37 protein-coding genes and 2 pseudogenes are annotated in these 55,324 nt (G+C 69.6%); 20 read left to right on the forward strand and 19 right to left on the reverse strand.

Annotated features, from left to right (window positions below):
- The 8 genes from Mth01_RS01725 to Mth01_RS01760 form a co-directional block, all read left to right on the forward strand.
- Window positions 1-786, forward strand: a 786-nt coding sequence (locus tag Mth01_RS01725) for a CoA transferase subunit A (RefSeq protein WP_204010151.1), incomplete at its 5' end; no start/stop codon positions are given.
- The gene (locus tag Mth01_RS01730; RefSeq protein ID WP_239089122.1) at window positions 783-1,583 is read left to right on the forward strand and encodes a CoA-transferase subunit beta; all 801 of its coding nucleotides are present in this window, start codon (window positions 783-785) and stop codon (window positions 1,581-1,583) included. The genes Mth01_RS01725 and Mth01_RS01730, both read left to right, overlap by 4 nt.
- On the forward strand, window positions 1,580-2,635 hold the full coding sequence (locus Mth01_RS01735; RefSeq protein WP_204010153.1) for an NAD(P)H-dependent flavin oxidoreductase: 1,056 nt from the start codon (window positions 1,580-1,582) through the stop codon (window positions 2,633-2,635). The genes Mth01_RS01730 and Mth01_RS01735 overlap by 4 nt, the downstream gene beginning before the upstream one ends.
- Before the next feature lie 89 nt (window positions 2,636-2,724).
- Window positions 2,725-3,600 (forward strand): SDR family NAD(P)-dependent oxidoreductase, encoded by an 876-nt coding sequence (locus Mth01_RS01740; protein WP_204010155.1) that lies wholly within the window; start codon window positions 2,725-2,727, stop codon window positions 3,598-3,600.
- A 56-nt stretch (window positions 3,601-3,656) separates the two neighbouring features.
- Window positions 3,657-4,106, forward strand: a complete 450-nt coding sequence (locus tag Mth01_RS01745) for an FAS1-like dehydratase domain-containing protein (RefSeq protein WP_204010157.1) — start codon at window positions 3,657-3,659, stop codon at window positions 4,104-4,106.
- Window positions 4,103-4,531, forward strand: a complete 429-nt coding sequence (locus tag Mth01_RS01750; RefSeq protein WP_204010160.1) for a MaoC/PaaZ C-terminal domain-containing protein — start codon at window positions 4,103-4,105, stop codon at window positions 4,529-4,531. The genes Mth01_RS01745 and Mth01_RS01750 overlap by 4 nt, the downstream gene beginning before the upstream one ends.
- 5 nt (window positions 4,532-4,536) lie before the next feature.
- Complete coding sequence (locus Mth01_RS01755; RefSeq protein WP_239089157.1) at window positions 4,537-5,514, forward strand: NADPH:quinone oxidoreductase family protein; 978 nt, start codon at window positions 4,537-4,539, stop codon at window positions 5,512-5,514.
- 71 nt (window positions 5,515-5,585) lie between these two features.
- Window positions 5,586-6,785, forward strand: a complete 1,200-nt coding sequence (locus Mth01_RS01760; protein ID WP_204010166.1) for an acyl-CoA dehydrogenase family protein — start codon at window positions 5,586-5,588, stop codon at window positions 6,783-6,785.
- A 179-nt stretch (window positions 6,786-6,964) separates the two neighbouring features.
- On the opposite strand, the gene Mth01_RS01765 is transcribed toward Mth01_RS01760, so the two are convergent.
- The 9 genes and pseudogenes from Mth01_RS01765 to Mth01_RS01805 form a co-directional block, all read right to left on the reverse strand.
- Complete coding sequence (locus Mth01_RS01765; RefSeq protein ID WP_204010170.1) at window positions 6,965-7,807, reverse strand: sugar phosphate isomerase/epimerase family protein; 843 nt, start codon at window positions 7,805-7,807, stop codon at window positions 6,965-6,967.
- The gene (locus tag Mth01_RS01770; RefSeq protein ID WP_204010173.1) at window positions 7,785-7,943 is read right to left on the reverse strand and encodes a hypothetical protein; all 159 of its coding nucleotides are present in this window, start codon (window positions 7,941-7,943) and stop codon (window positions 7,785-7,787) included. Before Mth01_RS01770 ends, Mth01_RS01765 begins: the two co-directional genes overlap by 23 nt.
- Before the next feature lie 62 nt (window positions 7,944-8,005).
- Window positions 8,006-8,788 (reverse strand): SDR family NAD(P)-dependent oxidoreductase, encoded by a 783-nt coding sequence (locus Mth01_RS01775; protein WP_204010176.1) that lies wholly within the window; start codon window positions 8,786-8,788, stop codon window positions 8,006-8,008.
- 16 nt (window positions 8,789-8,804) lie between these two features.
- Window positions 8,805-10,433, reverse strand: a complete 1,629-nt coding sequence (locus Mth01_RS01780) for a flavin-containing monooxygenase (RefSeq protein WP_204010179.1) — start codon at window positions 10,431-10,433, stop codon at window positions 8,805-8,807.
- Window positions 10,434-10,514: 81 nt separating this feature from the next.
- A complete protein-coding gene (locus Mth01_RS01785) occupies window positions 10,515-12,749 on the reverse strand; it encodes an arylsulfatase (protein ID WP_204010182.1) in 2,235 nt (744 codons plus the stop codon).
- Window positions 12,746-13,527, reverse strand: a pseudogene (locus Mth01_RS01790) (SDR family NAD(P)-dependent oxidoreductase). The gene Mth01_RS01785 and the pseudogene Mth01_RS01790 overlap by 4 nt, the downstream one beginning before the upstream one ends.
- Before the next feature lie 181 nt (window positions 13,528-13,708).
- The gene (locus Mth01_RS01795) at window positions 13,709-14,746 is read right to left on the reverse strand and encodes a phosphotransferase family protein (RefSeq protein WP_204010187.1); all 1,038 of its coding nucleotides are present in this window, start codon (window positions 14,744-14,746) and stop codon (window positions 13,709-13,711) included.
- 100 nt (window positions 14,747-14,846) lie between these two features.
- The gene (locus Mth01_RS01800; protein WP_204010189.1) at window positions 14,847-15,431 is read right to left on the reverse strand and encodes a TetR/AcrR family transcriptional regulator; all 585 of its coding nucleotides are present in this window, start codon (window positions 15,429-15,431) and stop codon (window positions 14,847-14,849) included.
- Window positions 15,432-15,578: 147 nt separating this feature from the next.
- Window positions 15,579-17,930: an SEC-C metal-binding domain-containing protein gene (locus tag Mth01_RS01805; RefSeq protein ID WP_204010192.1), complete on the reverse strand. Its 2,352-nt coding sequence runs from the start codon at window positions 17,928-17,930 to the stop codon at window positions 15,579-15,581.
- Between the two features lie 137 nt (window positions 17,931-18,067).
- On the opposite strand from Mth01_RS01805, the gene Mth01_RS01810 reads away from it, so the two are divergent.
- The 4 genes from Mth01_RS01810 (at window position 18,068) to Mth01_RS01825 (ending at window position 22,314) form a co-directional block, all read left to right on the forward strand.
- On the forward strand, window positions 18,068-19,675 hold the full coding sequence (locus Mth01_RS01810) for a DEAD/DEAH box helicase (RefSeq protein ID WP_204010194.1): 1,608 nt from the start codon (window positions 18,068-18,070) through the stop codon (window positions 19,673-19,675).
- The gene (locus Mth01_RS01815) at window positions 19,676-21,604 is read left to right on the forward strand and encodes a hypothetical protein (protein ID WP_204010196.1); all 1,929 of its coding nucleotides are present in this window, start codon (window positions 19,676-19,678) and stop codon (window positions 21,602-21,604) included.
- A 90-nt stretch (window positions 21,605-21,694) separates the two neighbouring features.
- Entirely contained in the window at window positions 21,695-21,931 is a 237-nt protein-coding gene (locus Mth01_RS01820) for a FitA-like ribbon-helix-helix domain-containing protein (protein WP_204010198.1), read from the forward strand.
- Window positions 21,928-22,314, forward strand: coding sequence for a type II toxin-antitoxin system VapC family toxin (locus tag Mth01_RS01825; protein WP_204010200.1), 387 nt, complete (start codon window positions 21,928-21,930; stop codon window positions 22,312-22,314). Before Mth01_RS01820 ends, Mth01_RS01825 begins: the two co-directional genes overlap by 4 nt.
- Window positions 22,315-22,413: 99 nt before the next feature.
- Here the strand turns inward: Mth01_RS01825 and Mth01_RS01830 are convergent, their stop codons facing one another.
- The 4 genes from Mth01_RS01830 to Mth01_RS01845 all read right to left on the reverse strand — a co-directional run bounded on the left by Mth01_RS01830 (window position 22,414) and on the right by Mth01_RS01845 (window position 29,814).
- On the reverse strand, window positions 22,414-26,118 hold the full coding sequence (locus Mth01_RS01830; RefSeq protein WP_204010203.1) for an FHA domain-containing protein: 3,705 nt from the start codon (window positions 26,116-26,118) through the stop codon (window positions 22,414-22,416).
- 49 nt (window positions 26,119-26,167) lie between these two features.
- Complete coding sequence (locus tag Mth01_RS01835) at window positions 26,168-26,611, reverse strand: CBS domain-containing protein (protein ID WP_204010206.1); 444 nt, start codon at window positions 26,609-26,611, stop codon at window positions 26,168-26,170.
- Window positions 26,612-26,855: 244 nt separating this feature from the next.
- Window positions 26,856-28,277, reverse strand: a complete 1,422-nt coding sequence (gene pntB, locus Mth01_RS01840; RefSeq protein ID WP_204010209.1) for a Re/Si-specific NAD(P)(+) transhydrogenase subunit beta — start codon at window positions 28,275-28,277, stop codon at window positions 26,856-26,858.
- Between the two features lie 4 nt (window positions 28,278-28,281).
- A complete protein-coding gene (locus Mth01_RS01845; RefSeq protein WP_204010211.1) occupies window positions 28,282-29,814 on the reverse strand; it encodes a Re/Si-specific NAD(P)(+) transhydrogenase subunit alpha in 1,533 nt (510 codons plus the stop codon).
- 530 nt (window positions 29,815-30,344) lie between these two features.
- Here Mth01_RS01845 and Mth01_RS01850 point away from each other — a divergent pair.
- Window positions 30,345-31,046, forward strand: coding sequence for a thermonuclease family protein (locus Mth01_RS01850; protein ID WP_204010214.1), 702 nt, complete (start codon window positions 30,345-30,347; stop codon window positions 31,044-31,046).
- Between the two features lie 30 nt (window positions 31,047-31,076).
- On the opposite strand, the gene Mth01_RS01855 is transcribed toward Mth01_RS01850, so the two are convergent.
- Window positions 31,077-31,874 carry an NAD-dependent epimerase/dehydratase family protein gene (locus tag Mth01_RS01855; protein WP_204010215.1) on the reverse strand — a complete coding sequence of 266 codons (798 nt, stop codon included), beginning with the start codon at window positions 31,872-31,874 and terminating at the stop codon, window positions 31,077-31,079.
- Between the two features lie 84 nt (window positions 31,875-31,958).
- Window positions 31,959-33,854 carry an N-6 DNA methylase gene (locus Mth01_RS01860; protein WP_204010217.1) on the reverse strand — a complete coding sequence of 632 codons (1,896 nt, stop codon included), beginning with the start codon at window positions 33,852-33,854 and terminating at the stop codon, window positions 31,959-31,961.
- Between the two features lie 139 nt (window positions 33,855-33,993).
- Between Mth01_RS01860 and Mth01_RS01865 the strand changes: the two genes are divergently transcribed.
- The 7 genes from Mth01_RS01865 (at window position 33,994) to Mth01_RS29500 (ending at window position 52,612) form a co-directional block, all read left to right on the forward strand.
- Complete coding sequence (locus Mth01_RS01865; protein WP_204010219.1) at window positions 33,994-35,742, forward strand: PD-(D/E)XK nuclease family protein; 1,749 nt, start codon at window positions 33,994-33,996, stop codon at window positions 35,740-35,742.
- A gap of 84 nt (window positions 35,743-35,826) precedes the next feature.
- Entirely contained in the window at window positions 35,827-36,015 is a 189-nt protein-coding gene (locus Mth01_RS01870) for a hypothetical protein (protein ID WP_204010222.1), read from the forward strand.
- Window positions 36,012-42,296 (forward strand): protein kinase domain-containing protein, encoded by a 6,285-nt coding sequence (locus Mth01_RS01875; RefSeq protein ID WP_239089124.1) that lies wholly within the window; start codon window positions 36,012-36,014, stop codon window positions 42,294-42,296. The genes Mth01_RS01870 and Mth01_RS01875 overlap by 4 nt, the downstream gene beginning before the upstream one ends.
- The gene (locus Mth01_RS30070; protein WP_204010224.1) at window positions 42,296-45,208 is read left to right on the forward strand and encodes a DEAD/DEAH box helicase; all 2,913 of its coding nucleotides are present in this window, start codon (window positions 42,296-42,298) and stop codon (window positions 45,206-45,208) included. The genes Mth01_RS01875 and Mth01_RS30070 overlap by 1 nt, the downstream gene beginning before the upstream one ends.
- Window positions 45,208-49,386 (forward strand): Eco57I restriction-modification methylase domain-containing protein, encoded by a 4,179-nt coding sequence (locus tag Mth01_RS01885; RefSeq protein ID WP_204010226.1) that lies wholly within the window; start codon window positions 45,208-45,210, stop codon window positions 49,384-49,386. The genes Mth01_RS30070 and Mth01_RS01885 overlap by 1 nt, the downstream gene beginning before the upstream one ends.
- Window positions 49,386-51,227, forward strand: coding sequence for a DUF4357 domain-containing protein (locus tag Mth01_RS01890; RefSeq protein ID WP_204010228.1), 1,842 nt, complete (start codon window positions 49,386-49,388; stop codon window positions 51,225-51,227). Before Mth01_RS01885 ends, Mth01_RS01890 begins: the two co-directional genes overlap by 1 nt.
- Before the next feature lie 161 nt (window positions 51,228-51,388).
- Entirely contained in the window at window positions 51,389-52,612 is a 1,224-nt protein-coding gene (locus Mth01_RS29500; protein ID WP_407695909.1) for an McrC family protein, read from the forward strand.
- Here Mth01_RS29500 and Mth01_RS30320 read toward each other — a convergent pair.
- From Mth01_RS30320 to Mth01_RS01910, 4 genes and pseudogenes are all read right to left on the reverse strand, one after another.
- Window positions 52,585-52,695 (reverse strand): annotated as a pseudogene (locus Mth01_RS30320) (hypothetical protein); the annotation flags it as partial. The gene Mth01_RS29500 and the pseudogene Mth01_RS30320 overlap by 28 nt on opposite strands.
- A gap of 218 nt (window positions 52,696-52,913) precedes the next feature.
- Entirely contained in the window at window positions 52,914-53,558 is a 645-nt protein-coding gene (locus Mth01_RS01900; RefSeq protein ID WP_204010232.1) for an RloB family protein, read from the reverse strand.
- Window positions 53,503-54,822: an AAA family ATPase gene (locus tag Mth01_RS01905; protein ID WP_239089147.1), complete on the reverse strand. Its 1,320-nt coding sequence runs from the start codon at window positions 54,820-54,822 to the stop codon at window positions 53,503-53,505. Before Mth01_RS01905 ends, Mth01_RS01900 begins: the two co-directional genes overlap by 56 nt.
- Window positions 54,823-54,926: 104 nt before the next feature.
- Window positions 54,927-55,064: a hypothetical protein gene (locus Mth01_RS01910; protein ID WP_204010234.1), complete on the reverse strand. Its 138-nt coding sequence runs from the start codon at window positions 55,062-55,064 to the stop codon at window positions 54,927-54,929.
- Between the last annotated feature and the right edge of the window lie 260 nt (window positions 55,065-55,324).

Below are 55,324 nucleotides of genomic sequence, written 5' to 3' on the forward strand. Positions count from 1 at the left end.
GGATCCCGCCGCAAGCCGATGGCGCTGGTCCGGGAGATTCTCCGTTCCGACCTGCGGGACCTGACCGTGGCCTCCTACGGCGGCCCCGACGTGGGGCTGCTCTGCGCGGCCGGCAAGGTACGCAAGGTCGTCTTCGGGTTCGTGTCCCTGGACTCCATCGCCCTGGACCCGCACTTCCGGGCCGCACGGCAGACGGGCGCGGTGGAGGTCGCCGAGTACGACGAGGGCATGCTGCAGTGGGGCCTGTACGCGGCGGGCCTGAAACTGCCGTTCCTGCCGACCCGCGCGGGGCTCGGCTCGGACGTCACGACCTACAACCCCGGTCTGCGTACGGTCGCCGACCCCTACGGCGGTGACGAGGTGCTGGCCATGCCGGCCCTCCACCTGGACGCCGCACTGATCCACATGAACCGGGCCGACATGCACGGAAACGGGCAGTTCCTCGGGCCCGACCCGTACTTCGACGACCTCTACTGCATGGCCGCGGAACAGGCGTTCATGTCCTGCGAGAAGATCGTGCCGACCGCGGAGCTGACCGGCGCGGCCCACCCGGCCACGTTGAAGATCAACCGGTTGCTGGTGACCGGGGTGGTCGAGGCGCCCAATGGCGCCCATTTCACCTCATGCGTGCCGGATTACGACCGGGACGAGGCCTTCCAGCGGGAGTACGCCACAGCGGCGGCAGACCCCGAGCGCTGGCGGGAATTCCAGGACCGCTACCTGAGCGGATCCGAATCGGACTACCAGGCGGCCGTGGCGGCCCGCCGTCAGGAGGTGTCGGCATGACCAGTGTGATGCCCTCGGGTGCCCCCGCGACCGCGGACGCCGCCGGAGTGAGCCGCGCCGAGGTGTGCGTCGTCGCGTGCGCCGACGCCTTCCGCGACAACGGCGAGATGATCGCCAGCGCGTTCGGCACCGTACCCGCCATCGCCGTCCGGCTGGCCCGGCACACCTTCTCCCCCGACCTGCTGATCTCCGACGGAGAAGCCCACATGCTGCGCGGCACCTGGCCGGTCGGCACCCCCGCCGAGGGCGAGATCGAGGCGTGGACTCCGTTCCGTACGATCTTCGATCTGGTCTGGTACGGCAAGCGGCACGTCATGATGATCCCCAGCCAGGTCGACCGATACGGCAGCACCAACATCTCGATGGTCGGCGACTACCACCGGCCCAAGGTGCAACTGCTCGGCGTGCGCGGCGCTCCCGGCAACAGCGTCTACCACCCGACCAGCTACTGGGTTCCCAAGCACAGCACCCGGGTGTTCGTGCCGAAGGTCGACATGGTCTGCGGGGTGGGCAACGACCGGGCGGCCGAGGCCGGCCCGGCCGCGAGCCGCTACCACGACCTGCGCCGGATCGTCACCAACCTGGCGGTCTTCGACTACCACCCCGACCATGGCCCGCTCCGCCTGGCCTCGGTGCATCCGGGAGTGACGGTGGAGCAGGTGCAGGAGGCCACCGGCTTCCCGCTGGACGTCGCGGGCGACGTACCGCAGACCCGGCTGCCCACCGAGGACGAGCTGCACCTGATCCGCGAGGTGCTGGACCCGCGCGGGCTGCGCGACCGGGAGGTGACCGGATGACCGCTGTTCTGCACACCAGGGCGTGCGAGCTGTTCGGGGTGAAATACCCGATCGTGCAGACCGGGATGGGTTATGTCTCAGACCCCGCCCTGACCGCGGCCACCGCCAACGCCGGCGGTCTGGGCATCCTGTCGGCCGGCCTGCTGTCGTACGAGGAACTCGTCACGGCCATCGAGACGATCCAGGCCAAGACCGACAATCCCTTCGGCGTCAACATCCGCGCCGACCAGCCGGACGTCGAACGCCGCATCGACCTGCTGATCTCGACCGGGGTGAAGGTCGCCTCGTTCGCGTTGGCGCCCCGGCAGGACCTGATCGCCAAGTGCAAGGACGCCGGCCTGGTCGTGGTGCCGTCGATCGGCGCCCGCCGCCACGCGGAGAAGGTCGCGGCCTGGGGGGTGGACGCCGTCATCGTTCAGGGTGGCGAAGGCGGCGGCCACACCGGCGGCGTCCCGACCAGCCTGCTGCTGCCGCAGGTCGTCGACGCCGTCGACATCCCGGTGATCGGGGCCGGCGGCTTCTTCGACGGCCGCGGCCTGGTCGCCGCCCTGTCCTACGGCGCGGCCGGCATCGCAATGGGCACCCGCTTCCTGCTGACCACCGACTCCCCGGTCGCGCAGGCGGTGAAGGAGGTCTACCTGTCCAAGACGGTGAACGACACCGTGCTGACCACCGAGGTGGACGGGGTGCCCCAGCGGGTGCTGCGGGCCGGCACCATCGACAGGCTGCTGCGGACCTCGGGGCCGGGACGGCTGCTGCGGGCCGCCCGGAACGGCGTCGCGTTCCAGAAGATCTCCGGCACCCGGTGGTCGGACATCATCCGGGAAGGCCTGGCGATGAAGAAGAGCCGCGATCTGACCTGGAGCCAGGTGGTGATGGCCGCCAACGCCCCCATGCTCTACCGGGCCGCGCTGCTGGAGGGCCGCCCCGACATCGGGGTGATGGCCACCGGACAGGTCGTCGGCCTGATCGACGACCTGCCGAGCTGCCGGGAGCTGATCGACAGGATCATGGCCGAGGCCGAGGACGTGCTGCGCCGGCTCGGCGCCTGACGTCCCGGCACCGGTGCCTCCCGCCCCAGCACCGTCACTTGAACAGCCGTCGCCTTGAACAACCGAACTCTTATCAGGAGGACTGCCACATGTCCGCATTGAACGACCGCGTCGTGGTGATCACTGGTGCCGGTCGCGGGATCGGCCGGGAGCACGCGCTGCTCGCGGCCGCCGAAGGCGCCAAGGTCGTCGTCAACGACAACGGCGCCGACGCCGACGGCCGCGGCGGTGACCCCGCCTTCGCTCAGGCCGTCGCCGAGGAGATCCGGGCCGCCGGCGGGCAGGCGGTGGCCAGCGCCGCCGACGCCGCCACCCTGGAGGGCGCCCGGGAGCTGCTGGAACTGGCCCGCGGCGAGTTCGGCGCCGTGCACGGCCTGGTCAACAACGCCGGCGTCCTGCGTGACCGGATGTTCGTCAACATGTCCGAAGAGGACTGGGACGCGGTGATCCGCGGCCAGCTGCGCGCCACGTTCGCGCCCGCCCGGGTCTTCGCCGAGCACTGGCGCAACGAGTCCAAGGCGGGTCGCCGGCCGACCGCCTCGGTGGTCAACGTGCCCTCCACCTCAGGCCTGATCGGCGCGGTCGGCCAGAGCAACTACGGCGCGGCCAAGGCGGGCATCGCCGCGCTGACGGTGATCCTGGCCCAGGAGCTGGGCCGGTACGGGGTCCGGGTCAACGCCGTCACCCCGGTCGCCCGCACCCGGATGACCGAGAACGTGCCCGGCATCGCGGAGATGGTGGCCGCGCCGGCCGATCCCGAGGCCTTCGACGTGTACCACCCCGGCAACGTCTCCCCCCTGGTGGCCTGGCTGCTCACCGAGGACTGCCCGGTCAACGGGCAGGTGTACTACGCCAAGGGCGGCGAGATCCGGCAGTTCGCCGGCTGGAGCTACGCCTGGACCGTCGACCGGGGCGCCCGCTGGACCGTCGCCGACATCGACAAGGAACTGCGCAGCCGTGGCTGACCCGACCCTCCTGCCCGAACCCGGCAATCGGCGCGTGTGACCCGAAGGAGCACCAGATGGCCAATCCCAATGCCGTCGGCACGCAGGGCGTCCCGTTCCGGATGGACGTGGAGCGCGGCAAGATCCGCGAGTTCGCCCGCGCCACCGGATCGACCGACCCGGCGTACCTGGACGCCGAGCGGCCCGTCGTCCCGCCGACGTTCCTGACCACGACGTTCTTCTGGCAGACGGGCGATGCCAACCCCTGGTCGGCCGTGGAGCTGGACCAGAAGCGCGGCCTGCACGCCGAGCAGGAGTACACGTTCTTCGGGCCGCCGCCGAGCGCCGGCACCCGCCTGACCTGTCAGTCGCACATCAGCGAGATCTACACCAAGCAGGGCCGCCGCGGCGGTGAGCTGACGTTCGCCGTGATGATCACGGAGTTCCGCGACGAGACCGGCCGCCTGGTCGCCCAGGCCAAGCTGACCGGCGTCGAGACCGCACGACCCCCGGCGGAGGAGTCATGACCGTTCCCGCAGCACCCGACCCGTGGGTGGTCGGCCCGGTGACCCGTACCGACTTCGTCCGCTACCAGGGCGCGTCGGGGGACATGAACCCGATCCATCACGACGAGGAGTTCGCCAGGGCCGCCGGCTTCCCGACCCCGTTTTCTGTGGGGATGTGGCAGGCGAGCCTGCTGGGCACCTACGCGACGAACTGGCTGGGCGCCGAGAACGTGCGCAACTTCCGGATCCGCTTCCTGGAGCAGGTCTGGCCCGGCGACGTGCTCACCTGCGGCGGCGAGGTGGTGCGCGAGTACGACCACGAGGGCGAACGGCGGGTGGACATCGAGCTGACCTGCCGCCGCCAGACCGGCGGCAAGGCCGTGACGGCCTGGTCGACGTTCGTGCTGCCCGGCGCACAGCCCGATGGGGAGGCGGACGGCGCGTGAAGGCGATGCTGTGCCGCGAGCTCGGCGGGCCGGAGAACCTGCTGGCGGCCGAGGTGCCCGACCTCGTCGCGGGGCCCGGCCAGGTCGTGGTGGACGTACGGTCCGCCGGGGTGAACTTCCCCGACGGGCTGATCGTCGCCGGCACCTACCAGACCAAGCCGCCGCTGCCGTTCAGCCCGGGCTCGGAGGTGGCCGGCGTCGTCCGCGCGGTCGGCGAGGGGGTGACCGGACCCGCCCCGGGCGATCGGGTCATGGCCTTCTGCGGCATCGGCGGGTACGCCGAACAGGTCGTCGTCACCGCCGAGCGGGTGCACCCGATCCCCGACGACATGGACCTGGACCACGCAGCGGCCTTCCCCGTGGTCTACGGCACCTCCTACCACGGGCTGGTCGACCGGGCACGGCTGCGGTCAGGCGAGACCCTGCTGGTGCTGGGCGCCTCCGGCGGGGTCGGGCTGACCGCCGTGCAGATCGGCAAGGTCCTCGGCGCCCGGGTGATCGCGGCCGCTTCCAGCGAGGAGAAGCTGAACCTGTGCGCCGAGCACGGGGCCGACGAGCTGATCGACTACCGGGAGACCGACCTGGCCTCGCGGCTGAAAGAGATCACCGGCGGCGCCGGGGTGGACGTGGTGTACGACCCGGTCGGCGGCACGGCGGCCGACACCGCGGTGCGGGCGCTGGCCTGGGGCGGCCGGTACCTGACCGTCGGCTACGCCTCCGGCGACATCCCCCGGGTGGGGATGAACCGGCTGCTGCTGAAGGAGGGCGAGCTGCTCGGCGTCCTGTGGGGCGCGTGGGCCGGCCGCAATCCCGGGGCCAACGCCGAGAACATGTCCCGGCTGCTGGAGTGGTATTCCGCGGGCCTGCTGCGTCCGCACATCGACCGCCGCTATCCGCTGGCCGAGGCGGCCGCCGCACTCGCCGTGGTGATGAACCGCGAGGCAAAAGGAAAGATCGTCCTTCGAACCGGAGAGATGCCATGACCACGACCGGGCCCGCGCACGCGGGAATGGAGCTGCGTCCAACGGATCTGCGTCCAACGGAGCTGGGCTCAATGGATCTGGGCCCGAGCGAGCGAGCCCGTGAACTGCTCGCCGCACTCGGCGATTTCATGACCGAGCGGGTCTATCCGGCCGAACCGGTTTATGCGGCGCAACTCGAGGAGGCGGGCCCACGCAGCCACGTGCTGCCGCCCATCGTCGAGGAGCTGAAGACCGAGGCGCGCCGGCTGGGCCTGTGGAACCTGTTCCTGCCGGATCTCTCCGGACTGTCCAACCTCGAGTACGCCTACCTGGCCGAGATGACCGGCCGGTCGCCGTACATCGCCCCGGAGGCGCTGAACTGCGCCGCCCCCGACACCGGCAACATGGAGCTGCTGCACCTGTTCGGCACGCCGGAGCAGCAGGCCCGCTGGCTGGAGCCGCTGCTGGACGGGCGGATCCGCTCGGGCTTCTCGATGACCGAACCCGGGGTGGCCTCCTCCGACGCCCGCAACATCAGCACGTCGATCGTCCGCGACGGCGACGAGTACGTGATCAACGGGCACAAGTGGTGGACCACCGGCGCGGCCGATCCGCGCTGTGAGCTGCTGGTCCTGATGGGCAAGACCGACCCGCAGGCGGCGCCGCACCGCCAGCAGTCGATGATCCTGGTCCCGGTCGCGACGCCGGGTGTCGAGATCATCCGGTCGCTGCCCATCTTCGGCTACCACGACCAGCACGGCCACTGCGAGATCCGCTTCACCGACGTACGGGTGCCCGCGACCAACCTGCTCGGTGGAGAGGGCGACGGCTTCGCCATCGCCCAGGCCCGGCTCGGCCCGGGCCGGATCCACCACGCCATGCGCACGCTCGGCATGGCCGAACGCGGACTGGAACTGATGGTGCGCCGCACCATGTCCCGAGACGCATTCGGCGGGCCGCTGTCGGATCAGGGTGTGGTGCGGACCTGGATCGCCGAGTCCCGCATGGAGATCGAGCAGGCCCGGCTGCTGGTGCTCAAGACCGCGTGGATGATCGACCGGGTGGGCGCCAAGGGAGCGGCCACCGAGATCGCCGCCATCAAGGTGGTGGCGCCCCGCGTGGCCCGCGCCGTACTGGACCGGGCCATCCAGGCCCACGGCGGGGGCGGGGTGACGGAGGACTTCCCGATCGCCCGCATGTGGGCCAGCGCCCGGATCCTCGGCATCGCCGACGGCCCCGACGAGGTGCACATCCGGACCGTCGCCCGCCAGGAACTGCGGCGATACCGCTGATTTCGGATCAATCCGTCTGGACGCCGGGGGGACGGGAGTCCCTCCGGCGCGGTGCGGGACCGCGAGGAGCCGACCACCGATGACGCATGCCTTGAATTCCGGCGAGAACCACCACCACGTGTCTCCTCCGCTCCCTTGATAACTGAAGCGAGCGGAGGAGTCACTTCGTTGGAGCAGCCTCAGCCCGTGCGTCCCAGGCGCGTCGCCGTCCAGGACACGCCGCGGGTCAGCGCGCTCTCGGCCCCTTCGGCGTCGATCGCCGGCCCGGCGAGCTCGACGTCCACGGTTCCCCGGTAGCCGTCCGCCAGCGTGTCGTCGAGCAGCCTGGCCATCGGCAGGTCCGCGTCGCCGGGAACCCAGCGGTTCGGAAAGCTCAACGTGCCGACCTTGAAGTCGCTCACCTGCAGCAGCCGGATCCGGTCGACCTCCGCGCGCAAGGTCGACCGCAGCCCGGCCTCCTGCCAGCAGCAGTACAGGTCGACGCACAGCCCCACATCGAGCCTGCGGGCCAGTTCGGCCGCGTCCCGGACGGTGTGGATGAAGCTCAGGTCGCACCGCACCGACATCGTGTTCTCCAGGGCCAGCGCGATCCCCGCCTCACCCGCGTGTTCGACCGCCGGCGCCATCCGGCGGGTGAACCGGGCCGCGGCCTCCTCCCAGGACAGATCTCCCGACGGTCCCACGGTCAGGTACACCGTACGGGCACCGATCCGTTCCGCCGCGTCCACCGCGGCCATCAGGCTGCGCACCTGCGCGGTCCAGCCGTCGCCGTCGTCGGGATCGGCGGTGAACGGGTGCACCAGGTATTCGACGTCCACGCCGCTGCGGCCGATCACGTCGTAGGCGGCCGGCCAACCGCAGGTGGCGAGCTTCGGCACGGTGAGGCCGACCAGGTCCGTACCGGTACGCCGGTACATCTCGAGCTCCTCCGGCAGCGGCCAGGAGACCGCCGCCATGCCGCTCACGCAGATCCGGTTGCCGTAGGTCATCCGGCACGGCTCACACGTCGCCGGATCCGCCACCCGTCGAGGGTACGGACGAACTCGTCGGGTAGACCGTGCGGTAATCGTCGGGGTCGCCCTCGTCGGAGAGTCGCGCGGCACGCCCGATGAGTCCCCTGATGAGCAGGTCGTCGTTGGTCTGGCCGACATCCGTCATTCCACCACCTCGTTATCCGAAATTCTGGTCGCGAGCATCTTCGTCTCCCCCGCACTGACGGGTCAGGCGGTGACGTGGGGGATGGCCAGCAGGCCGGTGGTCCCCCCGTCCACCGGAACGGTGATGCCGTTGACGTACGCTGCCGCGTCACCGGCCAGGAAGGCGGCCACATGGGCGATGTCCTGGTCGGTGCCGAGGCGGCCCGACGGGATCTGGCTGAAGTAGTCCTCGTCGGAGCCGGGCAACGCGTTCAGCCACTGCCGGAAGCCGTGGGTGTCCATGGATCCGGGCGAGATCGCGACGGCCCGGATGCCGTACCGGCCGTACTCCGCGGCGACGCTGCGGGTCAACGCGATGATCCCTGCCTTCGCGGCCCCGTAGATCCCCAGCCCCGGCACCGCCCCGATGCCGCCGCCCGACGTCGTGGAGAGGATGACCCCGGACCTCTGTTCCATCATCACCGGCAGGGCCGCCCGGACCCCGTAGAACATCGACCCGAGGTTCAGTTCGACGATGTGGTGGAACTGCTCCGAGGTCACCTCGTGGACCGGGGCGGGGGTGGTGCCGCCCGCGTGGTTGAACATGACGTCGAGGCGGCCGTACCGCTCGACGGCGACGTCGACCAGGTGGGCGACCTGCTCCTGTGCGGTCACGTCGGCGGGGACGGCCACCGCGGTCCCCCCGGAGCCGGTGATGGCGTCCGCGGTGTCTGCCGCGGTCGCCGGGTCGATGTCGCTGACCACGACGCTCGCGCCCTCCGCCGCGAACAGTACGGCGCTGGCCCGTCCGATGCCGCGGCCGGCTCCGGTGATGACGGCGACCTTGCCCCGCAACGACTCACGCATGTTCCGAACCTTTCGATCAGCGTGCCGGCGCGGGGCTGTGCGAGGTGAGCACGAACCCCTCGTAGCCGTCCTCGGCGACCTGGTCGCAGACGCCGGCGTAGGTTCCGAGGCCGCGGACGTAGAGCATGAACGTGCGCGGCTTGCCCTCGATGTTCGCGCCGACGTACCACGAGTTCGCGCGGGGGAAGAGGGTCTGGTCCGCCGCCTCCTGGACGTGGGCGGTCCACTTCGCGGCGGCGTCCGCGCGCGGCTCGATCCGGTTCGCGCCCATCTCGTCGGCGTGACGGATCAGCTTGAGCAGCCAGTCGATCTGCATCTCGGCGGCGAGCACCATGTTCGCCAGCACGGCGGGCGATCCGGGGCCGCTCACGATGAACAGGTTGGGGAAGTCCGGCACCTGGTAGCCCAGGTAGCTGACGGGTCCCTCGCGCCAGGCCTCGCGGAACGACGCCCCGCCGGTTCCCCGGATGTCGATGCGCTGCAGCGCCCCGGTCATCGCGTCGAAGCCGGTGGCGAAGATCAGGACATCGAGCTCGTGGGCGGCGCCCTCGGTCTTGATCCCCCACTCGGTGATCCGGACGATCGGGTCCTTGCGCAGGTTCACCAGGGCGACGTTGTCCCGGTTGAACGTCTCGAAGTACCCCGAGTCGGTGCAGATCCGCTTCGTGCCGATCGGGTGGTCGTCCGGGATGAGGTCATCGGCGGTCGCCGGGTCGTGCACGATCCGCCGGATCTTCGCTTCGAAGAAGTCCGCGGCGTAGCGGTTGGTCTCCTCGTTGACGTACTGGTCGGGGAACGTCTTGCCGAAGAGCACGCCGCCCGTCGTCCACCCCTTCTCCAGCGCCGCCAGGCGCTCCTCGGGCGTGCAGTCGACGCCGTTCTTGGGATAGGCGACGTACGGCGAGCCGCCGCCGCTGCGCCTGGACTTGCGGCGTCGCTCCGGATACTCCTCGCGGATCCTGACCTGGTCGGCCGGCGTGAAGTTCCGGTTCAGGGCCGGCACGCTGTAGTTCGGGGTCCGCTGGAAGACGGTGAGCTGCTTGGCCCGTGCCGCGAGCAGCGGGGTCGACTGGATCCCCGAGGAGCCGGTGCCGATCAGGCCGACCCGTTTGCCGGCCAGGTCCGGCTCGGTGTGCGGCCACTCGGCGGTGAAGAGGACCTCGCCGGCGAAGTCGTCGATGCCGGGAATGGCCGGCTTGTTCGGCGCGGACAGCGACCCGGTGGCGCAGAGCAGGTAGCGGGCCTCGAACTCTTCACCGCTTTCCGAGCGCACCCGCCAGGTCGAGGTCCGCTCGTCGAAATGCGCGCTGACGGCACGGGTCTCCAGCCGGACGCTGTCGAGCAGGTCGAAACGCTCGGCCACGTGCTCGATGTAGGCGAGGATCTCCGGCTGGGTGGCGTAGCGCTCGCTCCACTCCCATTCGTCCTGGAGCTCCTCGTCGAAGGAGTAGGAGTAGTCGATGCTCTCCACGTCGCAGCGCGCACCGGGGTAGCGGTTGTAGTACCAGGTGCCGCCGACGCCGGCGCCGGCTTCGAGACAGAGGACGTCCAGGCCGGCCCGGCGTGCCGCGTGGATCGCGTACAGCCCGGCGAACCCGGCTCCGATGACCAGAACGTCCAAGCGGGGACGCGAGTCCGTGCTCATGCTTCACCTTTCAGAAGTTGTCGTCACGGCCATCGGGCCGAATGCCGCGCTGAGGTCGTCAGGTGTCGTCACCTGGCGATCTCACTCGTGACGTAGCTCCACCGCCACCGGGACCGGCTGCTCCCCGGCGTCGTCCGAGACGACGCTCTCGACGACCACGCGATCGAGCACGCCCTGGAAGTCGAACGGCGGCCGGTAGTCGTCACTGACGGGAAAGCCGGTGTCGCATCCGACGAACAGGCCGGGGCCGCCGATCTGCCAGCGCGCCGGCAGCGGGCCGGGGACCGGGAGCTCGGCCACCGGCCGGCCGTTCTGGTGCAGGTGGAACCCGCCGCCCGCGGCCGTCTTCCGGTAGGACAGCGCCACCTCGTGCCGGCCGGTTCCCAGCCGTTGCGGCGCGGACAGCCGGTGCTCGACGCCGGCGAGGTTGCACACCGCCACCATGCGGCCGTCGAGCAGATACCACGCCAGCCCCTGCGTCCAGTCGCCGACAGCGACGATCATGCCGTCGGCGGACGCCGTGCCGAGCTCGAGATGCGCCGTCATCCGGAACCCCTCGGTGAGAACCGGATGCAGGAACTCCGACACCGGTCCCCTCCCCGGCCGGTAGACGGCCCGATGCGGTTGCCGGTGGGTGTCCGGGCGCGGCATCTGGGGTCTGAAGGAGTACCCGTCGTTGAGGGGCAGGACCTGGTTGCGGCCGGCCTCGGTCCACCACATCTCCACGAGCCGGTCGACGATCTCCGGGTGCTCGCCGGCCAGGTCGCGGGTCTCCGCGAAGTCGTCCTCCAGGTTGAACAGCGACCACCGGTCGGTGTCGAAGTGGTGGCTACCCGGGATCATCTCCCGTTCCAGGGCGGGCGTCGGCCCGACGTGGTCGGTCCGGATCTGCCAGCCCCGGTGATACATCGAGCGCGATCCCGAGCATTCGAAGTACTGGCTGTCGCGCGGGGCGGGCGCCTGCGGGTCGGCGAAGGTACGGCCGATGCTCGCGCCGTCGAAGGACATCTGTTCCACCCCGGCGAGCCGTTCTGGCGGCTCGATCCCGGCCGCCTCCAGCAGGGTGGGCATCAGGTCCACCGCGTGGCAGAACTGCCGGCGCACCTCGCCCCCGGAGGCGATCCCGGACGGCCAGTGGACCACCAGGGGCGTCCTGACCCCGCCCAGCGCGGTGAAGCGTTTCCAGAGCCAGAACGGGGTGTTGCCCGCCCACGCCCAGCCCCAGGAGTACTGCACGTACGATCTCGGGCCCGTCATCTCATCGAGCCGGCCCAGCGTCAGCTCCCGGTTGGCGTCGCGGTCGATCCGCAGGCCGTGGTAGTTGAGCGATCCGTCCGGCCCGCCCTCGGAGCTGGTTCCGTTGTCCGACACCAGCATGACGATGGTGTCGTCGAGCCGGCCGATCTCCCGCAGGTAGTCCAGCACCCGGCCGATCTGGGCGTCGGTGTGGCTCAGGTAGGCCGCGAAGATCTCCATCCCGCGTGCGCACACCCGGCGCTCTTGTTCGTCCATCTCCTCCCAGGGACGCACCCAGGGCGGCCTCGGCGTCGGCTCGGCGCCAGGAGGCAGGATGCCCAGCTCGCGCTGGCGCCGTACGACCGCTTCGCGCCAGACGTCCCAGCCCTGGTCGAAGCGTCCCCGGTAGTGCTCGACCCACTGCTCGGGGGCCTGCAGCGGGGCGTGCATCGCGCCGGTGGCCAGGTAGACGAAGAACGGCTTGGCCGGGCAGTTCTGCTGCTGGTCGCGGATGAAGGCGATGCTCTGGTCGGCGAGATCCTCGGTCAGGTGGTAGCCCTCCTCGGGACCACGGGGCGGGGCGACGTAGGAGTTGTCCCGCACCAGCGTGGGCGTCCGCTGGGACGTCTCGGCGCTGAGGAAGCCGTAGAAACGCTCGAAGCCGAGCCCCAGCGGCCACCGGTCGTACGGCCCTGCGGGGTTGACCTCCCACCGCGGGGCAAGATGCCACTTGCCGGCCGCGAACGTGCTGTATCCCGCTCCCTTGAGCACCGCCGGCAGCGTGCCCGCCGCCGGAGAGATCTTCGCACTGTAGCCGGGCTCCGGGCACGGGACGTCGGTCAGCCAGCCCATCCCCACCCGATGGTGGTTGCGCCCGGTCAGCAGGGAGGCCCGGGTGGGCGAGCACAGGGCGGTCACGTGGAAGTTGTTGTACCGAAGGCCCTCGTCGGCCAGCCGATCGATGTTCGGGGTCTCGATGTCCGACCCGTAGCACCCCAGCTGGGCGAACCCGGTGTCGTCAAGGACGATCATCACCACGTTCGGCCGGCGCCCGGCCTGACCGTTCTGCGCCCCGGTCATGCCAGCGCCGCCATCGCGTCGTTCGCCGTCACGCCGCCATCCACCATGATCGTGCTCCCGGTGACGAAGGAGGCCTCGCCGCTGAGAAGGAACCGGACGACGCTCGCGACCTCCTCGGGCGTCCCACCCGCTTGAGCATGGCGAGCCCGGCCATCCGCTCGGCCCGGCCCGTGTCCTCCAGGCTGCGGCTGAGCATGGGGGTGGCGATGTATCCGGGGCACACGGCGTTGACCCGGACCCCGCGGGGCCCCAGTTCGGCCGCCAGGGAACGGACCAGACCGAGCACGCCCGCCTTGGAGGCGCTGTAGGACGGGATCGCGCCCTGCCCGACCAGGGCGTTGACCGAGCCGATCCCGACGACGCTCGACCCGTCTTGCGAGGTCAGGTCGGGGATCAGGGCGGCGGTGAGGAAGCCGAACGCGGTGAGGTTGACCTCCAGCACCCGCCGCCACGCCTCGGCGCTCAGCCGGGACATCGGGGTGGAGTCGACCACCCCGGCGCAGTGGACGAAACCGCCGATCGGCCCGACCACGCTTCGGGCGGCGTCCAGCGCCCCGGCGTACAGCTCCGGCTTCGACACGTCCACCGCCGCCGCCAGAACCGGGACCGAGGCCACCGCCTCCAGTCGGGCGCCGGCCTCGGTCACCGCCGCGGGATCCAGGTCCCACAGGACCACCGGCCGGCCGGAAGCCGCGATCACGGCCGCACACGCCGCGCCGATGCCGGAGGCGGCGCCGGTCACGAGCACCGGCGAGTCGGGTGAGGGCTGCGGATTCATGGTTGTGCTCCCTCGGGTCCAGCGAGATGTGAAAGTAACCTAGCAAGCGCTTGGTGGGAGGTCAACGATCGGCCGGCTTCGTCCAGATCCCTTCGGTCGCTCGCCTGCGCGCCCACGGTAAGAGCAGACGACCCCGCCGTCCGGAGCATCCCGTTGAGCGAGATGCTCGCGGCGTTCGGCGTCAGCGCAGCCGGGAGGCGTACCGCCAGGCCTGGGCGGCCAGTCCGGCCGCCTGCTCGCCGAACGACTCCGGGCTCCGATCGGTGGCGCCCATCGCGCCGGAGAGCATGCGGGTGTAGACGTTCTCCACGATGCAGGCGGTTTTCCACCAGTTGAAGGCCAGGTAGTAGTCCACCGGGGCGGGGTCGACGCCGAGGCAGGCGAAGTACCGGGCGCACAGGTCGTCCCGGGAGGCGAATCCGGGCAGTCCGGTCGGCGGGGTGTGCAGCGCGGTGTGCGCGTCGCCGGGTTCGGCCCAGTAGACCAGGAACTGTCCGAGGTCGGCCAGCGGGTCGCCGATCGTGGTGAGCTCCCAGTCGAGGATGCCCAGCACCGTGCCTCCGGTGTCGAGCAGGCAGTTGTCCAGCCGGAAGTCGCCGTGCACGATCCCGGTCCGCCGCTGCTCTGGAATGTGCTCCACCAGCCGGGCGTGGGCCCGCTCGAGGTCCGGAAGCGGGCGGATGGTCGTCTTGCGCCAGTTGTCGTGCCAGCGGCGCAGCTGCCGGGCGAGATGGTCGCGCCGCTCGGCCAGGCCGCCCAGCCCGAGGCGGGCCGGGTCGACCGAATGCAGGGCGGCCATGGCGTCGATCAGCGCCGGACCGATCCGCCCGCGATCACCGACCGGGAAGGCCGCTTCAACGCCGGCCGGGTCGCGCAGCACCAGGCCGTCCAGGTGCTCCATCACGACGAACGGGGCCCCGGTGACGGCGGGGTCCTCGCACACCGCGAGGACGGCCGGCACCGGCACCTCGCCCGCCACCGCACGGAGTATGCGGGCCTCGCGCAGGACGTCGTGCGCGTTCGCCGGATGGTCCCCCAGCGGCGGCCGACGCAGCACGAACCGTACGCCCGCGGCATCGGTGACCAGGAACGTCAGGTTGGACCGGCCCCCGGCCAGCCTGGAGAACTCGACCGGCGCCCGGAGCCCCGGGACATGGGCGGCGAGCCAGCCTCCCACCGCGTCGGACAGTCCCAGGCCGGTCTGGACGACATGACTCATCGGCTGCTCCCGGAGACGAACGTCAAGGCATAAGCGCTGCGACTCAATGTAGCAAGCGCTTGGTTGAGTTGCCAGGGCAGCCGATGCACCACATCGGCTCTCAGCGCGGACTCAAACCGTGCAGGAAGAGGGAGACGATGTCGTCGGCGAACCGCTCCGGGGAGTACTGCTCCGTGGGCTTGAACCAGCGAACCGAGAGCCAGAGCGCGTCACGGATCAGCCGGTACATGACGCGTGGCGAAATGTCCGAACGGAAGTCCCCGGAGGCGACACCGGCCTCGAGAACACCGACCCAGGTCTCATGAATGACGCCGGCGGCGCGTTTGATCTGATCGAAGGACGGCAGCGAGGGCAGGTGATTGCCGCTGTTCTGATAGAGCTCGCTGGCGTGCGGGTGCGCCTCCATCACCGCCAGCGACCCGTGGATGAGTTCGGCCAACTGCGTGCGCGGGCCGGAGACCTCGACCATGATCTTCTCGTACCGGGACGTGAGGTCGTCCAGGTAGCTGGTCACGATCGCGTCCACCATCTCGTCCTTGGACTTGAAATGGTGGTAGAGGCTCCCGGAAAGCATGCCGACGGCGTCGGCGATCTCCCGCACGGTCGTCGACGCGATCCCTTTGCCGGCGAACATGGCGGCCGCCTGCTGGAGAATGGCGGTCCGGCGGTCCGGCGTCTCAGCCATCTCACTCCCTTCCGATCTGGAACGGCGGCCTCGGGAGTGCCTGGACGCGCCTGGACGTGCCCCCATGTCGCCAATCAAGCGCTTGTTATATCACACTCCGAGATCGAGGAGTAGGGATCGGCCACTACGGTCACTGGTCGCGCATTGTCATATGCCGAGCAGGCGGCGGATCCGGGCGGCGCTCATGGCCTGTGGTTGATCGGCGGACCATTCGAAGTCGTCAAGGAGGGCGTCGAGGTCGGCGCGGGCCGCCCCGCCACGTGCCACGGCTTCACGGGGGGTGAGCCCGCCCAGGGCCGGGATCGACTGGTCCACCCAGCTCCTCTCATAGTTCTGGATGAACTCTTCCATGATCTCCGCCGTCTGCTCGGGCGGGAGGCCGGGATCGGCTGACGCGGGGGCATCTCGCAGCGCGCGTTCGATCGGCACGCTGGACTCGTCGATCTGCCTGGCGTCGGGTGCGACGGAGCGGAGCAGTTCCTGCAGCTCGCGCAGACGCTCCACGGAGTTGGTCTCGATGGTCCAGCGCGGGCCGTCCCTCCGGATCGTGCCACGCACCACATCGTCGTCGCCCTTGGCGATGAGCTCGTCCGGCCCGCCCTGGCCGAGTCGCTCGGCCAGGGCCTGCCAGGAGGCAGCACCGACGTCGTAGCGGGCCGAGCAGATCACCAGGTCGTGGCCCTCGCGGTTGGTGATGTGCGGCATGGGCTGCGGACCGAAGAACCGCGCGATCTCGTAAGGGCCGGGGTCCTCGGCCAGCAGCGCCAGCAGGTGCGGACGGCGCATGCGGTCGATTCTGAACGGGCTTCCGAAGATCTTCGGTCCGGTTCCATCGTCGAGCAGGCGGGTCAGGGCGAGATCGAGTGGCCTGGCGTGCTGGGAGAACAGCCGGTCACGCAGCACCACCGGGTCTCCTCCCGGCAGCGGCCGGACCGTCGCCTCGCCGAGCCGTACCGACACGACCTCCCACAGCCGCAAGGGTGTGTCGCGCCATGTCTCCAGCAGGGCGCGCTCATCGCCGCGGAACCAGTCGCCGCGCTCTGCCAGGAAGGCGTCGAGGCACTCGATGGCCGCCAGGTCGGCGAACGCGGGCTCCAGCCCCGGGTTCTCGGTGATTTCGATCAGGTCGACGAGCAGATCGATCTGCGCCGGGCGCTGGGAGTAGAGGAGCAGGAGGTGATACAGCAGCACGGCGCGTGCGGGCAGGGGATGGTGCAGCTTGCCCAGGCAGCATTTCTTGTACTTCTGCCCGGAGCCGCAGGGACAGGGCTGGTTGCGACCCGTCGTGCCGGCCGGGGCCGCCAGCAACGGCCGCAGGGTGTGCCGCAGTCCCTGGCCGGGGGGCCCTCCCCATCGTCGCAGCAGGCTGTCGGCGCGGACGAGATCCCCCCGGCAGGCCGCGTACTCCGCCGCGTCGACCAGCGCGATCGGGTTGTCCGGATCGGCGGCGAGCACTTCATCGATCAGGCCCGCCGCCGTCCGCGGGTCGCCGCTCCCCTCCGCTGTGCGTGCCGCCAGCAGTAGCGCCACCGCCTTCTGGACGCCGGTCGATGCCGTACGGCGGAGCCCGGCGATGATCTCCTCGGGCAGGGGATCTTCCTCGGCCTCGTCGGCGGCCCGCTCCAGCAAGTCGCCGGAGTCGGCGAGAACGCCGACGACCAGGGACAGGTCATCCTCCGAGGAGTCGGGGGAACCGAGTATCCCGCGGATCATCGTGAGATGGACGATTTCTTCGTACGACAGGTTCTCCACATCGCCGGCTTCATCAGGGGCGCCCCTGAGGGACACGGCGCCATCGGCCACCTCCAGCTTCGCCAGCTGCAGCAGAGGACGCAACGGCGGCAGCGGCTCGGCGAACACGGCACGGTCCGCGGCGAGCAGGTCGGCCACGATTTCGTCGATGTCGACGAACGGCGAGAACTCCGTGGGCTCCTGCGCGAAGGCGGCGAGCCCGCTCATCGCGTGGGTCCGGAACGCTTCCACGACCTGCGGCAGCCGCTCGTACGGCCCGGCCGTACCCAGGTCGAACCTCTCCACCGTCAGACAGCCGTCACTGAGCCGCACCGAGATCAGGTCATCAGGGGAGAAGTCGTTCAGCCACCCGTCAGGGCCGGTCAGGACCGTCTCCGCCAGGTAGTCCGCGTCGATCCGGTCGTCGATGCCGACGGTCCCACCGGTGCTCAGCGGGAGCCCGTCCTCGGCCAGGCGGACCCACAGGGCAAGGTCGTCCTCACCCGTCAGGACGCCCTCCTCGAGCTCAACCGAGGTGAGAAAGTGGGTGAACACCGCACCTTCCGCCAGGGTGAGCAGGTCGACCCACCCCTCGTCGGCCTCATGCGCCCGGGCGGATGTCCGCAACGCGAGTTCGACCTCGTCCTCGCCGACTCCCACCGAGGCGGCCAGCTCGGCCGTGGTCACCGGGCCGGCGGCGGCGAGACGCGAGAGGACCTTCGGGAGCCAGGTGCGCGGATCTGACGATCTGAGCTGGCGTACGTTCATACCTCATTGTCGTCCATCATGCCGGGTGGCCGCTCGAGCTTCGCTAGGCTTACACCCTCCCCGATCTTCTCCCCGAACCATTCTCTCCGAGAGACTCACCTATGCCGCTCAGCCTCTACCGGTCTCTGCTTGATCAGTTGAATCGTCCTGTGAACCCGGATCGCGCTTCGCTCGTGCAGGATGCCGCCGATGTGTGGAACAGGCCGGGATTCGACACCCTTCTCTCGATCCCCAGGCTGGGCTTCGAGCCGTTCGACTACCAGGTCGCCGCCGCGAAAACGGTGCTGCGCCGCATGCGGGGACGGGCCATCCTGGCCGATGAGGTGGGCCTGGGCAAGACGATCGAGGCCGGGCTGGTCCTGGCGGAGCTGCGCGCCCGCGGCATGGCTGCCCGTTCACTCGTCGTCACCCCGGCAGGACTGGTCGGCCAGTGGGGCGAGGAGCTCGGACGCAAGTTCGGTCTTCCCACCACCGTGGCGACCGGCAAGGGCTGGGACGACGACGGATCCGTCGTGGTGGCTTCGCTCGCCACGGCCCGGCGCGATCCGCTGCGCTCCAGACTCACCGCCGAGCCGTGGGACATCGTGATCATAGACGAGGCGCACCGGGTACGCGGCGCACGCAGCGCCTCGGGCAAGCTGGCCAGGGAACTCCGCGGCCGCCACTATCTGCTGCTGACCGCCACCCCCGTGGAGAACAGGCTCCAGGACCTGTACGAGCTGATCAGCATCGTCTCACCAGGTCTGCTCGGCACAGCCGCCCAGTTCAAGGCCAGGCACGGCGGCGGGGACACGCCGCGCAATCCCAGCGAGTTGCGGGCCCGGACCCGTGAGGTGATGGTAAGGCACCGCCGCAGCGAGGTGGCGGTGCTGCTGCCGCAGCGGCTCGCCGAGACCGCGCTGATCACACCTGCCGATGAGGAGGCCGCGTTCTACTCCGCCCTGCTGCGGCGGATCCGCTCCGAAGCCCGGGGTGCGGCGCACAGCCACCGGTTCACGCTGCGCAGCCTGGCCAAGCTGGCCGGTTCCAGTCCTGCCGCGGTCGCGCCCACCCTGGCCAAGATCGGCTGGGATGAGCTCGCCTCGGCGGCGCAGGCCGTACAGCGGCATGAGAAGACCGCAGAGTTGCTGCGCCGCCTGAAGCCGTTCGTCGAGCGGGATGAGAAGGTCCTGGTCTTCACCGCCTACCGGCAGACGCTGGACGGCCTCGCTCAGGCGCTGGCGGGCGAGGGGATCCCCGCCGCCGTCTACCACGGCAGCCTCTCGCGGCACGACAAGGACAAGGCGGTCGCGTCGTTCCGCGACGAAGCGCCGGTGCTGCTGTCCACCGAGTCCGCGGGCGAAGGCCGGAACCTGCAGTTCTGCCACGTTATGATCAACATGGATCTGCCGTGGAACCCGATGCAGATCGAGCAGCGACTGGGCCGGCTGCACCGGGTCGGCCAGACCCACGACGTGCTCCTCACCAACCTCGTCGCCCGCGGCACGATCGAGCAGCGCATCCTGCATGTCCTCGAAAGGAAGATCAACCTGTTCGAACTGGTCGTCGGGGAGCTCGACATGATTCTCGGCCGGGTCGACGACGACTTCGACTTCGAGGCCTCGGTCTTCGACGCGCTCGTCGCGGCTGGAGACGATGACGACTTCGGAGCCCGGCTGGAGTCACTCGGCGATGATCTGGCGCGGGCCCGCGCCGATTACCTGGCGGGCCGGGGCTCGATCGACGCTCTCGTAGGCGAGGACTGAATGACAACCGATTCGGGGCTGCGTTTCTGGCTGCGCTATGTCGAGACGGAAGGCGGACTGGCCGAGCCGGTGATCGACGGCAACCTGGTGTTGCTGCCGCCGGCGCTCGCGGCGGAGTTCGACCTTCCTGGTGAGCTGACGGTCACCTCCGACCCTGACGCGGCCCGCGAGGACGGCCTGACCTTCCTGGCGACCGGGCATCCCGCGCCCACCCGGGCCGCGGACCTGGTGCTGGCTCAAGGAGACGCCGGGATCGTCGCGCTCACTCCGCCCGCCTCCGTACCACCCAACGCGGACGTGTTGCTGGCCGCGGCCCGCGACCAGTTCCCCGTCGACCATGGCCGGATCGACCCGGCCGGCTCCCCGGCCGCGACAGTACGCCCGATGCTGCGGGTCGGCGTGCTGATCAGTTACTCCCTCTCAGCTGAAGATCACTTCCAGGAGCGAGCGGAGTGCTGGCTGGACGTGCGATCCAGGCTGCCCCTTCCAGACGCCTGGGTGCCCAAGCTCGTACGGCTCCCGCCTGCCGAGAAACCGCGGATGGATCTGCCCGGCGGGCTGGAGGAGGCGCTCACCGAAGCGCACCAGATCATCGAGACCACGGCACGCGCCCGGCGCGGCACGCTCGCCGGGCAGTCCCAGACGGCCTTCAGGCAGGAACAGCAGCGAGCCCGCGACTACTACGACGACCAGATCGCCTCAGTCGAGAACCGGCTCCGCGGCGCCGACGAGGAGCGGGCCGCCATCCTGACCGCGCGGCTCACGGCCACGCGGGAGGAACGGGCCCGGCGGCTCACCGAGATCGCCGAGAAATACCAGGCCCACCATGAGATCCGGCCCTACCGGCTGCATGTCGTCCAGGTGCCGGCGATCCGGTTCCCCGTCGACGTGTTACGCGGCTCCCGGCGCTATCCGCTGGTGCTCGACTACCTGACCCCGCTCGGGGCGTTCGCCGCATTGCGCTGCCCAAGCTGCGACAAGCCCGAACCACTGGTGGCCTCGAAAACCAAGCTGGGCTGCGAGTCCTGTCTGGCCAAGCCGGCGGAACCCGTGACATCTCCCCCGCCAGTCGGCCGTGACAGAGCGAAACCAGCCGGAGCCGCCCCCTCGGCGCCGGCCAAGGCCACACCACCGGTCAAACCGGTCGCGAAACCGGCGAAGACCGCGCCTCCGGAGGAATCTGCGGCGGCGCGACCGAAGGTCCTGCCGCCCAAGGCGAAGGCGCAGGCCGTCCCGAAGGCGGGTGAGAAACTCGCCCGGGAATTCTGGACGGCGACCACCCGGAGCGGCCTCGCCCTCTACCCCCTGCTCATGCCGGACTCTCCGGCCGCCACCCTGTTCCGGCTGTACGGCACCGGCGGACCCGGCATGCTCCTCGGCACGAAGACAGCCATAACGCACTGGACGACGGCCGCCTGCTCCTCTCACCCCGGACAGCCGGAGGCGGTGAGCGGCCAGGCACAGGCGGGCGACTACCTGTACAAATATCAGATCACCTGGCGGTTCGACGGGGACGTCCCCCGGGTCGAGGAACTCCTGCCGAACATCAATGAGCCCGGACGCAGGTTCCACCCGCACTGGATGGTCATCAGGGGTCTGGGACGTGGCACCCGGGACCTCGCCGCCCCGCGCGGCCTCGACCCGGTGGAGCGGTTGATCTGGAAGCACTCGCTGCCCTACTGCGGGCTACCACTCGTGCTGCGGATGCTCACCGCCTGGAACCGCATCCCCGACCAGGCCGTCGTGTGCCGATCACACCCGTCGAAGGCGATCGCGGCCGCCATCGACCGGATGATCGGCTACCGGGCCGGAGATCGCGGCCACTACAGCGAGGTCGCCGACCTGTATCACATCGACGAGGACCTCATCCGGACCGCGGACAAGACCCTGGCGCGCCGCCTGAAGCTGTCCGCGACTCAGCCGTGGTAAGGGAGACGAGCGTGAGTGAGCGGGGCCGCATTCGGTCTGGTGCTAGCCGTATGCAGACCTCACATGCGCGAAAAGCATTATGCTTACATCATGGACGCCACCTTGCAGGTCAGAGGGCTGGGTACGGAAGTGGTCGCCGAACTGAAAGCGCGGGCCGCGCGTAAGCGCATGTCGCTGTCCGCGTATGTGGCCGACATCCTCACCGAAGTCGCCGCCACTCCCTCCCCCGACACGATCAGAGAACGACTGGAGGCGCTCCGATCGCTCGGCGGCGGGGCGAGTCGTGACGACGTCGTCACCGAGATACGGAAGATCCGCGAGACGTGATCGTCATCGACAGCTCGGCGCTCGTCGAGGCCTTGGCCGGAGACACCGCCGCAGACGAACTGCTCGCACGCGTCGCCGAGAACCGGCTCCACATCCCTTACCTGCTCGACTACGAGTTCCGTAACGCCATACGCGGCCTGCTTCTCGGCGGGAAGATCAGTGAGGCCCGCGCCGAGGGAGCCCGGATCGTCAAGGCGGGCCTGCCCTTCACCCGTCACGCCGACGACCTGACCGCCGATCGCGCCTGGGACCTGCGAGCCAACTTCAACGGTTACGACGCCACCTACGTCGCCCTGGCCGAAGCGCTGGACTGCGCCCTGGTCACCACAGACGAGAAGATCTACAAGGTGGCGAGCAAGTACATCGACGTCGATCTCTGCTGATCTCTGGTCGGTTGTGAGTCCGTGCAACGTGAATATCCGCGGGCTGCCCTTCGCCTGTGTGTCGGCCTCAGCCGCGCATGCCCTTGTCGCGATCGAGCGTCAATCGGGAAGTGGTAGCGGACCGCCGTGGCCGGGCATGCCCCGGTCGGCCGGGATCGGCTCCTCGACCCCACCGTCGGCCGTGATGCCCTGGCCGCGGGTCTGCTCGGCGAGGCGCCGGTAGTAGGCCGAGACCGCGGCGAGCGCCTCGCGTGCCGTGTTCAGCAGCGTGGCTCCCGCCTGCTCGACGACGTCGGCCTCGTGGATCTCGAACGCCCGGATCCCTTCCAGCACCGCGGTTTTCAGGTCGCGCAGCAGTTGGACGTCGGCGTGCGCGTAGCTGCGGCACAGCGCCGAGACCCGCCGGAAGTCGTCCCCGGCGAGCAGCGACTCCTTGACGGCGGATACGGAATGCCGGACCAGCCCGACGTCCGGCCGCGCGGACATGGCGGCGAGATCGGCGTCGAAGGACCGGAGGTCCAGGTGCGGATCGCAGAAGCCGGCGGTGAGTTGCCACAGGGCGCGCAGGTCCTCGTGCACCAGCCCGTCCAGATAACTGACCAGGAACCGCCGGTGCGCCTCGAGGACGTACTGCGCCTTGAAGGGTGTCAGCTCCCGGGGATCCTCACCCAGGGTGGTGACCAACGTGGTGAACTCGTAGTCGGAGGTCAACGCGTTTTCCATGCCGACCAGCAGGTACACGAACCGTGCCCAGGTCCGGAACAGTTCTTCCAGCGGCAGCGCGCGCAGACCGTCCTCGGTGAGCACCACGCCCCACCGGCCGCCGAACCGCAACCGGCGCAGGTGGCCGATCTGGTACATCGCGAGTTGGGAGTCGATCTCGGCGTGCGCGTGGTGCAGCACTTTCCGGTACGCCCCGGTCGCGTCGAGCCCGACGTGGTTGCGGACGATCTGCGGCCCGCCGATGTGCAGGTGCAGGAATTCGCCGACGTCGAACACCGCGCCGCCGATCGCCATCCAGTAGCCCGCCTCCGCGGTGTTGCGCCGCGCCAGATCCGACACCTCGAAGCGGGGCCCCTGCTGCGCGTGGCCCAGATAGGTGGTGAAGACGTCCTGGCCCAGACGTCCGTCGGCCACCAACCGGCGGAGGAACTCACGGCCGTCGCCGGGCACGATGTCGGTCAACGCCTGGAGCACGGCGGTGGCGAACGGTGCGCTGCCGCACACGTAGACGAATGCGCCGCGACCGCCGTCGTCGGTGGACCGCAGCAGCTCCCAGAGCGCGTCCGCCTCGGCGCGGACCAGGTCGTCCACCCGGCTCCGCCGTCCGGCCTGGACGACGTGGCGCCGGCCGTCGAATCCGACCGCGGCATCGGCACGGGAGAACGCGACGGAGAGTTTCAGCCGGCCCGCGGCCGCCGCCGTGTCCAGGTCCGCGTGCTCGACGAATTCCTCCGGCGTCCGGATCCCCAGATAGAGCCGGTTCTCCCCCGAACCGGTGCGGGCGGCGACGAACCCCAGGAACGGGGCGATCCCGGAACCGGCCGCGAACATGACGACGGGCCGGGCCGGATCGGCCGGCAGCCGGAACCGGGGCGTGGGGACGATCTGCAGCGACAGCCGGTGCCGGCCCTCGGCGCTCACCCGGCGCAGGAAATGCGATGCCGTGCCCTGCCGTTCCCTCGGGTACGACCACGGCGTCTGGGCGGAGGTGTAGCCGAGGCCGGCGACCACCAGCTTCAGTGTGGTGGCCGGCTCGCCGGGCGGCGGCGCCGAGGCGATCGAATACAGCCGGAACGGCTCGGGCGGAACCACCGCGCAGAACGCGTCGTCCTCGCGTGGGTCGGCCTTCCACAGCCGGGTGACGTCATATCCGCCCGCGTACAACAGGTTCAGGACGTCCCACAGCTCCCACTGGTCCTCCATGCGGGCGTCCACCACCCGCTGCCACGAGCCCACGGCCGTCAGCTTCACCAGCCGTTTGGCCACGTCCCGTCCGATCGGCCGGAGCCGGGCGAAGCGCAGCAGTGTCCGCAGCGGCAGCACGTCGACGTCGCCGTATCCTGCCCGGCAGGCCACCGCCGCTCGCCACCGCGGGGTGAGCCGCACCAGCTCGTCGCCGGTCGCCTGCAGGGCGGCGACGGTGCGGCGTACCAACTCGTCGTCGTTCTCGGCCAGCACGCCGACCCGGTCGCCGGGCAGGTGGTGCACGCCCTGCCCGGTGACGTCGATGTCCAGATAGCAGGTCCAGGCGCCGGACTCTGCGGTGACGACCCGGCCCCGGCGGGCGGTCCCGAACACCACCGGCGGACCCACCGGCGGGCGGCGCTCATCGCGGGCGATGGCCAGTTGGTCGTCCACCCTGTCCCAGGTCCGGTCCTTGAACAGTCCGGTGAACCGGGCGCCGGTCGTCACCTGGCGGCCGACCTTGAACGCCACCTCCAGGAAGCCGTACGTCTTGACGCGGTGCAGGCCCATCCAGCCGCGGTCGCCCAGATAGGCGTCGAGCACGGCGTTGTAGACGCCGCGCAGGGTGCTGTTGCGGGTGTCCTCGACGTACTGTCGCACCGACACCTCGCGTAACGCGGCGATCAGCTCCTGCCAGTGCCGGGGGAAGAATCCGGCGAGGTAGGTGCTCTGCCGCCCGACCACCGAGCCGTAGTCCCGGCGCTCGAGAAACGCGTCCAGCGCGTGGATCTGCGGTTGCGCGGTCCCGCTCGGGCTGGGTGCGCCGTCGAAGATCGGAACGCCCGCGGTGCCGACCGTCTTGGCCCACAACACCTGGTCGAGCGGGTGCCGGGCTCGGGGGTTGGGATCGAGCTGCGGATAAATGGTCTGGGTGACGTGCTGCAGCCGGTCGAGGATCACCAGGAGCGCGCGCTCCAAGGAGGCGGGATCGTCCGCGACGACGGCCTCCTGAGCCGCCAGCATGGCGCCCAGCACGGGCGTGAGCTCCATCGCGAATTCGGTGGTGACCAGGTAGAACACCTGCTCCGCCGGGTTGTTCCAGGCCGGCACGAGCAGGTCCATGTTGTCCAGCGCCCGCGGCCCGGCGGGATCGCGCAGCCGCCAGTTGTAGAAGAACAGATCGATGTAGGAGACGGCCGGGATCTCCTTGCCCAGCCGGCGCGAGACCGTGGTCCACGGCCGCAGCAGCGACTCGGGCAGAGCGGTCGGCGGATCGATCGCCATGTACTGATAGGCGTGGGCGAAAACGCCGAGCAGAGTCGAGGCGCGCAACAGGTATCGGTCGGGCAACGCCTCGGGCCGGGCGTCGAGCACCGGCATCGCGTCGAACGCCCGGCGCAGCGACAGCCGGCGGAACAGCTCGGGGAGCTGATCGGTCATCTCGTCCCAGGCGCGGTGCGACTCCGCGAATGCCTGCAGCGGCGGCTCGACCGGCAGAAATCCGTGCGCGAGCGACAGGAATCCGTCGAGTTCGTGCCCGGCCCGCCGGTTGTACGCCTCGGCGGCCTCCACCACGCGTCGTGCGGCGATGCGCGGCGGCCCGACCGGCCGCAGCACGGTCATCTGGCTCGGATCGATGAGCCCCGTCGCGTCCGAGTCGAAGAACGTCCAGGTCAGCTCATATCGGCCGATGCGCATCCGATCCCCGGGGACGAGCACCCGGCGCGTCACCCGCACGTCGTTCACGTAGGTTCCGTTGGAGCTGCCGAGATCGGTGAGCACCAACTGGTCGTCGACGGTCTCGAGCCGTGCGTGGCGCCGGGAGACGGTGTCGTCGTCCAGCACCACCGCCGCCGCGCCGCCGTCCCGGCCGAGAGTCGCCGGCAGCGTGCACACCCGCTCGATGGTCTCTCGGGTGTGCCGATCGGTGAGAACAAGCCGGAGCTCAGGAATGGTAGATCACCGCCCGGCACAGATCGGCCCGGGACAGCGTGCCCACGAGGGTCCCGTCGTCGACCACGGGAAGCCTTCGGATCCCGCGGTCGATCATCACGATCGCCGCGCGGGCGAGTTCGTCGGTCGATCGGACCGTCACCACGTCGCGCACGACGAGTGGGTCGATGACGCGGTCGGCGAGGGCGCGGCCCCGCTCCAGGAAGATCCGGAACGCGTCGGCGAGCGTGCCACCGGCGGCGGACACGTCGTCGAAGCCGGGCAGCATGGCCCGCACCAGGTCCTCCTCGGACAGCGACCCGACGAACCGGCCGTCGTGGTCCAGGACCACCAGTTGGCCGACCTCCGACACGCTGATCACCTCGGCCGCCCGCCGGATGGTCGCGCCGAGCCGTATGTAGGCCGGGAATGCCGTCATGACGTCACTGACCAGCACGCCACCTCCCAGGTCCGCCGTCCGCACAAATCGGCCACCGGCCATTCATTTGGAACGATTTTCCGGGAGTATAGATCCACCCGAATGAGGTGTACACCCACCTACAAGGACGCGGTCGGCACGTACGTCAGGCAGGCCGTCAACGGGAGCGCGGACGACGGCGACCTGAGCCGGGCCGTTTCACGTACGACGGGCCGCCTCCTGACCAGGAGACGGCCCGCACCCTGCGCTACAGGTCATCGCATCAGAGAACGCGGAGGATGTCCTCCACTCGTTCCTTCGCGTCGCCGAAGAGCATCGCGCTGTTCTCCCGGAAGAACAGGGGATTCTGCACTCCGGCGTAGCCGGAGGCCATCGAGCGCTTGAACACGATGACGTTGTCGGCCTCCCACACCCTGAGGACGGGCATTCCGGCGATGGGGCTGCTCGGGTCCTCGGTGGCCGCGGGGTTGACCGTGTCGTTGGCCCCGATGACCAGCACGACCGAGGTGCTCGCGAAATCGTCGTTGATCTCGTCCATCTCCAGGACGATGTCGTAGGGCACCTTGGCCTCGGCGAGCAGCACGTTCATGTGGCCGGGGAGGCGGCCTGCCACCGGGTGGATGCCGAAGCGGACGTCGACGCCCTTCTCACGCAGCTTGCGGGTGAGCTCGGCGACGCCGTGCTGCGCCTGGGCGACCGCCATGCCGTACCCGGGGGTGATGACGACGGAGTCGGCTGTGGTGAGCAGCTTCGCTACCTCCTCGGCCGTGACCTCCCGGTGCGTGCCGTAGTCGGCGTCGTCGGCGGCGGGCCCGGCCTCGATGCCGAAACCACCGGCGATCACGGAGATGAAGGACCGGTTCATCGCCTTGCACATGATGTAGGAGAGGTAGGCGCCCGAAGAGCCGACGAGTGCGCCGGTGACGATGAGCAGATCGTTCTCGAGCAGGAAACCCGAGGCGGCCGCGGCCCAGCCGGAGTAGCTGTTGAGCATCGACACGACCACCGGCATGTCGCCCCCACCGATGGAGGCGACCAGGTGCCAGCCCAGCAGCAGGGCGATCACGGTGACGGAGATCAGCAGCCACAGTTGCGGCTCGATCACGAACCATGCCGTGAGTACGCCGAACGCGGCGAGCGCACCGAGGTTGAGGAAGTTCTTGCCCGGCAGCATCAGCGGGTTGGACTTGATCTTGGCGGACAGCTTCAGGTAGGCCACGATCGAGCCGGTGAAGGTCACGGCGCCGATGAACACGCCGATGAAAACCTCGGCGCTGTGGATGCCGAGCATGTGCTGGGCGCGCAGCAGGCCGGCCTCGGCGTCGCCCAGGTCGGCCTCCACGTGGAGGTACCCGTTCCATCCGACGAGCACGGCGGCGAGACCCACGAAACTGTGCAGCAGCGCGATCAGCTCCGGCATGCCGGTCATCTCGACCCTGCTCGCCCGGTGCAGGCCGATCGCGGCGCCGATGAGGACCGCCACGATCAGCAGGGTCAGACCGAGGCCGCTGATGCCCTGATCGATCGCGAGTGCGATGGTCGCCGCCAGCGCCAGGGTCATGCCGGCGATGCCGAACGTGTTGCCCGCCTTGGCGGTCTCGTGCTTGGACAGACCGGCCAGCGCCAGGATGAAGAGCAGGGCGGCGACGATGTAGGCCGCCTGCGCTCCCGTTTCGATGGTCACTGGATCAGCTCCTGGAGAACATGGCGAGCATGCGGCGCGTCACCGCGAAGCCACCGAAGACGTTGATGCCGGCCATCAGGATCGCGACGAACGACAGCGCGGTCACGACGTTGTCGCCGTGCCCGAGTTGCAGCAGGGCGCCGACGACGATGATCCCCGAGATCGCGTTGGTCACCGACATCAGCGGTGTGTGCAGAGCGTGGTGCACGTGTCCGATCACGTAGTAGCCGATGACGATCGCCAGTGCGAAGACTGTGAGATGCCCCCGCAGGGCGGCCGGCGACAGTGCCGTGAGCAGGAACAGCGCGGCTGCGCCGACCCCGGCCAGCGCCAACCGCCGGCGCGCCGAGACCGGCCGCTTCTCCTGCGGCTCGGCCGGGGCGGTCGTCGAAGGAGCGGTGCTGGGCGCCGGCGCCGCGGACACCGACACCGGCGGGGGCGGCCAGGTGAGCTCGCCGTCGCGTACGACGGTCATCGAGCGTTGGACGACATCCTCGAAATCCAGAACGAGCCGTCCGTCCCGGTCCGGTGTCATCAGCTTCATCAGGTTCACCAGATTGGTGCCGTACAGCTGCGACGCCTGCGCGGGCAGCCGACCGGCCAGATCGGTGTAGCCGATGATCGTCACGCCGTTGTCGGTGACCACCGCCTCACCCGCGACGGCGCCCTCGACGTTTCCCCCGTTGGCCGCGGCCATGTCGACGATCACGCTGCCCGGCTTCATGCTCGCCACCATCTCGGCGGTGATCAGCCGCGGCGCCGGTTTGCCGGGAATGAGCGCCGTGGTGATGATGATGTCGACGTCCTTGGCCTGCTCAGCGTACAGCTGGGCGGCGCGCCGGCTGTAGTCGTCCGACATCTCCTTGGCGTAGCCGGTCGCGGACACCTCCACGTCCGCGGTCTCGATGGCCAGGTACTCGCCGCCCAGCGACCTGACCTGGTCGGCCACCTCCGGCCGCGGGTCCGTCGCCCGCACGATCGCGCCCAGGCTGCCGGCGGTGCCGATCGCCGCCAGGCCGGCGACGCCCGCGCCCGCGACGAGCACCTTGGCCGGCGGGACCTTGCCCGCCGCGGTCACCTGGCCGGTGAAGAACCGGCCGAACACGTGCGCCGCCTCCACAACCGCCCGGTAACCGGCGATGTTGGCCATCGACGACAACACGTCCAGCGACTGCGCCCGCGAGATCCGCGGTACGGCGTCCATCGACAGCGCCGTGATCGGTCGCCGGGAAAGGTCCTCGACCAGACTCGGGTTCAGCCGCGGGTTCAGCATGCTGATCAACGTGGCGCCCCCGGGCAGCCCGTCCAGTTGCTCGACCGGCGGGGCGTCGATCGCGAACACGATGTCGGCCGCCAGCGCGTCGCCGATCACCGCGCCGGCCTTCGCGTACGCGTCGTCAGAGAACGAGGCGGCCACACCGGCACCCGGCTCCACCACCACCTGGTAACCCAGCTTGACCAGCTCCACGACGGTGGCAGGGGTCGCCGCCACGCGTGCCTCGCCCGGGCGCGACTCCCTGAGCACGCCGATGATCACTACTAACCTCCGCTGTTCAGGACTGCAGACGATTCGAGATCGTTAATATAAGAAAGTGCACCTCTATCCGTAAGGATGCGACTGCTAGATCAAATCCGCCACAGAATCGGGTGCACCATGTCCCGGTGAATCGTAGCGATGGGGCCATCGGCTCTCTGTCGCCGGGGACCCCAAGGGACCCCTCGCCACCGATCGCAACATCAGCCTGCCCCAGCCAGTTGTTCACGCCACGGCCCGTCGACAGCGCAACCCATGACTTGGACCATCGCGGGACGGGCCCCGACAACCTCATCTGCCCGGTCGGGGTCGTCGTGTCGGTATTCGTGCTCGCCTTTGGCACTCTCGGCGGCAAGCCGGGCCTCGTGGGGCTCACGCCGGGGTCCCTGCTGCTCGACGCCGCGATGCAGCCCGGGATGATTGAGTCTCATAAAAGTTACGGAATCCACGCAATCACCTCATAGACACCTCACCTACCGCGTTTCGATCTACGCTCTCCCCTGTCCCCATTCCCTCCGTATCTGGAGTCACAGGTGCGACTCTCCTCCCGGGCACTCGCCGTTCTCGCGTCGTCCGCCGCGCTGGTCACCCCCCTCACGATCGCGACACCCGCCGATGCCGCCGCCCGACCCGCGAAAGTCCCCAAGGGCGCCATCTCGGTGAAGGTCAAGAAGATCGTCGACGGGGACACCATCGACGTCGTCAACAGCAGGGGCAAGACGATGCGGGTGCGCCTCCTGGAGATCGACACCCCCGAGCGGGGTCAGTGCTGGTTCGACGCGGCCACCGCCCGTACCGCGGCCCTGCTGCCGGTCGGGAAGATCGCCTACGTGCTGAAGGACAAGGACCCCAAGGACGGGTACGGGCGGCACCTGTTCTACGTGTGGAACTCCGGCGGCTCGTTCGTGAACCGCGCCCTGGTCCGGTACGGCTACGCCAAGGCCGTGCTGTACCAGCCGAACGACAAGTACATCAAGGTCATGCGTGCCGACGAAGCCAAGGCACGGTCCGCCAGGCTGCGCATCTGGTCCGGCAAATGCGACACCAGCACCGAAACCAACCCCCCGACGAATCGGCCGTCCCCGACCCAGCCCCCCTCCTCGGGAACCGACCCCAGGTTCTCGACCTGCGCCGAGGCCAACCGCAACGGATACGGGCCCTACTACCGAGGCAGAGACCCCGAGTACTCCTGGTACCGGGACCGGGACGGCGACGGCATCGTCTGTGAGCGCTGAGCCGCCTCGCCCGTACGGTCCCTGGGGTGACTACCGGCCGAAGGCGTGGCGCAGGGTGTACTCGACGGTGGCGAACTCGCCGCCCTGACGCTGGTCACCGGTGAAGTAGCTCGGCGCGCCAGGGATCCGGCCCGCGTATGCCTCGGCGTCGTCGAGCGGGTGGTAACCGAGGCGGCCGTCCAGTTCCCAGAACCGGCGGGTGTTGGCGGAGACCGCGTAGGCGGCGGTGAAGGTGATGCCTGGCCGGGTCAGCGCGGCCCAGACGAATCCGGCACAGTCACGCGGGCTCAGCCAGGTGGCCAGATGCCGCGGCTCGGTCGGCTCGGGTTCGAGGCTGCCGATGCGCAGGCACACCACCTGAAGTCCGAACTTGTCGGCGTAGAGGCGCCCCAGGGCCTCCACGGCGACCTTGCTGACGCCGTACAGCCCGTCGGGGCGGGGCGGCATCTCGGCCGAGACCGTCTGCGCGGCCGGGTAGCAGCCGCTCAGCCGATTGCTGCTCGCCAGCACCACACGCCTGGTCCCGCTGCGTCGCGCCGCCTCCAGCACGTGGTGGGTACCCAGCACGTTGCCGTCCAGCAGGTCGGCCAGCGGCGCCTCGTCCGGCACTCCGGCCAGGTGCACGACCGCGTCGGCGCCCTCGATGACGCTCACCACGTCCTCGACAGCGGTCAACCGGACATGGCGGACCTCCTCGTTCGCCCCGCCGGCGATCATCGGCACCTGATCGACCGAGATCAGCCGGCGCAGCCGACCCCGCAAAGCCTCCCTCAGCACCGATCCGACCCGCCCGGCGGCACCGGTGAGAACGACCGTCTCCACTGTCATGACCGAAGCTTCTCACCGGCCACCGACACTTGCGTGGAAAGCCTCTCGGCCGACCATCGCCGACGATCCGCAGCCGGCGGCATCTCACGCTCCTCCGCTCGAGGATGGCAGGTGCCCCGATGTGAGTGCGTCCACCACGGCTCTTACCAACTGTTCGCCCTTCTCGGCTGCGTGGAGGAGGTGAATCCTCAGCTCTTCCGCGCGCTGGAAAACCGCACCGTAGACCCGTTGCTCGGCAAGGGCCGGGAGTCTGGGAACCACCGCCCGCCGGATGTCCCTCCGCCCCTGAGACGTTGAACTGCCGCCCATGGCGTGGAGGTTATGGGCGCTGCGTAGAAAACCGGCGAGGAACTGAGCATCCACGAGATCTGGGTTCACGCGAACCAGTTGTTGCGGTGGTGACACAGTCGTCGGCTGAGCGACCACCTCTACGTGGAGCCGCTCTCCCCCGGGTATGACAACGACATCCCCCGGCGTGCTCGGCACTTCTTCCGACTTGCCGGGACGAATCACCGTCAGCACGCCGGCGGCTGCCAGATCCGCAAGGGTGGTGAGGGCGAACGTCGCCGACGGAGAATCGTCGAATCCCTTCGGAAGCAGCCGGCGAATCGTCGCCAACTGCTCCTCGATGTCCGCCGAGAGGGACGCCACGTCGTGGGACGTCACTCGCCCAAGGGCCAGATAACGCGATGGATTCAGATCAGTCTCATCGTCGAGCAGATCCAGCACAGAGACCGCCCGCACGGCGGGAGCTTCGGGAGCTTCACGATATGGCTCAGCCTGAAACCGCTCCCATACCGCGATGATCTCGTCAAGCCGGCCGGTGTCCGCTTCTGCCGGTACTGCAGCGAACAATACGGTCGATGGGATGCGATCACCGGGCAGCGGCCTTTTCAGCAGCCATAGATGGGCGGGAATTCCGGCGCTTGAGGCCAGGGCCGATGGCACCTCGATGACGGCGCGCAAGGCACCCCTGCGGATCAGTTCCGCTCGGATCCTGCGGCCCGACCTTCGGCCGGCTGCGGCTACCGGCATGAGCATCACAGCCAAGCCGCCCGGCTTGACGTGAGCGAGCGCGTGCTGGACCCAGGCCAACTCGGGCTCTGCGCCAGGAGGCAGGCCGTACTCCCAGCGCGGATCGGCGGCCAACTCATCACGTCCCCAGTCACGTTCGTTGAAGGGCGGATTGCAGATGACGCCGTCCACCTGCACGCCCGAGAAGGCATCGGCCCGCAGGGCGTCTCCGTTGCGAACGTCCGCCTCGTCACTCATCAGCGCCAGCCGTACGGCTGCCAGCCCGGCCAGGTCAGGGTCGATTTCCTGCCCCAGGAGGCGCCTCGCCGTCGAGTCGGCGGACACGAGCAGGGTTCCCGTACCGCAGGCCGGGTCCAGGATGGTGCGCGCATCCCGGCCCATCAGACGCACCATGAAAGCGGCGAGTGGCGGCAAAGTCGCGGCGAAGCTCCGCTGATGCGCCTCAAGGAATCGTGCGATGAAGAATTCGAACAGCGCCGTTTCCCCATGGGTCTTCGCCAGATCGGCGACAGCGCGGAAGAGCGGCGCCGTCCGCGGGGGAAGGGCGGCGGGAAACCCGCTGCTCCCCCCGGAAGAGCGCCTGATCTCCCGGGGAAGCTCCACTTCCAGGACTTCGTCAGTGGCGTCTGCCCAGCGGGACCATCCAGCGGAGCGGAGGTAATGCAGGAACCATCCTGTCGCGGTGAGCACCTCGGCCAGCCGTAGGTCACCTCCGACGGCCCTCAACTGCTGCCAGACCCGTCCCTCGGCCGAGAGCCGAACCTTGCGCCGGTGCGTGCGCAGCCACACCTCGACCTGCTCCAGTGAGAACAACGGACTGGCGGCGGTTCCGCCGACCGGCTGAGGAAAGTCGTCGTACCGGCGTCGCCAGTTGCTCACCGCGGCTCGATCAATTCCGGCCAATCGGGCTATTTCCGCACCCGTCAGCAAGACGTCGCCACCCATCACGACCTCCTGGTTCGTGTGATACCGGCACCCTACCCATTCTGACTAGTTCGCGTCGAGCACGTGAAACTTGCTTGTTTGCTACGCGAACAGATGCTGTACTTGTGCGCAGCGCTCACCTTCCCCTTCGGAGTGATACATGGACTGGAACACGCTCACCGGCAACCCGCAGATCATCCGGCTCTCGGCGAGCATGCTCGACCGACGTCAGAGCGACTGCCGTGACTTCGCCGCGATCAAGTCCCGCCCGCAAGTCCGGCCACGGACCTACGATCAGCGCCGCTACCCGCCATGGGTGGATTTTCCGCTCGGACTGGTCATGAGTGTGCTGGACGCCGTGGAGTTCGACGGCGACGAAATCGACCGGGCGCTCGACAAAGTGACCAAGGAGAGCCGGGACCGCCTGCATCCTGGCGTCGCCTCATGGATCAGGCATGCATGCCATACCTATCGCGACGTCGCGGACTCTCTGGCCGCTGAGCTCGCCGACGACGGAATCGACGTACGACCCGAACGCAGTCCCCGGATCTCTCAGTTCGGCTCGTCCTCGGCCGAAATGCGTTCACTGACCGCGTGGGGCCGCTGGTACGTCTCGGCGGACGGATCTTTGGTGGAGTTCCGGCGGCTGCGTATGCGACGTCCGTTCGGCGCCGCCGATGATGCGTCAACGCTCGCGATGGCCTATGTCGCCGGCACCGGGGATCCCGTTCAGGACCATCGGGAGCTCTACAACGCGATCCCGGTCCCGGTCCACAAGGGCGTTCCTCGGCCGCAGCGGGTTCGGGTGGTCGAGGTCGGCCTCACCGACGGCGCCGACAAGGCCCTGGTCGACGCGAGCCCGGAAGAGGTCCGGCAGTCCTACCAGGCAGCGGTACGGCCCACCGCCGCCGAACTGCTCACCGGCGGCGGAAGGACCCCCGGCCAGGACTGCGCCGTGTGCAAGATCCAGGTCTCCTGCGACTCCCTGCCCACAGCGCCCGGGCTGCTCGGCCTGGCCGATCGGGGGACCCATCGCCGCACCTGGTCGATCACCACCTCACGCCAGTACGAGGTCTGCCCCGCCCAGGCGCACCTGCGCGAGCTCAGGATCCCTGGAGAGTCGGAGACGAGCGTCGCGGTCCAGCGAGGCCGCGCCGTCCACCGCTGGCTGGAGGCGGCGCACACGCGCGGCAGAGCCTGCACCCTGGCGGATCTGCCGGACGTGGAGGCGGATGACTGCGGCATCGCGGACACCCTGATGGACCGTGCGGACTATCACCAGGCCAGGCCCTACCTCCTTCAGCACGTGGACATCTGTCCCCTACGCGGTCCTGGAGTGATCACCGAGATCCGGCCCGAGCCGAAGGTCGCGGCCTACGACCCGCTCGCCGACGTGGTGGTGCTCACCAGCCCCGACCTCCTGCGCCGAGTGGACGGTCGCTTGGTCTACCGGGAGCTCAAGACCTCGGCGGTGCCCCGTGGCATCACCGCGGAGAACGCGCTGACCATGGTGCCTCAGCTCGCCCTGGCGGTGTGCCTGATCGCGACCGGCGTGTTCGGAGACACGTCCGGGCTGGTCGAGCTGGAACAACTGCACGTGGACAGCGCTGAGCCCGTTCTGACGTTCGACGCGGCCGATCCGGAGGTCGTCGCGACCGCACGTGCCGTCATCCATGAGCGCGTCCGGCCCTGGCACGGCGACGTGGCGTTCCACGCGAACCCGGGCTGGTGGTGCCGTTCCTGCCCGGTGGCGCGATGGTGCCCCGAGGCGTCCGCCGCGGACGCGAGCACCTGTTTCGACCCCGCCACCGGGGAGGTCCTGCCGGCTCGCGGCGCCTTGGACCCCCGCGTCGAGGCGATCGCCGCCATGGTCGCCGAGCCCGAGATCGACGACGAGCCGCCCTTCTGACGGAAGCGGAGACGGCGAGCGGTGCGACGACAAGGAATCGTAACGATCCGACGCGAAGCCTCGGGCACTTCTATTGATCATGGAATGATCCGTTCTACCCCCCACGGCAAGCTTGTCGGCATTGCCATCAGGCGGAAAATGTTTGACCGTTCCATCGTCGACTACCCTGATCGAGAAATTCAGAACTCTCCTGTGTATTCGCTGCATGGGGACCTGTTGATCATCGCCTGGCCCGCTCCTGGCGATGCGGGTGAAATTAAGGAGTGTCCGTGAGCCTGGAGTGGGTGGCGAACCGCTTCCGCCTGCTGGGAGCCATCGGCAAGGGCAACATGGGAGAGGTTCACCGCGCCGAGGACGCGGAGGCGGCGGAAGCCTCCGCCGAGCGCATGGTCGCGGTGAAGCTGATCCTCCGCGGTCGCGCCGGGGCCGTGATCGACTCGTACGACGACGCCAAAACGGTCCAGCGGTTCGAGCGGGAAGTGCGCATCATGCGCAGACTCGACCACCCCAACCTCCCCCGCACGATCGCCGGCGGAGTGGACGTCTCCGGCCTGCCGTACCTGGCGATGGAGCTTTTCGACGGGTACACGCTCCGAGACCTCGTGGCCGAGCACCCGCAGCTGCCCGTCGCCTGGGTCGCCGCGCTGGGCGCGCAGATCGCGGCCGGCCTGTCCGCGGCGCACGCCGCCGACGTCGTCCATCGTGATCTCAAGCCTTCGAAAGTGATGCTGCTGCGCGGAGGTGTGGTCAAGGTCCTCGACTTCGGCATGGGGCGGATCGTCGGCGAGATCGAGAGCAGCAGGGTGACGAGCACGGGCGTCACGGTCGGCACCGCCCGTTATATGGCCCCCGAGCAGTTCCTCGCCGCCGCGGTGACCCAGGCCGCCGACCTGTACGCCCTCGGCTGCATACTGTTCGAACTCCTCACCGGTGTGCCGCCGTTCCACAGCGAGTCGGCACACGAGCTCGGACAGAAGCACCTCGACGAGCCACCGCCTTCCGTACGGCTGCTGCGCTCGGACGTCCCCCAGGATCTGGCGCGACTCATCGGGCGGTTGCTCGCCAAGGAAGCGGTGGACCGGCCCGCCGACGCCGTCGTCGTTCGTGAGGCTCTGCTTCCGCTCGCCGTGGGAGATGAGCACGTCCCCGGGTGGGACGGCTTCGACCCCGTCCGTCACCTCACGCCCGCCCAGGCGCGGAACCCTGATCCCGGCCCGGCCACCGGCCTCGCGAACGCCGCGGCGAGCAGCCCGACCACGTCCGCCGGCATGGACGTGTTCGAGGTGCACCGGCAGCTCATCAAGGACTACCGGGCGTTCACCGAGGGCGGCACGATCATCCGTGACGATCGGATCAAGGCCTTCGTCGAAGACGACCTGGACGCCAAGTCCCAGTGGCCCGACCCCTGGTTGTCGCTGAACCCCTTCTTCGCCTCGGCGGGCACGGTCCTGGAGCTGGCGAACGACGGCGTGTTACACGAGGAGTGCGCGCGCATCTTCCAGGCGGGCAAGACCAAGGACGGCACGGTGTGCGACGGCCGCCCGCTCACGCTCCACCAGCACCAGTTCGACGCGGTCAGGACCGCCCAGTCCGGCGAGTCCTACGTCCTCACCACCGGCACCGGATCGGGCAAGTCGCTGGCCTACATCGTGCCGATCGTCGACAAGGTTCTGAAGGACAGGGAACGAGAGGGCCCCAAAGCCCGCAAGCGGGTCCGCGCGATCATCGTCTACCCGATGAACGCCCTGGCCAACAGCCAGCGCGAGGAGCTCAAGAAGTACCTGACCCATGGGTACGGCGAAGGCCGCGAGCCGGTCACCTACGCCCGCTACACGGGTCAGGAGAACGAGGACGACCGCAAGGCGATCCGGGACAACCCACCGGACATCCTGCTCACCAACTACGTGATGCTGGAGCTGATGCTCACCCGTCCGGACGACCGGCGCTCCCTCATCAAGATGGCCGAGGGCCTGGAGTTCCTGGTCTTCGACGAGCTGCACACCTACCGGGGCCGTCAGGGCGCCGACGTGGCCCTGCTCATCCGCCGCGTCCGCGAGGCGTGCCGGGCGAAGAACCTGCAGTGTGTGGGCACCTCGGCCACCATGTCCAGCGAGGGCACCTTCGCCGAGCAGCGCGCGACCGTCGCCGGCGTCGCCTCCACACTCTTCGGCACGCAGGTGCGCCCGGACAACGTCATCGGCGAGACGCTGGTGCGCGCCACCGGTGAGCCGCCCGCGACGGTCCCGGCCGAGCGGCTCCGCCTTCCCGGTTCGCCGCGCGCCTACGCCGACCTGGCGGCGGACCCACTGGCCCGGTGGATCGAGGCGCGCTTCGGGTTGGCCGTGGACGAGACCGGGCGGCTCGTCCGGCAGAAACCCGCCAAGATCGAGGAGGCGGCACGCGAACTGGCAGCCGGCGTTAGCGAGAGGGGCACGAGCAGCGGGGTCGACGAGCAGCGCTGCGTCGAGGCCATCCGCCACACGCTGAAGGCAGGCTCGGAGGCCCGGCACCCGGTCACCGACCGGCCGCTGTTCGCCTTCCGGCTGCACCAGTTCCTGTCCAAGGGCGACACCGTCTACGTGACCCTGGAAAGCGAGCGGTCCCGCCATCTGACCCGCGACTACCAGCTCGTCCAGCCCGGTTCCGACGGGAAGCTGCTGCTGCCGCTGGCCTTCTGCCGCGAGTGCGGCCAGGAATACCTGACGGTGTGGCGCGAGGAGAAGAACGGCGTCACGACGTACGGCTCGCGCCCCGACACCGCCGCCACCGGCGGCCGGACCGGCGACGGTTACCTCTACGTCAGCACCGACCGCCCCTGGCCCGCCACGGCCGAGCGGGCCATCGCCGACCGGCGCCTGCCCGACTCCTGGCTGGAGATCGACGACCATGGCGCGGAGACCGTCCGCTCCACCTACCGGGCGCGTGTCCCCGTTCCGGTCCGGGTCGACCCGTACGGCGTGCAGGACCGCGGGGAACTGGAGGCCGCCTTCATCCCCTCCCCGTTCCTGTTCTGCCTGCACTGCGGGGTCAGCTACGAGCAGGTCAGGGGGAAGGACTTCGCCAAGCTGGCCCGGCTCGACCAGGAGGGCCGCTCCTCGGCGACCTCGCTCGTGTCGGCCTCGATCGTCCGTTCGCTGAAGGAGGCGCCGCCCGAGGCGCTCAAGCCGGAGGCCCGCAAGCTCCTCACCTTCGTCGACAATCGGCAGGACGCCTCGCTGCAGGCCGGGCACTTCAACGACTTCGTGCAGATCACCCAGTTGCGCAGCGCGCTCTACCAGGCCGTCGTGGACGCGGGCGCCGACGGCGTCACCCACGAGAACCTCGCCGCACGAGTCTCGGACGCGCTCAGGCTCACTCCGGCCGAGTACGCCGGGGGCGGCGCGGACCTGCCGCCGTCGATGGCCCGCAACGCCGCCAGGACCCTGCGGGACGTCATCGCCTTCCGGCTCTACATGGACCTGGAGCGCGGCTGGCGGGTCACCATGCCCAACCTGGAGCAGACCGGCCTACTGAAGATCGACTACGCGGATCTGGACTGGCTCTCCGGGCGGCAGGACCGCTGGTCCGACCCCGAGCTCAAGGTCCACGCGGAGCTGTGCGAGGCCGAGCCCGGCAGGCGCGCCGAGATCATGCGGGCGCTGCTGGACGAGATGCGCCGCGCCCTCGCCATCGACGTGCAATGCTTCCGCGACGACTTCGACACCCTGCAGCGCGCCAGCGAGGAGCGCCTCGTCGACCCGTGGGTGCTTTCAGCCGGTGACAGGCCTCGGGTGGGCACCGCCTACCCGCAGGCGTCGCGGCCCGGCATGGACCGCGCCGGCCTGTTCCTGTCCGGGCGGGGCAAGTTCGGCAAGTATCTCAAGCGCGTCCACTTCCCCGGCCTGTCCACCGACGATCTCCAGCTGATCATCACGAACCTGTTCCGGGTGCTCGCCAAGGCCGGGCTGCTCACCGAGGTGGCGGCCGCCCCACAGCGGGCCGGCCGGTTCCGCGGGCGGTCCGCCCCCGCCGCCACCGGCTACCGCATCTCGGCGGCCTGCCTGATCTGGCGGGCCGGGACCGGCGAGACCGGCGGCCACGATCCGCTGACCCGGACCTACGCCAGCGGCGACGGCCCCCGCGTCAACACGTTCTTCCGCGACCTCTACCGGGACACCGCCGGCGCCCTGGCCGGGCTGGCGGCCCGTGAGCACACCGCGCAGGTCGCCCCCGAGGAGCGGGAGCGGCGCGAGAAGGCCTTCGCCAAGGCCGACCTGAAGCTGCTGTACTGCTCACCGACGATGGAGCTGGGCGTCGACATCGCCGAGCTCAACGCCGTGATGATGCGCAACGTGCCGCCCACCCCGGCCAACTACGCGCAGCGCAGCGGCCGGGCCGGCCGATCCGGGCAGCCCGCGCTGGTCACCACCTACTGCGCCACCGGCAACAGCCACGACCAGTACTATTTCCGCCGCTCGGAGCGGATGGTCGCGGGCGCGGTCGCCCCGCCCCGCCTCGACCTGGCCAACGAGGACCTGGTCCGCTCGCACGTGCAGGCCATCTGGCTGGCCGAATCCGGGCTGAAGCTGGGCAGCGCCATCCCGCACATCATCGACATCAGCTATCCGGCGGACACCCGATATCCCGCTCCCGAGCTGGCCCTGCACAGCGACGTCGTCGCCAAGCTGCGGGACGCCGCCGCCCAGCGGCGCGCGGTCACGGCCGCCAGGGAGGTCTTCGGCGGGCTGTCGGCCGAGTTCACCGACGCCACCTGGTGGCACGAGCGGTGGATCGAGGAGACGGTGCGCAACGCGCCGCGGGAGTTCGACCAGGCGTGGAACCGGTGGCGTGACCTGTTCCGGGCGGCCCTCGTCGACCAGGCCGAGCAGAACCGGCGCGTCCTGGACCACACCCTCACCGAACGCGACCGGAAGATCGCCGTCGGCCGTCGCAAGGAGGCCGAGACCCAACTCGACCTGCTGAAGAACGAGAGTGCCGACAGCAGGACGCTGCTGAGCGACTTCAACCCCTACCGTTATCTGGCCAGTGAGGGGTTCCTGCCCGGCTACTCCTTCCCCCGGCTGCCGCTGGCCGCCTACATCCCCACCACCGGGCGGCGGGCCGGTGACGGCGACTACGTGCAGCGGCCCCGGTTCCTGGCGATCCGCGAGTTCGGGCCGGGAGCCCTCATCTACCACGAGGGCTCCCGCTACCAGGTCACCCGCATCCAGTTGCCGCCGGACGCCACCGGCGACGTGGTCACCACCACCGCCAAGCGGTGCGCCGGCTGCGGCTACCACCACGACGCGCACGAGCGCGCCGACCGATGCGACATGTGCGGGCAGCCGCTGACCGACATCACCCCGGGGCTGCTGCAGCTGCACACCGTCTACACCAAGCGGCGGGAACGGATCTCCTCCGACGAGGAGGAGCGCCGCCGCGCGGGGTTCCGCCTGGTGACCTCCTACCGCTTCCAGGATCACGGCAACCGCCCGGGCCGCCGGGACGGCATCGTGACCGACCCGGCCGGGCCGCTCGCCACGCTGTCGTTCGGCGACTCCGCGACGGTCCGCATCTCCAACATGGGCCGGATCCGCGCCAAGGAGGGCGAACCGGACGGTTTCTGGCTCGACCCGGCCGACGGCCGCTGGATGAACGAGCGCGAGGCCGGCGAAGCCTCCGGCGACTCCGGTGAGATGCCGCTCGTCGACGCCGACGGCGACGAGAAGCGCCGCCGCAAGCGGGTGATCCCCTTCGTCCAGGACACCCGGAACATCCTGGTGCTGAAGCTGGACGAGCCGCTGGACGAGCCGGTCGCGCTGTCGCTGATGTACGCGCTGGAGCGCGGCGTCGAGGCCGCTTTCGAACTGGAGGACGCCGAGCTGAACAGCGAGCTGCTGCCGCCGGACGAAGGTCCCCGCGACCGGATGCTGCTCACCGAGGCCGCCGAGGGCGGCGCGGGCGTCCTGCGGCTGATGCAGTCCGAGCGGTACGCGCTGGCCCGGGCCGCCGCCGAGGCCCTCGCGATCTGCCACTTCGCCCCCGACGGCACTGACCGAGGCGGCCCGCACGAGGACCGGCCCTGCGCCCGCGGCTGCTACGAGTGCCTGCTGACCTACGGCAACCAGCACCACCACGCCGCGATCGACCGGCACGCGGTCCGCGACCTGCTGCTGCGCTTCGCGTCCGGCCGGGTGCTCACCGCCGGCCGGGGCGAGAGCCGTACCGAGCAGCTGGCGCGGCTGGCCGCGCAGTCGGACACCGCGCTGGAGGGCAGGTTCGTCGCCTGGCTCAAAGAGCACGGCCTGCGCCTGCCGGACGAGGCGCAGACCTTCGTCGCCGAGGCGCTGGCCCGCCCGGACTACGTCTACCGCCTGCCCGGCGTCAACGTCGCGGTCTTCGTCGACGGCCCCGTGCACGACCACGAGATCGTCGCCGAGCGTGATCTCGACGCGGAGGACCGGCTGTTCGACAGCGGCTGGGACGTGGTCCGCTTCCCGCACGACGGCGACTGGTCCGCCATCGCCACCCAGTTCACCCGTTACTTCGGCACAGCGACGCGAGGAAACCTCTGATGACGTACACGGCCGGTGCCCTGGTCTCCGCCCGCGGCCGGGACTGGGTGGTGCTCCCGGAAAGCGCCGCCGACATGCTCGTGCTGCGCCCGCTGGGCGGCGCCGACGACGACATCGCCGCCGTCTTCCCGGCGTTCGAGGAGGTCCGCGGCGCCGAGTTCGCGCCGCCGTCCCCCGCCGACCTGGGCGACTCGCTCGCCGCCGGACTGCTCCGTACGGCACTGCGCATCGGCTTCCGCTCCGGCGCCGGGCCGTTCCGGTCGCTGGCCGGCATCGCCGTGGAACCCCGCGCCTACCAGCTCGTCCCGCTGATGATGGCGCTGCGGCAGCGGACCGTCCGCATGCTGATCTCCGACGACGTCGGCATCGGCAAGACCGTCGAGGCGGGCCTCATCGCGAGCGAGCTGCTGGCCCAGGGCAGCGCGCGGCGGCTCGCCGTGCTCTGCTCGCCCGCGCTGGCCGAGCAGTGGCAGGAGGAGCTGCGCACGAAGTTCGGCATCGACGCCGAGCTGGTCCTGGCCTCCACCGTCTCCCGGCTGGAGCGCGGCCTGGACCTGGGCCAGTCGCTGTTCGACAAACACCCGAACGTGATCGTCTCCACGGACTTCATCAAGTCCACCCGGCACCGCGACGACTTCGTCCGGCACTGCCCCGACCTGGTCATCGTCGACGAGGCCCACACCTGCGTCGCCGCCGACGACGGCGCCTCCACGCAGAACCAGCTCCGCTACGAGCTGCTCCAGCGCGTCGCCGACCCCACGGCCGACCGCCACCTGCTGCTGGTGACCGCGACTCCGCACAGCGGCAAGGAGAGCGCCTTCCGCAACCTGCTCGGCCTGGTCCGGCCGGAGCTGGCCGAGGTCGAGCTCGACACGGAGGCGGGCCGCCGCCTGCTGGCCCAGCACTTCGTCCAGCGCAAGCGGGCCGACGTGCGGCAGTTCCTCACCGTCAGCGACGGCCTGGCCGACGACAGCCTGGCCGAGACCACCTCGTTCCCCTCCGACCGCTACTTCAAGGACGAGACCTACAAGCTCTCCCCCGCCTACCGCGCCCTGCTCGACGACGCGATCGCCTACGCCGGGGAGCGGGTGAGCGCAGCGGGCGACCGAGGCAAGCGGGAGGCGAGGATCGCCTGGTGGTCCGCGATCGCGCTGCTGCGCTCGATGGTCTCCTCGCCGCGCGCCGCCGCCCAGACCCTGCGCACCCGCTCGGCGGCCGCCACGGCCGCGACCGCCGAGGAGGCCGACAGGCTGGGCGCGCCGCTGACCGGCGACGCCTCCGACAGCGACGTCATGGAAGGGCTCGACGTCGCACCCGGCGCGGAGATCGATGACGCGGGCGTCCGCCTGGCCGAGCTGGCCGGCCGCGCGGAGGCGCTGGAGGGCCCGGCGGCCGACCGGAAGCTGGCCGCCCTGGTCGAGCACCTGAAAGACCTGCTGAAGACCGGCTACCACCCGATCGTCTTCTGCCGCTACATCCCCACCGCCGAGTACGTCGCCGAGCACCTGGCGGGCAGGCTCGGCAAGAAGACCGTCGTACGCGCCGTCACCGGCACCCTGTCGCCGCAGCAGCGCCTGCAGCGCATCGAGGAGCTGGCCGAGCAGGCGGGTGACGACGCGGCCGCCCGCCGCGTCCTGGTCGCCACCGACTGCCTGTCCGAGGGGGTCAACCTCCAGCACCATTTCGACGCCGTCGTCCACTACGACCTCGCCTGGAACCCCACCCGGCACGACCAGCGCGAGGGCCGCGTCGACCGCTACGGCCAGAAGAAGGACACCGTCAAGGTGCTCACCCTGTACGGCAGCGACAACGGCATCGACGGCAAGGTCCTCGAGGTCCTCATCAAGAAGCACCGCCAGATCCGCAAGGACCTGGGCATCTCCGTCTCCGTCCCGGACGCCGCCTCCACCGGCGTCACCGACGCGATCGTCGAGTGGCTGCTCATACGCAGCCAGCGGCGCGAGCAGGAGGCCCTGTTCAGCTTCGACGAGATCAGCGACCGGGCCGCCGCGCTGGAGACCGAGTGGAGCTCCGCGGCCGAACGCGAGAAGACCTCCCGCTCCCGTTTCGCCCAGCGCTCCATCCACCCCGAGGAGGTCGCCCGCGAGGTCGCCGCGATCCGCGACACCCTGGGCCGGGCCGGCGAGATCCGCACGTTCGTACGGCACGCGCTGGCCTCCCTCGACGGCGTCCTGCGCGACGAGCCGGGCGGCACGGGCACCCTCACCGGCGACTTCAACGCGGATCTGAGCGGCACCCCCGCCGGGCTCCGCGACGCCCTCGCCCCCGTCGTCGGCGGCGACGCCGTCGAACTGGGCCGACCGGTGCCGTTCCGCACGACGGCCGCGGTGGCGCGCGGCGAGGCCGCCCTGGTCCGCACCGACCCGGTGGTGGGCGCACTCGCGGGCTACGTCCTCAACGCCGCCCTCGACGGCCAGGCCGAAGGCCCGCGACCGGCCAGCCGTTGCGGGGTGATCCGCACCGGGGCCGTCGGCACCCGCACCACGCTGCTGCTGGTCCGCTACCGGTTCCACCTCACCCTGCCGTCCCGGGCGGGCGCCCGCCAGCTCGTCGCCGAGGACGCCCGCCTGCTCGCCTTCCGGGGCTCACCCGCGAACGCGGTGTGGCTGCCGGCCGAGGACGCCCTGCGGCTCCTGGACGCGACGGCCGACGACAACACCGACCGCGTCTTCGGCGAGCGCACCATGGCCCGCGTGCTCGACGGCCTGCCTGCCGTGGCCGCGCACCTGGAGGCGTACGGCGACCAGCTCGGAGCCGAGCTGCTCGACTCGCACCGCCGGGTGCGCAGCGCGTCCGGCGAGATCATCCGCGGGGTGAACGTCACCGCGCAGAAGCCGGCCGACATCCTCGGCGCCTACGTCTACCTTCCGGTCTCTGGAGGAGCCGCCTGATGTCCGCCATCGCCCGCAACCAGGTCTTCACCGCCGTCCACACCATCGGCGGCCTCCTGCCCGCCGACATGCTGGTCCGCATCTCCGAGGGCAGGGACGTCGAGGGCTCCCGGCCCGCCGACTACCGCATCGTGGGCTCGCGATCGGTGCGTGACGAGGCCGAGCGCCACTGGGACTACCTCAAGTCGGTCTGGAGCGAGCTGCGCGAGAAGCTGCCCGTCACCCCGGAGGCCGACGCCCCCGCCGACCCCACGGGCCTCGCGGTCAGCCAGTGGCTCGAACCGCTCTTCACCGAGCTCGGCTTCGGCGACCTGACGGCCCTCAAGGGGTCGGGGATCGCGTCGGACGACGGCGGCAAGGTCTTCGCGATCAGCCACCGCTGGAGTCACGTCCCCGTCCACCTGACCGCGTGGAACGCCGCGCTGGACAGGCGCCCGGCGGGAGCCGGCACGGTCCCGCCGCAGTCGCTCGTGCAGGAGTGCCTGAACCGCGCCGACGCCCACCTGTGGGGCATCCTGACCAACGGCCGCCAGCTGCGCCTGCTGCGCGACTCCAGCGCGCTCGCCACCTCGTCGTACGTCGAGTTCGACCTGGAGGCCATCTTCGACGGCGAGCTGTTCAGCGAGTTCGTGCTGCTCTACCGCCTGCTGCACATCTCACGGTTCAAGGTCGAGGACGGCGCGGCGCCGTCCACCTGCTGGCTGGAGAAATGGCGCACCGAGGCGATCGCGTCGGGCACCCGGGCGCTGGAGCATCACCGCGACGGCGTCCAGAAGGCCATCACCACGCTCGGCACCGGCTTCCTCAAGCACCCGGCCAACACGGGTCTCCGCCAGGGCCTGGACGTCGACGCCTTCCACGTCGCGCTGCTACGCCTCGCCTATCGGCTGATCTTCCTCTTCGTCGTCGAGGACCGTGACGCGCTCCACCCGCCGGACACCGACGGGGAGACGCGCCGGCGGTACGCCACCTACCTCTCCTCCGACCGGCTGCGCCGCGTGGCCGGCCGCCGCCGGGGCACCACGCACACCGATCTCTATCAGGCCCTGCGGATCGTCTTCGACGCACTCGGCGACGAGCAGGGCCGCCCCGAGCTGGGCCTGCCCGGCCTCGGCGGTCTCTTCGACGACACCGAGGCGGACGCTCCGCTGCGGGGGCTGTCCCTTGCCAACGCCGACCTGCTGGAGGCCGTACGGCACCTGGCCCGCGTCCGGGACGTGGGCACGGCCCGCTGGCGGCAGGTGGACTACCGCAACATGGGCTCGGAGGAGCTCGGCTCCATCTACGAGTCGCTGCTGGAGCTCGTCCCCAAGCACAGCGCCGTCGACAGGACCTTCGAGCTGGTCGACCGCCTCGGCAACAACCGCAAGAAGACCGGGTCCTACTACACGCCGAGCTCCCTGATCGAGACCCTGCTCGACTCCACCCTCGACCCGGTCATCGACGACGCGCAGAAGCGCGGCGAGGCGAAGGCATCGGCGGCCGGTCAGCCCGACCCGGCCGAGGCCATCGTCGCCGAGCTGCTGTCGCTCACCGTCTGCGACCCGGCCTGCGGCTCCGGCCACTTCCTGGTCGCCGCCGCCCGCCGGATCGCCAAGCGGGTCGCCGCCGTGCGGGAACGCAACCCCGAGCCCACCCTCGACGCGGTACGGCACGCGCTGCGCGAGGTGATCAACCGCTGTGTGTACGGCGTCGACCTCAACCCGATGGCCGTCGAGCTGGCCAAGGTCTCGCTCTGGCTGGAGGCCATGGAGCCGGGCAAACCGCTCGGTTTCCTCGACGCGCACATCAAGCTCGGCAACGGGCTGATCGGGGCGACGCCCACCCTGCTGCGCGACGGCATCCCCGGCAAGGCCTTCAAGGCGGTCGAGGGCGACGACACGAGCTACGCCAGGTTCCTGGAGAAGCAGAACGACCAGGAGCGCATCGGACAGGGCGGTCTTTTCGACCTGACCCCGGAGACCAAGGTGGCCAACACCGCCTTCGCCGCGGAACTGCGCCGCATCACGGCCGCCCCCTCCGACGATCTCGCGCAGGTCCGGCGGCAGGCCGCGGCCTACCGCGACTGGGAGGCGTCCCCCGCGTACGTCCGCGCCCGGCACGTAGCCGACGCCTGGTGCGCGGCGTTCATGTGGCACAAGACCAAGGACGCGCCACCCGCGATCACCGACGCCGTCTTCCGCGCCCTCCAGGACCCGGACGGCACGGCCGCCTCTCAGGCGACGAACGACGAGATCGTACGGCTCAGCCGGGAGTATCGCTTCTTCCACTGGCACCTGGAGTTCCCCGACGTCTTCACCGTCCCGGACGACGGCTCCGACGCCGCCATGGACGCCGCTACGGACGGCGCTGTGGACCCGGCAACCGGCTGGGCCGGCGGTTTCTCGTGTGTCCTGGGCAACCCGCCCTGGGACAAGGTCGACTTCGAGGACAAGAAATACTTCAGCGTCATCGACCCGGAGATCGCCGCGATCGCGGGTGTGGACCGACGTCTCGAAATCGCCATCTGGGCCGACAAGAACCCGGAGGCGGGCAAGCGCTACTGGGCCGAGCGCCGCAAGGTGAAGTCGACGTTCCATTTCGCGGGAGACTCCGGGGTCTTTCCCCTGTGCGCCAAAGGCCTCTCGGTGAAGGGCGTCAACTCACTCCAGACCGATCAGCTCTTCACCGAGCGCTTCGCGTCCATCGCCGCGCCCGAGGGCCGCTTCGGCTGCGTCATTCCGACGGCCATCGCGACGGGTGCGGGAGCGCAGCACCTTTTCAGCGACCTCACCCAGCGCGGCGCCATCGCCTCGCTGTACGACTTCGAGAACCGTAAGCCGCTCTTCGTCGGGGTGCACGCCAGCTACAAGTTCTGCCTGCTCTCCCTGACCGGTCGAGGGCTGCGCGAACCGGCGGCGAAGTTCGCGTTCTTCCTCGAAGACCCCGGCGACCTCGACAATGCCAGCCGTGTTTTCACGCTCAGACCGGAAGAGATCGCTCTCATCAACCCCAACACCGGAACCCTCCCCATCTTCCGATCCCGTCGGGATGCGGACCTCACGGCGTCGATCTACCACCGCATCCCGGTCCTGTGGAACGAAACCGAGAAGAACGGCAACCCCTGGGGCATCACCTTCAAGAACCTCTTCAACATGACCGACGACTCCGACCTCTTCCGCACACGGGAGCAGCTGGAGTCCGAAGGTTGGCAGCTTCGCGGCAACGTGTTCGTCCGGGGCAACGAGCGGATGCTGCCGCTGTATGAGGGCAAGATGGCCCACCATTTCGACCACCGGTGGAACTCCTACTACGGCACGGGCAACGAAGACCGCCGCCGACTGACCCTCGCGGAAAAGCAGGACTCCTCAGCCGCCGCCGACCCACGCTATTGGATCGCGGAGACTGGGCTGATCCCTACCTTCCGGAAGAAAAAGGAGGTCGAGGTCCCCGGCGTCACCCTTCGCTTGGAGGAGGTTCGCTGGGACCGTGATTGGCTCTGCGGTTGGCGTGACGTGTGTCGTACAACCGACGAGCGCACGGCCATCCCCGCTTTTCTCCCGCGCGCGGCTGTCGGTCATACATATCCTCTAATGCTGCCGCAGGTAGCTCCCGCCCTCACCGCAGCGCTTATCGCCGCGCAGAGCTCACTGGTCTTCGACTTCGTGAGTCGTCAGAAGGTGGGCGGCATTCACATGGCCCTCATGACGTGGAAGCAGTTGCCCGTCCCCAGCCCCGAGATGCTGGAGTCTCACACGCCGTTCCTCACTCCGCGTGTCCTCGAACTCGTCTACACCGCCCATGACATGGCCGGACTTGCCCGGGACCTGGACGACTCGGGTGCGCCGTTCCGGTGGGACGAGGAGCGCCGGGCGCAAATCCGGGCCGAACTGGACGCGTACTTCTTCCACCTCTATGGCATCTCCCGTCCGGATGTGGACTACATCCTGGAGTCCTTCCAGTCCGACTCGGGCGGCGGGCTCAAGAACAACGAGATCGCCAAGTACGGCACGTACCGTATTAAGGATCTCGTGCTGGCCGAGTACGACCGGATGGCCGTCGCAGGAGTGAGCCTCACCAGCCCGCTCATTGACGGCGAGAACTACACCTCCACCCTCACTCCCCCACCGGGCCACGGCCCCCGCCATCCCGCGGCGCAGGCCGTACCCGCCGGTCGGGCGGATGGTGAGGAAGCCTGATGTCCAACGAGTACCCCGAATTTCAGATCCGCCTGCCCGACGGCGGCCTCGTCGCGCATGGTCTACTGCTGGACGAGAAGGGGACCAACGGCAGCCAGAAGTTCGTGGTGCTGGCCGGGTCGCCCGTCCGGCCGCACGTCGTGCCATCGTTCGAGGAGAAAGGCGGTGCCCCGTACCGGCTCCGGCAGGAGCTGATCGACAACGGGACAATCGCCAAGTCCCCGAAGTGGCCAGGATATCTGGAGACGGGCCGGGACATCGTCTGCAACTCCCCGTCCGCCGCCGCCGCGATCGTGCTCGGCCGCAGCTCCAACGGGTGGACCGAGTGGAAGAGCAAGGGCGGGCATCCGCTCGTCGACTATGTCGATCAGGCGGGGTGGGGACCCAGCCGCACCTGGCTGGTTCGGGGATCCAACGTGGCCGGGTCCGACCTGGTCAGGCGTCTCTGGCTCCCCGAGGGGCGGGTGAGCCTCGCGGCGAGTCACCTGCGTGCGGGCGTCGAAGAGGGCATCAGCAAGGATCGGCTGCGCGGCTTCGTGGAGGAGGACTACGAGTCCACAACCACGTACACCCAGCGGATCCGGCTGGTCGAGGACTTCCACGTCTTCCTGTCCCGGATGAAGCCGGGAGACACCGTCTGCACGATCTCCAACAGCCTGCTGTACGTAGGGGAGATCACCGGCAAGGTCGAGCAGGTCGCCTCCGAAGGCGGCAGGTCGAACCTGCGGCGCCCGGTGGAGTGGCAGAGCACCGGGTACGGCTACGACGAGCTGCCCGAGGAGCTCCAGCAGAAGCTCTCCATCCAGCACGACATCGTCGACCTCACTCCTGTCCAGGCGCTGGTCGCCGGGCTCGGGAAGAGCGATGAGGAGCTGGCCGACGAGGTGCGGGAGACCGAGGGCGACGCGAGCGCGGAGATCGCCGCGCTCGTCGCCCGCCGGAGGCTGGAGCTGCCCGAGCCAACCGAGGAACTCGCGGACGAGCTCCTGGTGCATGACGTGGCGTGGCTGCGCGAGGTGCGCGATCTCCTCTGGGATGAGCGGCAGCTCGTCCTCTACGGTCCGCCCGGCACCGGCAAGACCTTCCTCGCGCTCAAGCTGGCCGAGTTCCTCGGCGGCGGGCCCGAGCAGGTCAAGCTGGTGCAGTTCCACCCGTCGTACGCCTACGAGGACTTCTTCGAGGGATTCCGGCCCCAGGAGGATCCGCAGACCCGGGACGTCGCCTTCCGGCTCACCGCCGGGCCGCTCCGGGAGCTCGCCGACCTCGCCTCACGCGAGGGCAACCGGCACGTCCCGCACTTCCTCGTCATCGACGAGATCAACCGGGCCAACCTGGCGAAGGTCTTCGGCGAGCTGTACTTCCTGCTGGAATATCGGAACAGGTCGGTGCGGCTCACCTACTCGGGCGACGACTTCGCGCTCCCGTCGAACCTGTTCGTCATCGGCACCATGAACACCGCCGACCGTTCCATCGCGCTCGTGGACGCCGCCATGCGCCGCCGTTTCGCGTTCGTCGAGCTCTCGCCCCGGACCGAGCCGACCCGCGGGCTGCTCCGCCGCTGGCTCACGCGGGAAGGCCGAGATGCCGAGCCCGCCGGCCTCCTCGACGCGCTCAACTCCCGCATCGCCGACCCGGACTTCCAGGTCGGTCCCTCCTACCTGATGAAGGAGGGGGTCTACCGGGACGGTGGTCTCGAACGCACCTGGCGCACGAAGATCATGCCGCTGCTGGAAGAGCACCACTACGGGGAGGGCGTGGACGTCGAGGGGCGCTATGGACTGCCGTCGTTGCGTGCCGCCGTCGGGCCCGCTCCGGAGACCGCGGCACCCGGCCCGTCGTGACGGTCATCGAGCTCACCGAGCACGGCGCGGCGCTCCCGGTCGTGCTCGACGACGCCACCGGCCGGGCCCTGGCGGCCTCAGGGCTCGTCGACGCCGCACCCGATCCGTACGTCCCCGGACAGTGGCGGATCCGGGCCGGAGGCAAGGTCGGCGCGGCGACGGTGACCGTACCCGGCGGCGGCACGATCACCGTACGGATCACGCCCAAGGTGCCCATCGCCCGGCTCCTGTTCCTCCTCGGCTACAGCCGCAGCCCCAAGGGGTGGCGGAGCGACGAGGTGCCATTGGAGGAGGAGCCGGAGACGCTGCCGGCCTTCGCCCACCTGTTCGTACGGCAGGCGGAGGAGGCCCTGCGCCAGGGGTTGATCCAGGGCTACCGGACCACCGAGGAGACCGCCCTCCTGGTGCGGGGCAGGATCCGCGAGGCCGACCAGATCCGCAGGCACCACGGCAGGCTCATCCCGCTGGAGATCGTCCACGACGAGTTCACCGTCGACATCGCCGAGAACCGGATCCTGCGCACCGCCTGCGAGCGGCTCCTCCGGCTGCGCCGTGACATTCCCAGCGGCTTTTCCGGCGACATCCCCGGCGGTGCTCCCGGTGGCATCCCCGCCGACGTGCGCGGCGGGCTGCTCCGGCTCCGCGCCCGGCTGGCCGACGCCACCCCGATCGGCAGGGGCCGCGAACTGCCCACGTGGCGACCCAGCCGGCTCAACGCCCGCTATCACAAGGCCCTGCACCTGGCCGAGCTGGTGCTCCGGAGTGCCTCCGTCGAACACCGGCCCGGCGACGTCACCGTGCACGGTTTCCTCTTCGACATGGCCAGGATCTTCGAGGACTTCGTCACCACCGCCCTGCGCGAGGCCCTCGCCGGCAGCGGCGGCCGCTGCGTCCTCCAGGCCGCGCACCACCTCGACGAGCGCCGCGCGATCCGCATGGTCCCCGACTTCGTCCGGTACGCCGACGACGGCACCCCGCTGGCCGTGGCCGACGCCAAGTACAAAGCCGAGAAGCCCGCCGGCTTCCCGGACGCGGACATCTACCAGATGCTCGCCTACTGCACCGCGCTCAACCTACGGGACGGCCACCTCGTCTACGCCAAGGGCAGCGCCCCGCACACCGCCCACCGCGTACGGCACGCCGGCATCACCATCCACCAGCACGCCCTCGAACTCGACCAGCCACCTGCCGGTCTGCTCGCCGAGATAGCGGCCCTGGCCCAGCAGCTCACCGGGCACACCCCCCGCCTGTGCCCGCCCGACAATCGCACTCAGCCGAGGTCGTCGAACTCGCCATCCTTGACCCCGCCAACGAAGGCGTCCCACTCAGCGGGGGTGAAGAACAGCTTGGGACCCTCGGGGTCCTTGGAATCCCGCAGGACGTAGAGCCGGTCGCCGTCCTTGCGAACGACACCCTCGGAGACGACGGTGGCCTCGACGCAACTGCCGTCCGTGTAAACCCTCTGCACGCCGGGAACTGTCGAACGGAGACATCGCCGTAATCGGCCGCGACCTCACCCGCGCCTACCGAGACCGGCTCCCGTCAGGAGTGAGCCTGAGCGAAGATGAGTGCCTCGTCGTCATTCCCCGCAACATGATCCTCGCCGCCAAACCGGATATTTCAGATGCTTAACGACTCGCGGCGGATCGGGTAGACGCTGGTGATGCCCTCCGGTCACCACCAGCTTTACAGCGGATGCTGTCCGTCGCCGGACTCCCGGATGGACTCCACGAGTCTCCACACCGACGTGGACGGGTTCCGCATGTGGTCGTTTCCTTTGGGGTCGATGGCCCTGGCGCGCCGGCAGGCGTCGTCAACGCCGGCCTCGAAGTCGGCGAACCTGGTGCTTCCCTTGCTCCATCCTGGCAGTGCGCATTTCACCGCCTTCTCGACCTCACGCGCTGACTGAAAGGGAGCACGGTGCTCCTTGTGGTGCAGCAAGAGCCAGAAGTCGAAGCACGGGGTGGAGAGCCCGAGCTGGACCTCTCCGCCTGCCGTCGACAGCATCCGCTCGGCGAGGTCGCGATCGAGCTCCGTGTCGAGGACGCACCACACCTCGTCGCCGTCATCGTAATCATCGACGCGCCAGCGCCGTTGCGCCTCATCGATCACGCTGAGGTGGTCGACCTCGGGATTGACCACATCGAGCACAGGTCCGCCTCGCACCCGCATCCCCCGAAAGTAGAGTCTCTCGGTGTCACCTTCGCAAAGGATGAGAAAACGCTTCTTCTCGACTCGGGCTCCGGAGGGCCGACGCTTGAGGACGGACCTTCTCTCAATCTGCGACCGGCGTGTTGAGTTGCTGTTGCTCTTGGACTGTCGGGGGGACATGCGTTGAATCTACCCGCGTGGCGAGCGCCGCCATGAAGAGTTCGTCGTCGACATTGGGAACAGCACCGTATCGTCCCGTTAGGTAGCGACGCTCCCTGTTGTCCTCTTTTCGCGGTTTGAAGTCAGTCAGTGGGAAGAGCTGCGTACCGCCGTCCTCCCCCTTCTCGGTGAACCAGATCTGGTCCCGCCTGAGCACGTCTCGGCCTTGGACCCGGCCGAGCAACGCGGAGTCGTGGCTGGCGAAGATGAGTTGCGCGCCATGTGGATTGGTAACAGGATCCTGGAAAAGTTGGACCAGCTTGGCGCTGAGGTAAGTGTGCAGGCTGGTGTCCAGTTCGTCGACGAGGAAAACACCTCCACGCTCCAGGATGGGCAGCACCGAGACGGCAAGGCGGAACATCTGCTGGGTTCCCTCCGACTCCCCGTCGAAAGGGAGTGCGAACTCACCCGAGCCGCTCAGGTGCCGGAACAGCAGCCTGGTCTGACGCTGCGCCGTGAAGTCATCTCCGAGCCTGCGCCACCGCTCGGCCCGTTCGGCCAGTTCCTCGTCGGACTCCTCGACGATCTCGAAGCCGGCGATGCCCGTGTCCGCGGCACGCATGAGATTCACTATCCGGCTCTGAAGTTCGGGGAATCTCATGTTCCCCAATCTGTTCGCGAGCATCCCCATGGGCATGGTGAGTCTCGGCGAATGGAAACGTTGCTCGGCAAACCAGCCATAAACGGGCCTAAGAATATCTTTTCGAGCACGCGCCCCCACGGACAGAAGGAGCACATTCGGCTCCACAAGCTCCTCCAGACTCTTGACAGAGTCGGGAGTGTTCACTCCGTACGTGAAGCGGTCACCGCTGCGCTCGAAGATTTTCCGTTCTCTCTTGTGCGGGTAGCTGTACAGCCACTCCTCTACGACGGCGGCATCATCGACGGCGAACCCGTACGTGTACTGAACGCCGTCGATCGACACATCCACCACGTAGGTGGACGGCTCACCGCTGTCGAGTGCGAACGGGTTTCGCCGCATCCCTCCGCCAGGTTCGCTCTCCCGGAAGGACCACCTGACCAGGTGAGTCATGTATCTGATCGCGTCGATCAGGTTGGACTTGCCCGAAGCATTCGGCCCGAAGATCGCCACCACCGGCACGGCCTGCCACTCCCGGCCAGGCGCGTCCTGCTCGTCGTAAGCAGGTGTCAGCAACAGTTGCTGCTCCTCACGCAAGGAACGATGGTTGGCCACGCGAAAACTCAGCAACATCTCGCCTGTCACCCCCTTCTGGGCGGACTCAGAGCTTACATTCTGCAGAATAACCGCACGAGTGATCGCCGACTATGTTTGGCATGACTTGGGCAGGGCTCGGCCACGCCTTCGCGTCAGCCTGCCGCCGCCTGGTGGTGGTGGTGCTGGGCGAGCAGACGGAGGTTGGCAGAGTCCTGCGAGGCGGCATCCGGCCGGTCGGCGCGCAGCACGATCGACCAGTCGACGTTGTTGGCGTCGGTGGTGGTCCGCATCGCGGCCACCCCCCCGACCCGACTCGGCCGCGAGCCCATCGTCAGCGGCGACCTCGGGGGCGCACTGGACCGGAGCCGGGCCCGCCATTGCTTGGCACGACGAGGGTGCGGGTGCCCGCGACGAACGTGCTGCTGGCCGAGTTCCTCGGCGGCGGGCCCGAGCAGGTCAAGCTGGTGCAGTTGCATCCGTCGTACGCCTACGAGGACTTCTTCGAGGGCTTCCGGCCCCAGACGCCACTGGCCGGGCCCTGGCGGCCTCC

Source organism: Sphaerimonospora thailandensis, assembly GCF_016863115.1.
Classification (GTDB): Bacteria; Actinomycetota; Actinomycetes; order Streptosporangiales; family Streptosporangiaceae; genus Sphaerimonospora; species Sphaerimonospora cavernae.

Coding starts and splice junctions, on each gene's coding strand:
- Mth01_RS01730 (WP_239089122.1), top strand. CDS start 783: ATGACCAGTGTGATGCCCTCGGGTGCCCCCGCGACCGCGGACGCCGCC.
- Mth01_RS01735 (WP_204010153.1), top strand. CDS start 1,580: ATGACCGCTGTTCTGCACACCAGGGCGTGCGAGCTGTTCGGGGTGAAA.
- Mth01_RS01740 (WP_204010155.1), top strand. CDS start 2,725: ATGTCCGCATTGAACGACCGCGTCGTGGTGATCACTGGTGCCGGTCGC.
- Mth01_RS01745 (WP_204010157.1), top strand. CDS start 3,657: ATGGCCAATCCCAATGCCGTCGGCACGCAGGGCGTCCCGTTCCGGATG.
- Mth01_RS01750 (WP_204010160.1), top strand. CDS start 4,103: ATGACCGTTCCCGCAGCACCCGACCCGTGGGTGGTCGGCCCGGTGACC.
- Mth01_RS01755 (WP_239089157.1), top strand. CDS start 4,537: ATGCTGTGCCGCGAGCTCGGCGGGCCGGAGAACCTGCTGGCGGCCGAG.
- Mth01_RS01760 (WP_204010166.1), top strand. CDS start 5,586: ATGGATCTGGGCCCGAGCGAGCGAGCCCGTGAACTGCTCGCCGCACTC.
- Mth01_RS01770 (WP_204010173.1), bottom strand. CDS start 7,943: ATGACGGATGTCGGCCAGACCAACGACGACCTGCTCATCAGGGGACTC.
- Mth01_RS01775 (WP_204010176.1), bottom strand. CDS start 8,788: ATGCGTGAGTCGTTGCGGGGCAAGGTCGCCGTCATCACCGGAGCCGGC.
- Mth01_RS01780 (WP_204010179.1), bottom strand. CDS start 10,433: ATGAGCACGGACTCGCGTCCCCGCTTGGACGTTCTGGTCATCGGAGCC.
- Mth01_RS01785 (WP_204010182.1), bottom strand. CDS start 12,749: ATGACCGGGGCGCAGAACGGTCAGGCCGGGCGCCGGCCGAACGTGGTG.
- Mth01_RS01795 (WP_204010187.1), bottom strand. CDS start 14,746: ATGAGTCATGTCGTCCAGACCGGCCTGGGACTGTCCGACGCGGTGGGA.
- Mth01_RS01800 (WP_204010189.1), bottom strand. CDS start 15,431: ATGGCTGAGACGCCGGACCGCCGGACCGCCATTCTCCAGCAGGCGGCC.
- Mth01_RS01805 (WP_204010192.1), bottom strand. CDS start 17,930: ATGAACGTACGCCAGCTCAGATCGTCAGATCCGCGCACCTGGCTCCCG.
- Mth01_RS01815 (WP_204010196.1), top strand. CDS start 19,676: ATGACAACCGATTCGGGGCTGCGTTTCTGGCTGCGCTATGTCGAGACG.
- Mth01_RS01820 (WP_204010198.1), top strand. CDS start 21,695: ATGGACGCCACCTTGCAGGTCAGAGGGCTGGGTACGGAAGTGGTCGCC.
- Mth01_RS01855 (WP_204010215.1), bottom strand. CDS start 31,874: ATGACAGTGGAGACGGTCGTTCTCACCGGTGCCGCCGGGCGGGTCGGA.
- Mth01_RS01860 (WP_204010217.1), bottom strand. CDS start 33,854: ATGGGTGGCGACGTCTTGCTGACGGGTGCGGAAATAGCCCGATTGGCC.
- Mth01_RS01865 (WP_204010219.1), top strand. CDS start 33,994: ATGGACTGGAACACGCTCACCGGCAACCCGCAGATCATCCGGCTCTCG.
- Mth01_RS01870 (WP_204010222.1), top strand. CDS start 35,827: ATGATCCGTTCTACCCCCCACGGCAAGCTTGTCGGCATTGCCATCAGG.
- Mth01_RS30070 (WP_204010224.1), top strand. CDS start 42,296: ATGACGTACACGGCCGGTGCCCTGGTCTCCGCCCGCGGCCGGGACTGG.
- Mth01_RS01885 (WP_204010226.1), top strand. CDS start 45,208: ATGTCCGCCATCGCCCGCAACCAGGTCTTCACCGCCGTCCACACCATC.
- Mth01_RS01890 (WP_204010228.1), top strand. CDS start 49,386: ATGTCCAACGAGTACCCCGAATTTCAGATCCGCCTGCCCGACGGCGGC.
- Mth01_RS01900 (WP_204010232.1), bottom strand. CDS start 53,558: ATGTCCCCCCGACAGTCCAAGAGCAACAGCAACTCAACACGCCGGTCG.
- Mth01_RS01910 (WP_204010234.1), bottom strand. CDS start 55,064: ATGCGGACCACCACCGACGCCAACAACGTCGACTGGTCGATCGTGCTG.